Here is a 52,830-nt window from a genome sequence, read left to right on the forward strand (position 1 = left end):
ACCCTGCAGTTGTATTCGCATTACAGGTTGTCTTTTCCTAACCAATTTACTCGTGGTTTTCTTGTAAGTGGAAATTATATTATTAAAATATTGAACAATAACCAAGAAGTGGTTTTTTCAAGAAAATTTATTCTATATGAAGATATTGTTTCTGTTCCAACACAAGTAAAAAACCCTAGAGATGTAAAATTTATTACTCAAAAACATAATTTGGAATTTACCATCAGACCCAACAATCTTTTACTTCAAGACCCGGTCAAAAACATAAAAGTTTTATTATTACAAAACGGTATTTTTAATACTGCTATTACAAATGTAAAACCCATGTTTACTTTGGGAACAGATTTAATATATCGCTATGATAAAGAAACCCAATTTTGGGCCGGAAATGAATTTTTAGCATTTGACAACAAAGACATCAGGGTTGCATTAAATGGCGTTAGACGCATTGAGTCTCAGGGAGGAATTTACAATACATATTTATACACTAACCCAGCCAGAGGAAATGTTCCCTACACTTTTTTTCCGGATGTTAATGGGATATTTTTGCCGAGAAATATAAACGCTTCAACCAACGATGCTGTTGAAGCAGATTACAGTTGGGTGTTTTTTAGTTTGAGTGCTCCTGCTTATTTTGGAAAAAAAGATATATACGTAACAGGAATGTTTAACAATTATGCTTTAATTCCGGAGTTTAAATTGGATTACAATAAAGACAACGGACTTTATGAAAAAGCATTAATTTTAAAACAAGGATTTACCAATTACCAATATACATTAGCTGACACAAACGGAAAAGTAGATTTTGAAAATGCATTAGACGGCAATTTTTTTCAAACCGAAAACAACTATGATGTTTTGGTGTATTACAGAGCAAACAATGATCGATATGACAGAATTATAGGCCGCGGAAATGCAAGTTCCATCAATATTATTAAGTAATATTTTTCATGGCAACAAAAAAAAGAAAAGATTATCGGGGAACCAAATGCTTAAATTGCAACCACCCACTTGATTCTAGTGATCGATTTTGTTCTAATTGTGGTCAAAAAAACACGACTAAACGACTTACAATTAAAAATTTTATAGAAGAATTTCTATCTAATTTTTATGCTTATGATTCCAAAATAAAAAGAACCGTTGTCTCTCTTTTTACCAAACCGGGAAAAGCAGCTTTAGATTTTATAAATGGAAAAAGGCTATTTTATGCCAATCCTTTTCGATTTTACTTGAGTGTATCTTTACTCTATTTTATTTTTTCCGGATTTTTAGACAAATATAATATTGGTTACAATCATCCATTAGAAACAGCTTCCTACGCAAACGAGCCCAGTCCAAATAAAATAAGAAATCAATTGAGAAAAGATTTTATCGCAATTGATTCAACCAATACAGATTTTAATCAGCTTGATTCAATAGTTCAAAATCAACAAAAAGATAATAAAACAGACACACTGCCCAAAGTGTTTAAAAAAGAAAGCGAACTTGAAAAATCAAATTTTGTAATAAAATCATATAAAAAGTGGCAAACATTTTTAGATTATTATGGCGAAACAAAAAGCACAAACATTGATTCTTGTCTTACTGTTCTAGAATATAAAAATACAGGCTGGAACAGGTACATTTTCAAAAAAAGCATAGACAGCCACATGTTGGATTTCAATGACAAAAAAAGTAAAAAGGCATTTTTTGATTACGTTATGGCTAAGATTCCTTTTTTACTTTTTATCTCACTTCCATTTATAACCATTGTATTTTCCATAATATACTTCAGAATGCATTTAAACTATGCCGAACACTTAGTGTTTGTTTTTAATTTTATGTCGTTCTTCTTTATCTTAGTCTTCATTGATGAATTATTAAATATTTTCGTGCCATTTGATTTATCCACACTCTATGGTCTTGGTATTCCTTTTTATTTTTACAAAGCATTAAGAAATTTTTATCAACAAAGTAGATTGATTACAATTATAAAATTTGTAATTTTGAACTTTATGTTGAGTATAACTGCTTTATTAGTAGCAGTTTTTATGTTTGTAATTGTATTTTTAATGTATTAATTATGGTTTCGCAAATAACCAGAGGTATAAAAATTTCAGTCGCTACTAGTTTTGAAGGCACTTACTTCAAAAACTACAAGCTTCATTTTGCCTTCAGCTACCATATTACCATAGAAAACCACAGCAAAGATTCAGTACAATTGTTGTCCCGTTACTGGGAAATTTTTGATTCTTTGAACGACAAAGAAGTTGTTAGTGGTGAAGGTGTAATTGGCAAGAAACCAGTATTGAAGCCTGGCGAATCTCATGTTTACAGCTCCGGTTGTTTATTGGCTTCACCTCTTGGTTCTATGAAAGGCTTTTTTACCATGATTAATTTTACTTCAACTCGAAAATTTAGAGTAATAGTTCCAACCTTCAGATTGAACGCCCCTTTTGCGTTGAACTAATTATCATTTTCTTATTTTAAATCAAAGTAATGTATCGAAATTTTAATTTTTCGTACATTTGCACACATTTTATTTCCTAATTCTAAAAACACAACACTATGCTTAAAGGATTTTTTCATGTGCCAAAAGCGGTTAATGAGCCTGTAAAATTATATGCTCCTAACAGTCCTGAAAAAGAAGCTGTTTTAGCAGCATACAAACAACTATGGAATTCCAAAATTGACGTTCCGTTATATATAGGTAAAGAAGAAATTCGCACCGGAAACACCAAAAATATGAGTGCCCCACATGATCACCAACATATTGTAGGAACCTATCATTTAGCCGAAAAAAGTCATGTTGATAAAGCTATAGCAAATGCTCTTGAATCAAGAACAGCTTGGGCCGCCATGCCATGGGAACAACGTGCTGCTATTTTCTTGAAAGCTGCAGAATTAATTGCCGGTCCGTATCGTGCAAAAATTAATGCTGCCACCATGATAGCTCAATCTAAAACAATTCATCAAGCGGAAATTGATGCTTCTTGTGAATTGATTGACTTTTTGCGTTACAATGTGGAATTCATGACACAAATTTATAACGACCAACCCACATCAGATTCATCCGTTTGGAACCGAGTGGAATACAGACCATTGGAAGGTTTTGTTTATGCAATCACACCTTTTAATTTTACAGCAATTGCTGCAAATCTTCCTGCCAGTGCAGCTATGATGGGTAACGTTGTGATTTGGAAACCAAGCGATAGTCAAGTGTTTTCTGCAAAAATAATTATTGATGTATTCAAAGAAGCCGGAGTTCCTGATGGGGTAATCAATGTAGTATTTGGTGATCCTGTGATGATTTCAGACACTATTTTTGATCATCCTGATTTTGCCGGAATTCATTATACGGGTTCTACTTTTGTGTTTAAAGAAATCTGGAAAAAAATTGGAACAAACATTCACAAATACAAAACGTATCCAAGAATTGTTGGAGAAACCGGCGGAAAAGATTTTATCATTGCCCATCCAAGTGCGAATGTAAAACAAGTAGCTGCAAACTCAATTAGAGGTGCTTTTGAATTTCAAGGTCAAAAATGTTCAGCCGCTTCAAGAGCGTACTATCCAAAAAGCTTGTGGCCGGCAATAAAAGAAGAAATGGCTAAAGAAATGGCAACCATCAAAATGGGTTCACCTGAAGATTTTTCTAATTTCTTTACTGCGGTAATTCATGAAGGTTCCTTTGATAAATTGGCAAAATATATTGATCAGGCTAAAAAAGATAGTGATGCCGAAATTTTATTTGGCGGAAACTATGATAAATCAAAAGGCTATTTTGTTGAACCAACAGTAATTTTGACTACCAATCCAAAATATGCAACAATGGAAACCGAATTATTTGGTCCGGTTTTAACCGTTTATATTTATGAAGATGCCAACTGGAAAGAAACATTACAATTGATTGATCAAACTTCAGAATACGCCTTAACAGGAGCTGTTTTCAGTCAAGATCGTTATGCAATTGCAGAAGCAACACATGCTCTAGAAAATTGTGCGGGTAATTTCTACATCAACGACAAACCAACCGGAGCAGTTGTAGGAATGCAACCTTTTGGAGGAGCAAGAGCTTCCGGAACGAATGACAAAGCAGGTTCTGCTCAAAATTTGTTGCGATGGGTTTCTCCTAGAACAATCAAAGAAACTTTTGTAACAGCAGAAAATTATAGGTATCCATTTTTAGGATAATCTAATTTTTATACAAATCAAGAGTCCCGACAAAAATCGGGACTTTTTTATACTTTAAATTTCAATGGCAAATGAACTACTTTCTTTGTCTCAAAAAATTCCTCTGAAAAATAATTTGACAAATTATATTCTGTTGCGTTCGGAAAATTTTTTAATTCTTCGGTTAAATCGCCTCCTTTTAAATATAAAATACCGTTTTTGAGTTCATGATTTTGTTGTTTTTTGATTTTGTCTTTTATCCATGAAACAAAATCAGGCATATTGGTTACGGCTCGACTTATGATAAAATCAAATTCTCCTTTTGCATTTTCAGCACGTAATTGTTCGGCTTTTACATTCTTTAATTCTAAAGCAGCAGCTACTTCGTTAACCACTTTTATTTTTTTGGCAATCACATCAATCAAATAAAATCGAGTTTCAGGAAACAGAATCGCTAACGGAATTCCGGGAAAGCCTCCACCGGTTCCAACATCTAAAACCGTTGATTTTGGTTGAAATCCCATTACTTTAGCAATCCCTAATGAATGTAAAACATGTTTGACATACAATTCATCAATGTCTTTTCTAGAAATAACATTGATTTTTGCGTTCCAATCGTGGTACAATTCACTCAGTTTTTCGAATTGATTTACTTGATTTTCAGATAGATTAGGAAAATACTTAAGAATTTCTTCCATATTGTGTCATTTTTAACAAAAGTAAACAATTTGATGTTGAAATTTTATTGTTTGTTCATCGTTATCATTTATATTAATACTTACCTTTGGGAAAAATTATAAAATACATGAATACCACAATACCGACTTTTTCAAAACAAGATAATTTAAAATTTTTTAGAACGCTTAACTCTCGGGTTAACAATTACTTCAAAGAAAATAACATTCAAAAAACAGGAAACTGGAAACTTCACTTAAAAACTATTGTGATGTTCTCTATTTTTTTAACTCCCTATTTTTTCCTTTTAGCAATGGATATGCCGTTTTGGACCTATCTTTTACTTAATGTAGTTATTGGTATTGGAATGGCTGGTGTTGGAATGAACGTAATGCATGATGGTAATCACGGTTCTTATTCAAACAAACCATGGTTAAACAAAATCATGGGTGGAAGCATTTATATTCTAGCCGGAAATGTATATAACTGGCAGGTACAGCACAATGTTTTACACCATACATACACTAACATTGCGGGTCATGATGAAGATTTAGATGCAGGACGAGTAATTCGTTTTACGAAACAAGCTGAATGGAGATATTTTCACAAATTCCAACATTATTATTCTGTATTTTTATATGGTTTGCTAACTTTTAATTGGGCAATTACAACTGATTTCAAACAAATGAGAGCGTATTTGAAACGCAAATTATCTTATGGTGAACCAAAAAGTCCTAAAATTTTATGGACAACATTAATTATTACTAAGGTTATTTATTTCTCTATTTGGTTAGTATTACCAATGGTAATGGGAATCACTTGGTGGAAAGTAATTCTAGGTTTTGCCGTAATGCACTATACTGCTGGATTAATTCTAAGTATTGTTTTCCAATTAGCACACGTTGTAGAAGAAACAACAAATCCTGTTCCTGATGAAAATGGCGAAATTGAAAACACTTGGGCCATTCACCAACTTTTCACAACTGCCAATTTTGCACCTAAAAACTGGATTGTAAATTGGTACACTGGTGGTTTAAATCATCAAATTGAACACCATATTTTTCCAAACATCAGTCACATCCATTATGGAAAAATTGCTGATATTGTAAGAGAAACAGCAAAAGAGTGCAATCTTCCTTATCATGAATTCAAAACCATGCGAAGTGCCGTTATTGCTCACTTCAAACATCTGAAAGAGTTGGGTCAAGAACCTCAAATGGCATAAGTAGATTACTTTTTAAAATTTAAACACACAAAACACAACTATAATGAATTCGTTATCGGATAGAATTAACAATTTATCTACCTCTCAAACTTTAGCCATGGCAGCATTGGCTAGAGAATTAAAAGCACAAGGAAAAGATATCATCAGTTTAAGTTTAGGCGAACCTGATTTTAACACGCCCGACTTTATTAAAGAAGCGGCAAAAAAAGCAATCGACGAAAATTACAGCACTTACTCTCCGGTTGATGGTTATGCCGAATTAAAAGAAGCCATCTGTCGAAAATTCAAAAGAGATAACAATTTAGACTATAAACCGGCAAACATTGTTGTTTCAACCGGTGCAAAGCAATCACTTTACAACATTGCTCAAGTGATGTTAAACGAAGGTGATGAAGTTATTTTACCCGCTCCATATTGGGTAAGCTACTTCGAAATCATCAAAATGTCAGGTGGCGTTCCTATTGAAGTTCCAACCTCTGTTGAAAGCGATTTTAAAATCACCGCCGAACAATTAGAGAAAGCAATTACACCAAAAACCAAAATGATTTGGTACAGCTCACCGTGCAACCCAAGCGGATCTGTTTACAGTCGTGAAGAGTTTACCGCTATTGCCAAAGTATTGGAAAATTATCCAAACATTTATGTCGTGGCTGATGAAATCTACGAACACATCAATTTTTCAGGAACTTTTTGCAGCATTGCTTCCGTTCCGGGAATGTTTGAAAGAACCATTACAGTAAATGGAGTTGCAAAAGCCTTCGCAATGACAGGTTGGAGAATTGGTTATATTGGAGCACCGGAATTTATTGCGAAAGCGTGTACAAAAATGCAAGGCCAAGTGACTTCAGGAGCCAATTCTATTGCTCAACGAGCTACGATTGCCGCTGTAGATGCCGACCCAAAAGTATTGAATTATATGGTGGAAGCTTTCCATAAAAGAAGAGATTTAGTCGTTGGTTTAATCAAAGAAATTCCGGGACTAAAAATCAACGTTCCTGAAGGGGCTTTTTATGTATTTCCTGATGTATCATCATTCTTTGGAAAGACATTACGAGGAACCTTAATTAAAGACGCAACCGATTTTTCGATGTATTTGTTAGCCGAAGCCAACGTAGCAACCGTAACCGGAGATGCGTTTGGAAACCCTAATTGTATTCGATTTTCTTATGCAACAAGCGAGGAACAACTCATAGAAGCTTTAAGAAGAATCAAAGAAGTTTTAGCTTAAAACATATACCGCCTCAAGGAAACTTGGGGCTTTTTTATTTATAATTCACATTAAAAATGTCAAAAATCCTCCTACTAGGTTCCGGAGAACTCGGAAAAGAATTTGTCATCGCCGCACAACGAATTGGCCAAACCATCATTGCGGTTGATAGTTATGAAAATGCTCCCGCTATGCAAGTGGCTCACGGTTTTGAAATCATCAATATGTTAGACGGTGCCGAACTCGACCGAATTGTCGCCAAACACCAACCTGATTTTATCGTTCCTGAAATTGAAGCCATTAGAACCGAACGTTTTTATAACTACGAAAAACAAGGCATAACCGTCGTTCCATCCGCAAAAGCGGCAAATTTCACTATGAACCGAAAAGCCATTCGTGATTTGGCAGCAAAAGAATTAGGATTACGAACAGCAAATTATCGATACGCAACTTCTTCAGATGAATTGCAAAAAGCAGTTTCAGAAGTTGGAATTCCATGTGTCGTAAAACCTTTAATGAGTTCCTCCGGAAAAGGACAATCAACTATCAAATCAACCGAAGACATTGCCAAAGCTTGGAATTATGCTGTGGAAGGTTCTCGTGGTGATGTGGTTGAAGTAATTGTGGAAGCATTTGTCAATTTTAATTCCGAAATCACGTTATTAACCGTGACTCAAAACAATAATTTACCTACTTTATTTTGTGCTCCAATTGGTCACCGACAAGAACGTGGCGATTATCAAGAAAGTTGGCAACCGGCAAAAGTTTCTGAAAAAGACATTTTGGAAGCTCAAGACATGGCAAGAAAAGTGACCAAAGCCTTAGGTGGAGCCGGATTATTTGGCGTGGAATTTTTCTTGACTGATGAAGGCGTTTATTTCTCCGAACTATCACCCAGACCACACGATACCGGAATGGTTACCTTAGCCGGAACGCAAAATTTTAATGAGTTTGAATTACATTTACGAGCAATTTTGAGTTTATCAATTGCCGAAATTACCTTAGAAAAAGCCGGTGCGAGTGCCGTTATTTTAGCTTCTGAAAATTCAAGCAATCCAACTTATTCAGGTATTGAGCAAATTGCTGCTTTACCAAAAACTGACTTCAGAATTTTTGGCAAACCTACTTCAAGACCGTATCGCAGAATGGGTGTTGCTTTGGTAAGTGACACATTAGAAACTCCGATGGAAGAAATTATAGAAAAGGCAAAAGCTGCGGCTAAATTAGTAAAAGTAAATGCTTAATGGCTTTAATTTTAGACAACATATCAAAAATTGTATCACTTTCTGAAGAGGAAAAAAAATTGTTTTTGTCTAAAACTGAAACGCAACATTACAAAGCAAAAACCATTTTGCACAATGCCGGAGAAATTTGCAAGGAATCTTATTTTGTAAATTCGGGATTACTGAGGAGTTTCAACATTAATGATAATATTGTGGAACATGTGCTACATTTTGCCTGCGAAGGTTGGTGGATTGGTGACATGTACAGCTTACTTTCTCAAAAGCCTGGCAATTTGTTCATAGAAGTTTTAGAAGATTCAGAAGTGGTTGTGTTATCAAAAGAAAATCAAGAACAATTGTATTTTGACATTCCGAAGTTGGAACGCTTCTTTAGAATTTTAACCGAAAATTCATTGGTTGCTCATCAAGAGCGGTTGATGGATAATTTAAGTTTATCTGCAGAAGATCGTTTTGATAAATTTTGCAAACGATATCCAACACTCATACAACGGGTTCCTCAAAAGCAAATTGCATCTTATATTGGTGTGACCCCTGAGTTTTTTAGCAAAATGAAAAGTCGGATATTGAGGAAGTAGTTGTCTGTTCTCTGACAACCGACAATGGATAACAGACAACATTTCTTAACCTACATTAAGTGTCTAACCTCAAAATGTGTAGTAAATTTGCACTATAAATAACATCAAATCTTATTCGTTATGAAAAACACAATTTTACACAAAGCCAATGAAAGAGGTCATGCTGATCACGGATGGTTGAATGCATATCACAGTTTTAGTTTTGCTAATTGGTACAATCCTGATAAAGTTCAATTTGGCGTTTTGAGAGTTTTGAATGATGATACCGTTGCCGCCGGAATGGGATTTGGAATGCATCCGCACGATAATATGGAAATTATAACCATTCCATTGGAAGGTGATTTGGCTCACAAAGATAGTATGGGAAACGCCGAAACCATCAAATTTGGTGATGTTCAAGTGATGAGTGCCGGAACCGGAATTCGTCACAGTGAGTTTAATCCGAATGCTGACAAGCGAACAAAATTGTTACAAATTTGGTTGTTTCCAAACAAAAGAAATGTAGAACCTCGTTACCAACAAATCACACTAGATGTGAATGACAGACACAATAAATTACAACAAATTTTATCTCCAAATCCGGATGATGAAGGTGTTTGGATTCACCAAGATGCTTGGTTTCATTTGGGCAAATTTGAAAAAGGGTTAACTGAAAATTACACTATTAAAAGAGAAGGAAATGGTGTTTATGCATTTGTTATTTCTGGAAGCGTAACAATTAATGGTCAAGCTTTAGATACCCGTGATGCATTGGGAATTTGGGATACTGAAAAATTAGAAATTGCGGCTACATCAGATGCTGAAGTTTTACTTATGGATATTCCTATGGAATAATAAAAGTCTGAAATAATTTTAGTAACTTAGACCTGATAAGAACATCCTTATCAGGTTTATTTTAAATTTAATAGTATGTCAGAAGAAATAAAACTAAACATAAGCGATAAAAACGGCTTCTTTTTTGTAGAAGTTGCCGGTAAATCAGAAGCTAAAATGACTTTTGTTTTTGCCGGTGAAGATAAAATTATCATTGATCACACGGAAGTGAATCCCGGTAATAACGGCAAAGGTTTTGGGAAAAAAATGGTGACCCAAGCGGTTGTCATGGCTCGAGAAAGGAACTTAAAAATCATTCCATTGTGCCCTTTTGCTAAAAGTGTTTTTGATAAAACCCCTGAGCTTAGAGATGTATTGTAAACCATAAATTAAAAAAATATGGAACCAAATAACGAAAAGAAAGAATATACAAACGGCGAAATAACAGTGGTTTGGGAAGCAGGAAAATGTATTCATTCCGGAAATTGCGTTCGAAATAATCCTGATGTTTTTCAACCAAAAGAAAAACCTTGGATTAAAATCGACGGATCCACTTCCGAAAAAATCATGGATACAGTTAACAAATGTCCGTCAGGTGCTTTAACATTTTACAGAAATAAATAGTATTTTTGCTTAGGTCTAATTAAACTTTTAAACTTTAAAGTAAAAATAATGAAAGCATACGTATTTCCTGGACAAGGAGCTCAATTCACAGGAATGGGCAAAGAATTATATGAAACTTCTTCAATTGCAAAAGAACTATTCGAAAAAGCCAATCAAATATTGGGTTTCCGCATTACTGACATCATGTTTGAAGGAACTGCTGATGAATTAAAAGAAACAAAGGTGACACAACCGGCCGTTTTTTTACATTCTGTAATTTTGGCCAAAACCTTAACCGATTTTAAACCGGATATGGTAGCCGGACATTCTTTAGGTGAATTTTCCGCCTTAGTTGCCAATGGAGCGTTATCTTTTGAAGATGGCTTGAAACTAGTTTCTCAACGAGCTTTAGCCATGCAAAAAGCCTGTGAAATCAAACCTTCAACAATGGCTGCTGTTTTAGGTTTAGATGACAGAATTGTAGAAGAAGTTTGCGAAGCTATTGATGGTGTTGTTGTTGCGGCAAATTATAATTGCCCTGGACAATTGGTTATTTCAGGTGAATTTTCTGCAGTAGAAAAAGCGTGTGAAGCCATGAAAGCTGCCGGAGCAAAAAGAGCATTGTTGCTTCCCGTTGGAGGAGCATTCCACTCTCCAATGATGGAGCCGGCAAGAGAAGAACTAGCTGCTGCAATTGAAGCAACCACTTTTTCAAAACCTATTTGTCCCGTATATCAAAACGTTACAGCAAGTGCGATTTCAGATGCAGAAGAAATTAAAAAGAATTTAATCATTCAATTAACTGCTCCGGTAAAATGGACACAATCTGTTCAACAAATGATTGCTGATGGTGCTTCAAGTTTTACAGAAGTGGGGCCCGGTAAAGTTTTGGTTGGATTAGTGAATAAAATTAACAAAGAAGTGGAAACTATTTCGGCTTAATCTGAAAGTTTATAAAATCTAAATCCTCATAATTTTCAATCATGAGGATTTTTTTTATTTCAACCATTTTGCATCTTCGCAATGATTATTTAAAATCCCTGTAATCAGAATTTTATTGGCACTTGATTCAAAAAAAACAAACCTAGTAGTTCTTGAATTTGCTTTGTAAAAAATATATTTTTCGCCTAAATGAACCAACTCTGAGGGTGTAATTTTATTCGGAAAAGTTTCAATACTGTTAATTGTGAAATAAACAATTTTATCCACATAGTTTTTTGCATTTTCGGGATAACTGAAATAATCTTCTTTAAAAAGAGTAAAAATCAAATCATCCAGCTGATTAACCACATCAAACCTAAAAACTATTTCTTCCAAGGGTAAGCATTTATTCTTTTGTGTATTTCAGCTTTAAATTCTTCAACAGACAATCCCTTTTTGAATTCTTCGTCAAAATTAAAATCCGCACCAATCCCTTGTTGCTTTTTTACTTCGTAAGCAGAAGTTGGCTCTTGAACTTTGTTCTTTTTAGGATTCTTATCAGACATTTTAAATGATTTATAAAAACAAATTTAAAAAATAAATCCTAAACAATCTTCTTGTTTAGGATTTTATAAATGTAAATCTCAATTTTCTAACTTCTAATTTTTTGCTCCCATTTCCAAGCACTTTCCAAAGCTTGCTCCAAAGAGAGTTCAGTTTTCCATCCTAAAATTTTATTTGCTTTTTCGGTATCCGCATATGCTTCAATCACATCACCTTCTCTTCTGTCAACAATTTTATATGGTAATTTCTTTCGACTTACTTTTTCAAAAGCATGAATAACTTCTAAAACTGAAGAACCTTTTCCGGTTCCTAAATTAAACACTTCAACATTTTCTAGATTCTTTTTATCAATCAATCGTTGCAACGCAATAACGTGAGCTTTTGCTAAATCTACCACATGAATGTAATCCCGAATACAAGTTCCGTCAGGAGTTGGATAATCATTGCCAAAAACCGACAGTTCTTTTCGCAATCCCATAGCAGTTTGAGTTATGAAAGGCACTAAGTTTTGAGGAACTCCTAAAGGTAATTCGCCAATAGCTGCACTTTCATGAGCTCCAATCGGATTAAAATATCGCAATAAAACGGCTTTAATATTAGAAACTTTGGCTACATCTAAAATGATTTCTTCCCCAATTTGCTTGGTGTTTCCATACGGAGACATTGCGGGTTGAATGGGTGCATCTTCAGTAATAGGCATATTTTTGGCTTGACCATAAACCGTACACGAAGAACTGAAAATAAAATGAGCTTCAGGTTTTTGTTGTAACTCCTGTAGAATATAAACTAAAGAATTGATGTTGTTTTCATAATACAACAAAGGATTTTCTACACTTTCACCAACCGCTTTTGAAGCCGCAAAATGTATAATTCCGGTTACATCGGAATGTTTTTTAAAAAATGATTGCACAGCAGCCTTGTCTCTCACATCCATTTTTTCAAATTCAGGTTTCTTTCCTGTTATTGAAAAAATGCCATCTAAAACAGCTAAAGACGCATTCGATAAATTATCAATGATTACAACCTCAAATCCTTGGTTTTGTAATTCAACTACGGTATGCGACCCAATAAATCCTAAACCTCCTGTGACAACTATTTTCATGTATTTTATTGAATAAAACTTGAATGATTAACTAAAGTATTCTAAAACTGAATTGGTTATGAATTTGATTTGTTCGTCATCAAGTTCGGTATGCATTGGCAATGAAATTACTTCTTGAACTAATTGATTGGTCACCGGAAAATCTTCTTCTTTATAACGAGTATCAGCATATGCTTTTTGTGAATGCAACGGAATCGGGTAATAAATCGCACATGGAATTCCTTTACTAACCAAATGATCTAGCAACGCATTTCTATCAGCATCTATAATTCGCAACGTATATTGGTGAAAAACGTGACAATCACAACTGTCACAAATCATTGGTGCAATAATGTTTTTATGCCCTTCAAACGCTTTTGAATACTTTCTTGCAGCATCTTGACGAGCCGCATTATATTCATCTAATAAGGGTAGTTTTGCATTTAAAACCGCTGCTTGAATACTATCTAAACGAGAATTTACCCCTACCACATCATGATGATAACGCACATACATACCGTGGTTTACAACTCCACGAATCGTATGAGCCAAAGCATCATCATTGGTAAAAATAGCTCCACCATCACCATAACATCCTAGATTTTTTGAAGGGAAAAACGAAGTAGCTCCTACATGACCAATCGTTCCCACTTTCCTTTTTACACCATCTCTTGAAGTAAAATTGGCACCAATAGCTTGAGCATTATCTTCAATTACATATAAATTATGTTCTTTAGCAATTTCCATAATCGCATCCATGTTGGCAGCTCTTCCAAACAAATGCACCGGAACAATCGCTTTTGTCTTTGGTGTAATCGCTTTTCTGATTCCGTCAAGCGAAATATTCATATTTACCATGTCCACATCCACCAAAACCGGTGTCAGTTGCAACAACGCAATTACTTCAACCGTTGCGGCAAAAGTAAAATCAGCAGTAATCACTTCATCACCCGGTTGCAATCCCAATCCCATCATGGCAATTTGAAGAGCATCTGTTCCATTGGCACAAGGAATTACGTGTTTTACGCCTAAATAATCTTCTAAACTCTTTTGAAATTCATGAACTTTTGGTCCATTGATATAAGTATTTGTATCTAAAACTTCTTGAATAGAAGTATCAACAGTTTGTTTTATTTTTTCATATTGACTTTTTAAGTCAACCATTTGAAGTTTTCTCATGCTTATTGATTTAATTTTTTAAAAACGTCTTAAAATTCGTTTCAACTAACAAAAGTAATTATTTGCGAGGTGATAACAATGAAAATTGTTTAAAGTAATGTATTTTAGCATCACAATTTTTTTTACATGTTAACCTTATATTCATTCCTAGTTTCAATAGCCGGATTTTTTCTGAAAATTGTCGCATTATTTAATCCAAAAATGAAACTTTTTGTTGACGGTCGAAAATCAGTTTTTGAAACTTTATCAAAAAACATTTCTAATTCAGATAAAACCATTTGGTTTCACGCCGCTTCATTGGGCGAATTTGAACAAGGATTACCGGTGATGGAAAAAATTAAAGTTCATTTTCCGAATCATAAACTTGTAGTCACATTTTTTTCGCCTTCTGGTTATGAAGTTCGAAAAAATAATACAATTGCAGATGTTACTGTTTACTTACCACTTGATACAAAACAAAATGCGAAACACTTTTTAGATAGTGTTCATCCCGAATTGGTATTTTTTATCAAATATGAGTTTTGGCCCAATTATTTGAATGAACTAAAAAATAGAAAAATTAGCACCTATTTAATTTCAGGTATTTTCAGAGAAAATCAAGCATTTTTTAAATGGTATGGTGGTTTTTACAGAAAAGCTCTAAATTCATTTGATTACTTTTTTGTGCAAAATGAATCTTCCAAAAAATTAGTACAACAATTAGGTTTTCAAAATGTAAGCGTTTCAGGAGATACCCGATTTGACCGGGTGGTTTCCATTTTAGAACGCGAGAATCACTTGGATTTTATTGAAAAATTCAAAAACAATACGTTGACAATTGTTATCGGAAGTTCTTGGCCAAAAGACGAAGAATTGTTGGTAAATTTTATCAATCAATCTTCTGAAAACATAAAATTCATTATCGCTCCACATAATATCAAATCGGAACAAATTCAGGGTTTACAAAAATCGTTGTCAAAAAAATGCATTTTATTTTCTGATATAGCTTCAGGTCGTCACCTTTCTATTAATGAACATGATGTTTTCATCATTGACACCATTGGTGTTTTAACCAAAATTTACAGCTATGCTGATATTGCTTATGTTGGTGGTGGTTTTGGAAATCCGGGTGTTCACAACCTATTAGAACCTGCAACTTTTGGCGTCCCAATTGTAATTGGCCCTAATTATTCGCATTTTGCTGAAGCAACTGCACTTGTAAATATAGAAGGCTGCATTTCTGTCTCCAACCAAAACGAATTGAATGATGCCTTTTTAAATTTGATTTCAAATGACGATATTCGCCATGAAAAAGGTCACATTAGCAGCACATTTGTGCAAATGAACAAAGGAGCAACGGATAAGATTGTTTCCCATATTCTTAATGAAAACTTAAAATAAAAAACCAAATTATCTAAAAATTGTATCTTTCCAAACTAAATTAAACACCATGAAATTTTTACGTTTATTATTACTTTTCGTTTGTTTTTCTGCCTTTTCTCAACAAGGCGGCATGTGGATTCCTTCGTTACTAGAAGGAATGAATGAAAAAGAGATGAAATCATTGGGCATGAAAATGACAGCCAAAGATATTTATGATGTCAACAATTCAAGCATGAAGGATGCCGTTCCTCATTTTAACAACGGTTGCACTTCAGAAGTCATTTCTCCTAAAGGATTAATTTTAACAAATCACCATTGTGGTTATGGCCAAATTCAATCGCATTCAACCGTTGAAAACGATTATTTAGAAAAAGGATTTTGGGCAATGAATTTATCCGAAGAATTAGCAAATCCGGGAATGGTGGTCACATTTATTGTAAAAATAGAGGATGTTACCGGCAAAGTGTTGGAAAACACACAAGCCATTTCGAACGAAGCTGACAAACAAAAGAAAATTCAAGAAAATATTTCCGCTTTAACCAATTCACTTCCAAAAGAAAGTTGGCAAGAAAATAGAATCAGAACTTTTTATGACGGCAATCAATACATTTGGTTCGTAGTTGAAACATTTAAAGACATTCGTTTAGTTGGAGCACCACCATCATCAATTGGGAAGTTTGGTTCTGATACTGACAATTGGGTTTGGCCACGTCATACCGGAGATTTTGCTCTATTCAGAATTTATGCAGACAAGAACAATCGTCCGGCAGCTTATTCTGCCGAGAATGTGCCTTACACGCCAAAACATTATTTTCCGGTATCAACAAGTGGTGTTCAAGAAGATGACTTTACCATGGTTTTTGGTTATCCGGGAAGAACACAAGAATATTTACCGGCAGTTGCAGTAGAACAAATTGTAAATGATTTGAACCCTGCCAAGATTGAAGTTCGCGATGTCGCCCTAAAAATTCAAGATGGATTTATGCGAAAAGACAAAGCCATAAAAATTCAATATGCCGCCAAATTTGCTTCTGTTGCCAATTATTGGAAAAAATGGATTGGCGAAAATAAAGGTTTAATAAAATCGAATGCTGTTCAAATAAAAAAAGATTTTGAAAAAGACTTTATGAATAAAGTTGCCAAAGCAGGAAAACAATCTGAATACGGAAACTTACTTTCAGAATTTGAAACTAACTACACAGCCATCGCTCCATATGCTTTAAGTCGTGATTATTTTATGGAAGTGGTCATGCGTAATACCGAATTATTGAGTTTCGGATACCGCCTCTATCAATTAGAACAGCTTTATAATGCAAGAGGCGAACAAGCTTTTAACGATAGAAAAGCAAACCTCATCTCTGGATTTGAAGATTTATATAAAGACTTCAACCCAACTGTTGACGAAAAAGTGATGGAACAACTTATTGAAATATACGCCACAAAATCGCCTAAAGAATTGTTGCCACAAGAACTATTGAATCAAGATTTAAAAGCCAAAACTGCTGAAATTTTCAAAACCTCAAAATTAACAAGCTACAATGGTTTGAAGGAAATGTTAAGTGGCGATGCAAAAACTGCCGTTGCAACCATGAATCAAGATATTGGCTATCTTTTTGTGAAAATGCTTGCTGAAGCTTACAACAAAAATGTTGCCCCAAAATTTGATGAAATCAATTTGAAAAACACGGCCTTGCAACGCACTTACATGAAAGGTATTTTAGAATTGAGTCCAAAAGAAGCTCGAATTTTTCCGGATGCCAATTCAACGTTGCGTGTAACCTACGGAAAAGTGAAAGGTTATGCACCCGCTGACGCTGTTTACTACAGCCCTGTGACTTATTTAGACGGTGTAATGGAAAAATACATTCCGGGTGATTATGAATTTGATGTGTCGCCAAAATTAATTGAACTTTATAACGCTAAAGATTACGGCCCTTATGGTGAAAACGGAAAAATGCCGGTAAACTTTATCGGAACCAACCACACCACAGGTGGCAATTCAGGAAGCCCTGCAATTGATGCTCACGGAAATTTAATCGGATTAAACTTTGACCGTGTTTGGGAAGGGACCATGAGTGATATCTATTATGATCCTGAAATTTGTAGAAATATAATGGTAGATGTACGCTATATTTTATTTGTTATTGATAAATATGCCAATGCTAAGCATTTAATTGATGAAATGACATTAGTTACACCAAAAAATAATAAGAAGAAATCTAAAAAATGATGACAATTTGTATTGGTTGTCATTTCACAAATAATTGCCCTTTTTTTGATTCAGAATTATCTTAATTTTCAACACTCAAACGTTTGAAAAACAATAGTTTTATTTTTTAAAAAAAAAATTAACTAAAATATTTTGTTGAACCAAAAAATTTATATCTTTGCGTCGAATTAATAATTAACCTTTTATAATTTAGTAAGATGAAAAAAGTAATTTTAAGCTTAGTATTAGTAGCTGCAATGTCAGTTTCTTTCGTATCATGTAAAGAAAAAGAAAATGAAGTAGTAGAAGAAGAAGTAACAGAAGAAGTAGCTCCAGAAGTTATCGAAGAGGCTTTACCTGTTGTAGATTCTTTGGAAGTTGAAGCTCCAACTGCTGAGTAATTAGCAAAAAGCTAACAAAAAAAATTAATCCCGACTTGTTCGGGATTTTTTTTTGGATGTAAGTCAAAAAAAAATGTTTTTAAAACAAAAAAACTCTATCTGCAGAAGCAAATAGAGTTTTTGTACTCAAGGCGGGACTTGAACCCGCACGGGCATTACTGCCCACTGGATTTTAAGTCCAGCGTGTCTACCAATTCCACCACTCGAGCATTATTAAGGTAGATGAGCGAAAAACGGGATTCGAACCCGCGACCCCCACCTTGGCAAGGTGGTGCTCTACCAGCTGAGCTATTTTCGCATTACGGTTTTTATAAGAACAGCACCACTTCTTTAGCAATGCGGATGCAAATGTACTATATTTATTTACTTTTACAAGTGTTTTTTTGAAAAAAATTGCCTGAAAAAACTAACTTTTTGAATGTTAATTCAATAGCAATTACTTTTTAAGCAACATTCGCTTAATTTCAATAAAAAAATTAGTATATACTAAACTCTTGTTTTTTGAATTCACAAAAAATAAATAGAAAAAAATTAGGAATATTCCTTTTTTTTTTTTTTGTTTAGCTCTCATAATCTTAAAAACATATAAATTATGAAAAAACTTTTTTTTAGTCTAACGGCTATAGTAATGTTTAGTGCAACTAGTTTTGCAAAAACAATTGAAATTGAACCTATAGAAAAAACAATTGAAAACATTAGTTTTTCTGAAGAATTTTCGAATTTAAATTCTGAGGAAATAACAATTTGTTATGAAGTAGGTAGAACGGTAACTGAACCAGTACCTGGAATTCAATTGATAACAGTTACTTACAGATGTAGAGAATTTCCTGATTCAGGATTGGGTGATGGTACTGTATATATTAATGCTCAATAAATAAAAGTATTCCACCCCTTACGGGGTGGCTTTTTAATAATTATAAAAATGAAAAAATTATTTATATTTTTTATAGCCTTTTCCCACATTGTAGTATCGCAAACTATTACTGGAAACTACGTTGTGCAAAAAATTGGTGGAATAGGAGGAGATAGAAAGTTAACCGAAAAATCAAAAAAAGTTGATATTTATAAGTATACTTTCTATGACAATAAATCGAAAATAGAGTTAATTAATCCTACTGGTACTCAAATTGATACTATTATAAAATATAACTCGCAATATGACTTTAATTATGAAACTGTTGAAACAGTGATTGCACCTTCAAAGTCAATATATAGTAAAGATTTGCTTAATAATTCATATGAAAGATTTTGGATTATAAACGACAAAGAAAATTATATAATAGAAAAATTACCTGTCATGAATTGGACAATATCTAATGAAACTAAAATATTAGAAGGTATATTATGTAAAAAAGCTACTACGACATTAACAAATTATGGTTACACCATAAAATATACGGCATGGTATAGTGAAAAAGTTCCCGTAAATGATGGCCCTTTCGATTATGGCGGACTGCCTGGATTAATCTTTGAAATTAGTGCTGAAAATTTATTTGTCTGTAATTTAATAAATTTTAAATATGATGAAAAATTAAAAACTATTATCGAACCTATTCGGGTTAGCAAAAAAGATTAAATAATGCTATGTTGAAATATTTTTTCCTTTTTTTAATAATTTTTAAGCAATCATTTTCTCAAAGCACAATAACTGGAACAATTATAGATGAGAACAATATTGGGATTGAAGGAGTAAATGTTGTTCTTAAAGAAATAAATAATGAATCTGTAATTAATTATACTACTAGCCAGATTAACGGACTGTTTAAAATTACAAACAAGTCCAAATCCAAAAAAATATTAATTTCGCTAAGTGCTTTAGGTTATGAAAGTTTTAGCCAAGAGATTGAAATTACAAATAATGAAATAGATATTGGGGTATTTACAATAAAATCAAATCCATTTGAGCTCAAAGAAGTTATTTTAGAATCGCAACGAAATGCAATAATAACAAAAGGTGATACTACAATATATAATGTAAATCGTTTTTTGAATGGAACTGAAGATAGTCTTAAAGATTTGCTTGAGAATATTCCAGGAATTAGAATTTCTTCAAAAGGTCGTATTGAAGTAAATGGCAAAGAAATTACTGAACTTTTAATTGATGGTGATAACCTATACAAAAATCAACATAAACTAGCTACAGATAATTTACCGTCAAACATAGTAAAATCAATAGAGTTTTATAATAATCATGTGCCATTCGATAAAATAAAAAAGGACTCCTTAACGGGTGATACGGCTTTAAATATTATTATAAAAGAAGAATACAAAAAAAAGATAAAAGGGAACTTACAAAGCAACTATAATTTTATAAATCGTTATAACTTACATAGTAGTCTTTATAATTTTAATTCAAAAAATAAGTTTTCTTTGATTACAAACTCCAACAATTTAGGTAATGCCCCGATGGGCATAGAGGATTATTATCAATTAATCGACAACAATAACATAAGCAAAAGTGATGAAAGTACAGTTATTTTTTCTACAATAAATGAAATTCCTAAATTCTTAACTTCTGGTGAAAATGTTGCTAGCAAAAAAAACACATTTTTAAATATTTCAAATATTTCCAACATTTCCAAAAAAACAAAAGTTCATTTTTATACCATTTTGAATCGCTCTTCTCAAAAAGAGATTTACTTCAACAACCAAAGATTTATTGACACTAACATTGACTTTTATGAAAACTCTGATATTAATGAAAATAGTTTTTTTGCAAATTTAAATTTAAGTTCTACACATAAATTCAATTCAAATACATTATTTAAAATGACAAATAATGTATTGATAGATAACCTAAATAAAGAAGATAATCTTATAAATGACTTTGTACAGGAAGAATCTGTAATAAACCAAAGCAATGACAGTAAGATTTTAAAAATTCAAAATAGAATAGAGTTTTCTAAAAAAATAAAGAAATCATATTTTTCAACAAAGGTTTCTCATAATATTGATAAAACATCAAACCAAAATAATATCAATGGAAATTTTGACTTGTTTGACTTTGACTTAATGAATTCTTTCGCACAACGTTTCAGTAAAAACAATAGTGAGTTTCATCTATTATCTGAATATTCAATACAATTAAATAAATTTAATCCTGCTTTTAAATTATTCTATGAGAATTCAAATTTTGAATTTAAAAATTGGAATGATGTTGAGCAAAACTATCAAAATTTTTTCAGCATAATAAAAAATGTAGTAGTCCCTGAAATAAATTTAACCTATTTATTTTCTAATAAGCTAAGCACTACTTTCACCGGAAAGTACAACATCACTAATCAAAATTATAATTCAAACACTGAAAACGCTAATTATTTTGGTTACATGGCTAATTTGAAATATAAATTTAATTCAAATTCAATTTTACAATTGAACAATTCCATTTCAAATAATCTCGCCAATAGAGAAAACCTTTTTAATAATGAATTTGTAAAAGACTATCGGACTGTATTTAGAAATTCGGATTTAAAATCAAATACACTATTTCCTTTAAAAAAAATTGGAGTTAGTTATTTAAAAACAAATCCAATTACAAATACTTTTTTAATTATAAACCTCAATCACTCTTGGACTAATAAAGCCGAAAACATTAATTTTATAAACGGTAATAACTTTAACATCTATGAAAGCAGGATTTCTCCTAAACAAGAAATGTCTAATTTTGTTCTATTCTACCAAAAAAATTTCAATAAAATACCTTTTTCTTCCTCATTAAACTTTGATGTCAATTATATAAGTAGAGACTTTTACATAAATAATAATCTTGCCAATTTCAAATCCATATATACCTCATACTATGTGCAACTAAAATCAAAATTTAAAAAAGCACCTGTTCACTTTGAAGTTGGTTTTAAATATAGTCAAACAAATTTCGACAATAATGACAATTTAAGTTCAAATGTAATTTCAAAAGTTCATGTAAACATCAATGGTTTGGCAATAAAAAATTTATACTGGAGAATTAACTCTTCTCACAATAATTTTAAAACAGACCTAAACAAAAGTGTCATAAAAATTCTTTCACCTTCTCTAAGATATTCGGAGAAAGATTCTAAATGGGAATTTGTAATAACTGGTCATAATATTTTAAACTTTAATAGCACGTTATTTGTTTCTAACCAAAGTGACATCGGTTATGAATCAATTACTTCAAACAATATTCTTCCGGGTTATTTAAATTTTGGTTTAAAATATAAATTCTAACTATTTCTTCGTTAACATTCTTTTAATCTCATTTAATTTCATCAACGCTTCCACCGGAGTTAGTGTATTGATGTCAATATTCAATATTTCTTCTTTGATTTCTTCCAATAAAGGATCATCCAAATTGAAAAAACTTAATTGCAATTCTTCTTTTGAAGATTTAATTCCTGACAATTCTTCGCTTGAATGATTTTTTTCAAGCTTCTTTAAAATCTTATGAGCTTTTTGAATGACCGTTTGAGGCATTCCGGCCATCTTTGCCACATGAATACCAAAACTGTGAGCCGTTCCTCCTTTTACCAATTTTCGTATAAACAAAACCGTGTCTTTTAGCTCTTTTACGGAAACATTATAATTGTGAATACGATTAAAAGTAACTTCCATTTCGTTTAATTCATGATAATGTGTGGCAAACAATGTTTTAGGCTGATTGGGATGTTCGTGCAAATATTCTGCAATAGCCCATGCAATCGAAATTCCGTCATAAGTGCTGGTTCCTCTTCCAATTTCATCTAATAAAACCAAACTCCTTTCGGATATATTATTCAAAATAGAAGCCGTTTCATTCATTTCTACCATGAAGGTAGATTCACCCATAGAAATATTATCGCTTGCTCCTACTCTGGTGAAAATTTTATCCACAACACCCATTCGAACAGCTTCTGCAGGAACAAAACTCCCCATTTGGGCCAATAAAACAATCAATGCAGTTTGTCGTAAAATAGCTGATTTACCCGACATATTCGGTCCGGTAATCATTATAATTTGCTGGGAATTCCGATCTAAAAACACATCATTGGCAATGTAAGGAACGCCAATGGGCAATTGTTTTTCAATCACCGGATGACGTCCATTAATTATTTCCAATTCAAACGTGTCATCCAAAACCGGACGCACATAATTATTATCAATGGCTAATTGTGTAAACGAATTCAAACAATCCAATTGTGCTACCAAACTGGCGTTCAATTGAACCGGTTTTATATAAGTGCCGATCCAAATGACCAATTGCTCAAACAATTGAGTTTCCAATTGATGAATTTTATCTTCAGCTCCTAGAATTTTGGACTCGTATTCTTTTAACTCTTCTGTGATATAACGTTCAGCATTTACAAGGGTTTGCTTTCGAATCCATTCTTGCGGCACTTTATCTTTGTGTGTATTTCTAACTTCAATATAATAACCAAAAACGTTATTGAACGAAATTTTCAATGATGAAATCCCGGTTCGTTCTGATTCTCTTTGTTCAATGCCTTCTAAATATTCTTTACCTGAATTGGAAATTGCCCTTAATTCATCTAAATCCTGATGAATCCCTTTTGCAATGGCATTTCCTTTATTGATAGAAACCGGAGCTTCCGGATTTAAAGTGGTTTTTATCTTTTCTCGCAACAAATCGCAACTGTGCAAACTGTCACCAATGGCTTTCAAAGATTCATTACTGCTTTCTAAAGCCAGGGTTTTAATTGGAAGAATTGCATCCAAAGATTGACACAAGTAAATCACTTCTCGCGGTGAAATTTTTCCGGTAGCCACTTTTGAAATCAATCGTTCCAAATCAGAAATCTGTTTGATTTGGTATTGAATTTTTTGAAGCACCTCCGGATTTTCTTTCAGAAAAGAAACTACTTCATGTCTTGAATTGATTTTAGTTGCATCTTTCAGAGGTAATGCCAACCAACGCTTGAACAAACGACCTCCCATTGGCGAAAGTGTTTTATCTATAACATCCAAGAGCGTTACCGCATTTTGATTGGTACTGTGATACAATTCCAAATTTCGAATGGTAAAGCGATCCATCCAAACATAAGCATCTTCAGCAATTCGTTGAATGGAGGTGATGTGTTGAATTTTGTTGTGTTGTGTTTCTGATAGATAATACAAAACCGCTCCGGAAGCGACAATTCCTTCCTGCAATTCTTCAATGCCAAATCCTTTTAATGAATTGGTTTGAAAATGTTTGGTCAAGACCTCAACCCCATAATCTTCATTATACACCCAATCTTCGAGAAAAAAGGTGTGATAATCTTCTCCAAAAATTTCTCTAAACTGGTTTTTATTTTGTTTCGGAATTAAAATCTCACTCGGATTAAAATTCTGCAATAATTTATCAATATATTCTTCATTGCCTTGTGCGGTTAAAAACTCGCCGGTTGACACATCTAAAAAAGCAATACCCAGTTGTTTCCTGCCAAAATGAATTGCTGCTAAAAAGTTGTTGGTTTTTGAATGCAATACTTCATCATTCATGGAAACTCCGGGAGTTACTAACTCTGTAACACCTCTTTTTACAATGGTTTTAGTCATTTTTGGATCTTCCAACTGATCACAAATGGCCACACGAAGTCCGGCTTTTACTAGTTTTGGTAAATAGGTGTTTAAAGAATGATGTGGAAATCCGGCCAAAGCAGTCTCGGTTTCAGAGCCGGCTCCTCGTTTGGTCAAAACAATGCCTAAAATTTGTGAAGCACGAACGGCATCTTCACCAAAAGTTTCATAGAAATCACCCACACGAAACAACAAACACGCATCTGGATATTTTGCCTTGATTTGATTGTATTGCTTCATTAAAGGAGTCTCTTTGGGCTCTTTTACAACGTTGGCTTTGGCTGACAATGGATTTTATTTTTAATTAGGATTCCAAAAATACGAAATTGAATTTTCAAAATACAACTTCCAAATTCTAAAATTTTGAGATTCTTCAATTTTCAGATTGTCAAATTCATTTCCTATTTTTGCCGTATGAGAAAATTAGCCAATTCTGAACTGGAACGAAAAAACATTGACGAATTTAAACAAGCTGAAAAAACGCCAATTATCATCATTCTGGATGACATTAGAAGTTTACACAACATTGGTTCTGTTTTTAGAACTGCCGATGCTTTTTTGATTGAAAAAATCTATTTGTGCGGCATTACTGCAACTCCTCCCAACAAAGAAATTCACAAAACCGCTTTAGGTGCAACCGATACTGTTTCTTGGGAATATTCAAAAAACGTTTTGGAAGTAATTGAAAAATTGAAAAGTGAAGCCATCTCTATTTGGGCTGTAGAGCAAGTGGAACATTCTAAAATGTTGAATGCTTTTCAAATTGAAAAAAATAAAAAATATGCTTTGATTTTTGGGAATGAGGTTAAGGGTGTTTCGCAAGAAGCCATTCAAAAATGTGAAGGAGTGATTGAAATTCCGCAATTGGGAACCAAACATTCCTTAAACATTTCAGTTAGTGCAGGGATTGTGGTTTGGGATTTGTTTCAAAAAATGACGTTTGAAAAAACTACTTAATTTTTTTACCTATTTCTTCCAAAATAAAAAGATAATCTTCCTGATTTTCTACAAAATCTTTGTCAGAAACATCAATAATTAGAATATTTAAATCGGTTTGGGTTTTAATATAATCCAAATAACCCCGATTTATTTTATCCAAATAATCGGCAGGAATTTGTTGCTCATAACTTCTTCCTCTGTGTTTTATATTGGCCAATAATTGCTCTGTATTTTGATACAAATAGACATACAAATCAGGTTTGGGCATTTCTTTATGAATGATATCAAACATGGTTTTGTACAAGCGATATTCATCATCGGTTAAAGTTACTTTGGCAAAAATCAAGGATTTAAAAATATGATAATCGGCAACAATAAAATCTTTAAACAAATCAAATTGAGCTAAATCATCAGACAATTGCTGATATCTGTCTGCTAAAAAAGACATTTCCAACGGAAAAGCATAACGACTTTGATCTTCATAAAATTTTGGTAAAAACGGATTGTCTGCAAAACGTTCCAAAACCATTTTTGCATTGAAATCTTCTGAAATTTTCGAAGCCAAAGTTGTTTTCCCTGCTCCAATATTACCTTCAATAGCGATGTAATTGAGTTTTTGTAAATCTAAATCAGCAATTGGTGTTTTTAATTCTTTTACAAATTTACATTTGCTTTTATCTTCAGCCAAAAGCACCAGCTCCGGTAAAAATTTTTGCAAAATAGGATGCCTCCAATCTAAGTTTAAATCTCGCATGGGAATCAGAACAAACAATCGATTGTGCATGTGTGGATGAGGAATTTTCAAACTTTCAGTTTTAACAATCTGATCGTCAAAAGCAATAACATCAATATCAATTATTCTTTTTTGATAACCTTCTTCCTCACTTCTAACTCTTCCTATTTCAGTTTCAATTTGTAAAGCCAAAGAGAGAATTTTTTCAGCAGATTTTGAGGTATGAATCACCAAAGCACAATTATAAAATGGCAAACTATCAAAACCCCAAGGTGGTGTTTCATATAAACCGGAAACTTTAATAACCGTTCCCACTTTTTTGTGAAGCAAAGCAATGGCAGTTTCAATAAACAATTGCCTATCTCCTAAGTTACTTCCTAACGACAAAACTACCTGATGTTGCTTTTCCATAAGTTTGACAAAATAACTAAAACTATTTCAGATAAGAAGTATCTTTGCAAATCAGAAATAAAAAAAATTAAAAATTGTAGTTTTGTAACTTTAAATCAATTACAGCTACTAATTCAATAAAATAAAAAATAGTATGAAATTTTTAGGAAATATTATTGCTACAGTCATAGGGATATTTGTTTTTATGATGCTGGTTTTCTTTGGGATTCTATTTCTAGGTGCCATTTTTGGCGGTGGCGATTCAGACATTGTCAAAGTAGAAAAAAACTCGGTGATTGAACTGAATTTAGAAGACATCTATCTTGACTACAAAGGAAAATATTCGGATCCGTTGGTGACTTTTCTATCAAAGAATACAGAAGTTGGATTTTCCGATGTTATCAATGCCATTGAACATGCAAAAAATGATGATAAGATTAAAGGAATTTCGATTTTGAACAACTTTTCATCGTTGGGTCTTGCTCAGTCAAAATCACTACGTGAAAAATTGATTGATTTTAAAAAATCAGGAAAGTTTGTAGTGGCTTATTCCAACTATTTAACCCAACGTGATTATTATTTGAACTCTGTTGCAGACACGATTTATTTAAATCCGGTTGGAGAAATGGAATTCAAAGGTTTGTCTTCTGAAATTTTATTTTTTAAAGATTTGCAAGAAAAATCAGGTGTGAAAATGGAGGTTATTCGTCATGGAAAATACAAAAGTGCGGTGGAACCTTTTTTAGAAAATGAAATTAGTGCAGAAAACAGAGAGCAAATGACTTCGTTGTTGAATTCTGTATGGACTACTATGGTAGAGGATATTTCAAAAAGCAGAAAAATCAGCGTTGATAGTTTGAACAGTATTGCAACTAATTTATCAGCAAGAACACCGGAAATGGCATTATCTTCAAAATTAATTGATAAAATTGGTTATGAAGACGAATACCACGATGGGATTCGAACAGCTCTAAAAGTTGATTTTGATGAAGATTATAAAACCATCGAAATTGCAGATTATGCTCAAAACTTTCTAACTAAACCATCAAAAATAAGCACTAAAGATAAAATTGCAATCATTTATGCTCAAGGCGAAATTATGGGTGGTGATGGTGATGTTACTATCATTGGTGAAGGTGCCATGAGAAAAGCATTAATTGAAGCCAGAAAAGATAAAAATGTAAAAGCTATTGTACTTCGCGTGGATAGTCCTGGTGGAAGTGCATTAACTTCCGAATTGATTTGGAGAGAAATTGAAATTGCCAAAAAATCAAAACCTGTAGTAGTTTCAATGGGTAATGTAGCAGCATCAGGAGGTTATTACATCGCTTGTAATGCCGATAAAATTATAGCAGAACCCACAACAATTACGGGCTCTATTGGGGTTTTTGGAGCAATTCCGAACATGACGGAACTTTCTAAAAAGATTGGAATAAACACCAGCATCATTAAAACACATGATAATGCAGGAGAGTATAGTGTGTTCAAGCCATTAGATCCCACATTAAGAGCTACAATCACAGAGAGCATAGAAAACATTTATACCACATTTGTAACGCGTGTTGCAGTGGGTAGAAAAATGACATTTGCTCAAGTGGATGAAATTGCTCAAGGAAGAGTTTGGACCGGAACAGAAGCATTAGAACTTGGTTTAGTAGATCAATTGGGCGGATTGGATACGGCTTTAGCAGAAGCAGCAAAATTGGCTAAAATCAAAAAATATAAAATTCTTAATCTACCTGAATTTGATAAAAACTTCATGGATTTTCTAAATGATTCCAATTCATTGCCTTTTGCAAAATCAAAAGAAGCCTATATTCGTGAAGAAATTGGCATTGAAGCATATCAAACCTTACAACAAATTAAAAAAATGAGCCAGCAAAAAGGCGTTCAAGCCTTGATGCCTTATGAAATAAGGATTAAATAATTTTGTATAAAATTAACCAAACCTCTTACAACAAAAATTGTCAAGAGGTTTTTTTAAAAAAAATAAACCATATTTTAATTTTTCATTAACTACAGAAACAACGCATTTTATTAAATTTGTTAAAAAAACTTGGAAACAAAAGACCGATTGCTTGCTTTCAAAATTTATCTGATTCTTGGAGCTTTGTTTATTGCTTCACTGGTAGTATCAAATTTAATTTTTCAGAAATTTTTTTATTGGGATTTTTTTGGATGGTATCGATTTGAAATTTCGGTAGGGATTTTAACCTACCCCATCACCTTTTTAATAACTGATATTATCTCTGAGATTTACGGGAAGAAAAAAGCCAATCAAGTAGTAACGATGGGTATTTTTGCCTCAGTTTTTTCTTTAGGAATTATTTATGTTGCCAATGCTGTTCCGGCCATTGAAAATTCGCCGGTTTCAGATGTGCTTTTTTCAAAAGTATTTGGTCAAACTGCTTTGGCCGTTTTGGCATCAATGATTGCTTATTTGGCGGCACAATATATTGATATTTATATTTTTCATTTTTGGAAGCGAATTACAAATGGTAAGATGTTATGGTTAAGAAATAACTTTTCCACGTTTACATCACAATTTGTAGATACATTTACGGTATTATTTTTGCTATGTAACTTCAAGATTCTTCCGTGGGAAATGTTCAACGGATTACTAATGAGTGGTTTTCTCTTTAAAGTAATTATTGCAGCATTAGACACACCCATTTTGTATGCAGCAGTTTATGTGTTTCAAAAACGTTTTAATTTAAAAAGAGGCGAAGAATTAGTTTTAGATTAATAAAATTAATTAATTACAAGTACCCCAATAAAAAATTGAACTTATGTTAAAAAAAGTTTTAAAAGGTTTCGGAATTTTTTTAGTAGTAGCTATAATTGCATTGGTTGCCACTCCTTTTTTGTTTAAAAACAAAATCAAAGAATTGGTTTTAAAATCAATCAATGAAAAAGTAGATGCAACTGTCGCGTTTAATGATGTTAGTATTAGTTTGTTTAAAAGTTTTCCAAAAGCAAATGTTACCATCGACCAATTGAGTTTAATAAACAAAGCTCCTTTTGCGGGAGACACCTTGTTCTATTCCGGTGAAATAAATTTAAGAATGTCAGTAAAAGAGCTATTTAAATCGGATGGAGAAGCAATGGAAATTGAATCTTTTTCGAGCAAAAACGGATTGGTGAACATTCTGTTTAACAAAGACGGAATTGGAAATTTTGACATTGCAATTAAAGATGAAAAAGAAAGTAAACCCAACGAGAGTAAACCTTTTGCTTTAAACATTCAGAACTATACAATCGAAAATTTGAAATTTGTTTATTTTGACGAAAGTTCAAAAATAAAAATGGTTGTTGATAAAATTGAACATACAGGAAAGGGTAATTTTGCTGAATCCAAGTTAGATTTAATCACTCTTACCAAAGCCAATTTGTCTCTTGATATGGACAAAACCAATTACATGAACAATGTGGCTTTACATCTTGATGCTATTTTAGGAATTGATTTGGAAAATAGCAACTATGAATTTAAAGACAACAAAGCTTTAATTAACCAATTACCACTTGAATTTAAAGGTTATATCCAATTAGTTGAAGCCGGACAAAATTATGATTTGACTTTTTTCACACCCACCTCATCCTTTAAAAACTTCTTGGGATTAATTCCGTCGGCTTACAAAGGTGACTTGGATAAAATCAAAACATCAGGTGATTTTGAAATAAAAGGATTTGCAAAAGGACTTTATTCCGAAACTACAATTCCAACTTTTGAATTGTTAATTGCCTCTAATAATGCTTCTTTTAAATATCCTGATTTGCCAAAAACAGTTGAAAACATTATTATTGACACAAAAATAAAAAACGAAACAGGCGTTTTAAACGACACTTATGTCAACATCAATAATTTATCTTTTAAAATTGATCAAGATGTATTCGCCACAAAAGCTACCATTAAAAACATAACAGAAAATGCGTTAGTAAATGCTGATTTAAAAGGAACTATTAATTTATCAAATTTATCAAAAGCATATCCAATTAAATTAGACAAACCACTAACAGGAATTTTAAAGGCTGATGTTACCACTAAATTTGATATGCAATCGGTTGAAAAAGAAAATTACCAAAACATTCAAAGTGCCGGTTTGGTTAGTGTAACAGGATTTAAATATACTGATGATGCCGGAAAAGGAATGGACATCAATGAAGCAATTGTTCAATTTAACCCAAGCACCTTAAACTTACAGAAGTTTGATGCAAAAACCGGCAAAAGTGATTTAAAAATTACCGGTATTATTGAAAATTTTTATGGGTATTTGTTTAATGATAAAAACTTAAAAGGAAACTTCAATTTGGTTTCAAATCAAATTGCAGTAGCAGATTTTATGACGGCATCAGAACCTACAAAAGAAGGAGAAAAACCTAATGAAGCTATGAAAATACCGGCTTTTTTAGATTGTAGTTTAACAGCTACTGCCGGAACTGTTTTATATGACAACTTAACATTAAAAGACGTTTCCGGAAAATTAATTATCAAAGATGAAAAAGTAACTTTAGAAAATCTAAAAACTTCAATTTTTGGTGGTCAAATTGGATTAAATGGTACTGTTTCAACCAAAACAAAAGTACCAACTTTCACCATGGGTTTAGATATGAAACAAGTAAACATATCTGAAACTTTCACCATGCTAGACATGATGAAAAACATTGCCCCTATTGCAAATATCGTTAGCGGAAAATTAAATTCAACGATTAATTTATCAGGGAATCTAGACGCAGTAGAAATGACTCCCGATTTAAAATCAATTTCCGGAGATTTAATTAGTCAATTAGTTTCAACAACTATAAATCCTTCAAATTCAACATTGTTGAGCAGTTTAGATAGCCATATAAATTTCATTGATTTGAATAAAATCAATTTAAACGATTTGAAAACCAATTTAACCTTTAAAGATGGAAAAGTAAATGTGAGCCCATTTAACATCAAATATCAAGACATTACAATTAATGTTGGTGGTTCTCATGGATTTGACCAAACAATGAATTATAATGTAAAATTTGATGTCCCAACAAAATATTTAGGGAGTGAAGTAAACAGTTTGATTGCTAAACTTTCACCTGCTGATGCCGCTAAAATTGAAAACATTCCAATCACAGCTTTACTAGGTGGTAATTTTTCAAATCCGAAAATTTCAACGGATATGAAACAAGCAACAACCAAGTTAGCCAATCAATTGGTAGATCATCAAAAACAAAAACTAATTAATCAAGGCACATCTGCTTTAGGGAATTTAATCAATCAAAACACGAAGCCAGGTGATACTACCAAAGCTGCTACTCCTGCAACAAACGAAGAAGTAAAAGCAAAAGCAGAAGAAGCAGTAAAAGACAAAGTAAAGGACGGACTCAATAGTTTATTCAATAAAAAGAAAAAAGACAATTAAAAAGCAAAAAACCCAAACGTTTCTTTTTCGTTTGGGTTTTTTTATGAAACTAACTAACACTATTGGGTATATAAATTTATAAATAGTTCTATTTCTTCTCCAACTTTAATGGCTCCACCCATTTTTTTTGGTGGTGTTAATTCAAAATCACTAAAGTTTAAAGTGATAGTACCATGCAATCTGTTTTGATTGATTTTTAGAGGAAGGTTTTTGTAAACTCTCTGTTTACCAACCAATTTTAAAATAAGATCACAACTGTATTGATTATTTTTATTTTTAAAGTTTGATAATTCAATTTCTATTTGTGGAAACTCTTTTTCTTTAAGTGTTTTTCTAAAATCATGGTTTAAGATAAAGTTTCCGCAACCAAACTTTTTTACAGGAATTGAATGTGAAATTACATTCGACTTTTGTGTTCCATTAAAATACAGCGTGTCTTTAGTGTTCATATCATAATTACATTCAAAACCTCCAATTGAAGTAGTACCTCTAACAATAAACTGTTTTGTACTGACCAACAGAAAATCTTTAGGTGTTGAAAACAGTGTTACTGTTATCATTAATATGAGACTAAAAACACGCATCTTTTTTGTAATTTGTTAGAAAGATATTACAGCTTCTGCAACAAATCCATGAAATTTACCTTCATTAAAAATACTGGTTTTTGCATAACCATCATACTTTTGATTCACATATTCTAATTTCATTAAAATATTTTTTGTCATAAACCAACCGGCACCAAGATTAAATCGAGTTACATCAATATCATCATTGGTTACTGTTTCTCCTGAAACGTTATTATATCTACCTGCAACGTATAGGTTCTCATTGTTGCCAAAGCGATAGATTAATTCTGCTCCAATTTGTTGAAAGTTTCTTTCGTCAGTTTCTGCTTTATTTTTACCATTTACAGTTTCATACATTCCAAAGAATTCTAAACCTTTATATTTCAAGAATGGATTAAACATAATAGCAGTCAATTCATTATTAAAACCAGGGGCTACTAATCCTGAAGAAAAGTTGCCTGCTGAAGTAGCTAATGTATTTTCCATTACAAAATAATATCTTGAACCTGCACGGTCACCACCATATAGATACGTTCTTTGAGATTGTGCTGTGTTATATAACGAACCTGTTAAACGGAATCTTAAATCATCATTAATTTGTTTGTCATAACCAAATTTTGCCATTACAGAAGGACTTGTTACACCCGGAGCATTTGCCGTTTGGTTTAACTTACCGTTTGTAGCACCAAGCATACCGATCCATCCATTTCTTCTATAATATACTTCTGCACCAACTTCTGTTGTAAAAGCATCCATGATATAATTTCCAACAAATGGATTGTATAAAGCTTGAGCATTATCAGAACGTCTGAAATGAGCATCACCATAATTGTTTTCCATATGTCCTATTTTGATAGTTATATATTTCATAGCATCTTCCATAAAACCGGGACGAATAAATTCTAATTTATCAAATTGAATGTAACCTCCTTTTACATAAGGTTCCGGATGGTGACGAGAAGAAAGATACGTGCGTAAGTGTAAATTTACACCATCATAAAGTGCCACATCAATATCAAAATTTGCGGTAGCTAAGTTGAAGTTGTTCCCTAATGCTACCAATTGGTTTGTGTTAACATTGTTCACATTCAAAACCGGATCAGCATTATTTTCATGGTCTAATGCTTGATATTGAAGAGCAAATGCTCCACCTATTCTAACTTTTACTTGATCAAAAGTTGTAGCTGTGTCTTTTGGGGCTTCAAACATGGAAAGTCCTGTTTTATCATAAGGACGCCAATTGTCCAATTGATATTGTTGTTTTTGTGCTATTGCCAAAGTACTAAACAATACTAAGGCAGTTGTGATTAAATTTTTCATTTTTAAATTAATTTAAGAGGTTGTTTTGAGAATTATTTGAATTTTACTATAAAACTTATTTTTACATCATTGCCTGTTTTTACGGTTCCCATTAAAGCAGTTGGTGGTGTAATATCGTAATCGGTCAATTTAAAGGCATAAGTCCCTTCAAAAACGGATTGTCCTGATACAGCTGTTTCTTTAATTTTTAAGGTTACTGATTTTGAGACTCCGGCTATGTTGAATGTTCCGTTAAAATTCCAAGTACCATCTGCATTCTTGGAGGCTGATTTTAAATCGAACTTAACGGTTTTAAATTGATTGGTTTTTAACGCTTTATATGCATTTTTATCCATTCCACCTTTACCGCTTTTAATACTTTCTGCCGGCATTTCAACCACTAATGAATTTATGGTTGTAATTTTATTGCCTTCAAAAGTCGCATCAAGTTTTCCTGTTGCTGTTTCTGACACCATATCCCAGTCATGTAAACTGGAAGTTCCGGATATTTTTAACTGTGGTTTTGCATCAAGTTGAAAAGTTTTCTGTGCAAAACTTAAGGAAGTTGTTACTAAAAATAGTAATAACATAAATCCTTTTACTGAGTTGAATAATTGTAACATAATATCGAGGTTTTGAATTATGGTACAAATTTCCGTCTGTTAAGGGAGAAAAAACATGACGAATATCAGTCTTTTAAAAGAATTTTATATTTTAATTCATGTAAAACGTTTCGAAAACGATATAGTTAAAAATTATAATTGAAATTTTACAACATAGCCTTCAAAGGTTCTAATATTAAAAACAGTTCCATCTTGAAACAATAAATACTGTCCTTTGATTCCTGATAGTCTTCCTTGAAAGTTTGGTGATTTATCCAAATTTAAACTAGTCACTTTTTTTGGATATTCTAAAACCGGATAATGAAGTTCATACAATTTTGAATTGTTTTCAGAAAAATATTCTTGTACTTCGTCCGGTAAATACTGTTTTGTTTTTAACCGTTGTTGAACTAAATCCAACTGAGTCACTTCATTTTTAAGCATTTTTTGCCAGTTGGTTTTATCAGCATATTGATTTTTTAAAGCAACTTCAGTAATTCCGGCCAAATAACGATTAGGAACTTCAACAATTGGGATGGCTTGTATGGCTCCTTGATCAATCCATCGTGTTGGCACTTGTGTGCCACGAGTAACACCAACTTTTATTTCACTTGATAAGGCTAAATATACAATATGGGGTTGCAATTGTACTCTTTTTTCATACGTCAAATCACGATCTTCAATGTCTAAATGTGCTGTGCTTAATTCGGGTTTCATAATCCAATCCCCAACTGCCGCACTCGACATAAAGCAATCATAACAAAATCCTTGACGGAAAATTTTCTTTTTCTTATTACAATTCAAGCATTGATATCCTTGAAACGAAATTTCAATTTCTTTGTCAAGCAATTGATTAACATTTAAAAAACTATTTTCAAACACCAAATAATATTGAATTGGATTTGCAAATTCAGTTTGCATTTTGGTAAGAACACCTTCGTATGTCATTGCTTGTAAAGTTTTAAAATTTAGCATCAACGTTTAACAAAATTTGTTATTTTTGATGAAGTCGTAAAGTTAGGTTTTGTGTTTTCAATATTCAAATCAAACGATGACAATTTAAATATCGAAATTAATGCCACTACCAATAATAAATTCTATAGCTACTTGGATTTTAAAAAAACGATTCCATCAAATTGAATTGTTTATTAAATATCCTAATGAGGTACAAGAAGAATTGTTATTCAACTTATTAAAAACGGCAGAAAATACCGTTTTAGGCAGACAGTATGATTTTAATTCCATAAAAACGTATGAAGCTTTTTCAGAACGTGTTCCCGTTTCAAGTTATGAAGAATTAGAATCCATGATTGAACAAACCCGCTGTGGTATGCAAAATATTTTCTGGCCAAGTCAAATAAAATGGTTTGCAAAATCGAGCGGAACGACTAATGCAAAAAGTAAATTTATTCCGGTTAGCAGTGAAGCTCTGGAAAATTGTCACTATAAAGCAAGTAAAGATTTGTTGAGTTTGTATTTAAACAACAACGAAGATTCTAAATTATTTGTTGGAAAAAGTCTGCGTTTAGGAGGAAGTAAAGAATTGTATCAGGATAATAATACTTTCTTTGGCGATTTATCTGCCATTTTAATTGATAACATGCCTATTTGGGCAGAATTCAGCTCCACACCAAGCAATCGGGTTTCTTTAATGGGTAATTGGGAAGTAAAACTACAAGCTATTATTGAAGAAACCATTCAGGAAGATGTTACCAGTTTAGCAGGTGTTCCGTCATGGATGTTGGTTTTATTAAACAAAGCATTAGAAGTTACTGAAAAAAATACAATTCATGAAATATGGCCAAACGCAGAAGTATATTTTCACGGTGGTGTAAGTTTTGACCCGTATCGCGATCAATACAAAAAATTATTCCCGAAAAAAGATTTCAATTATTATGAAATTTACAACGCCTCAGAAGGTTTTTTTGCCATTCAAGACCAAAATAACAGCAATGAACTTTTGTTGATGCTGGATTATGGAATTTTCTATGAGTTTATTCCATTGGACACCTATGGAAAACCAAATCAAAAAATCATTAGACTAGCAGAGGTTGAGTTAGACAAAAACTACGCCTTAGTCATTACAACTAATTCCGGTTTGTGGCGTTATTCAATTGGAGATACGGTTAGGTTTACTTCCTTGAATCCGTATCGAATTCGAGTTACGGGAAGAACCAAACATCATATTAATGTATTTGGTGAAGAATTAATGGTAGAAAACACAGATCAAGCCATTGCAAGAGCTTGCGAACTCACACAAAATGAAGTGGTGGATTACACGGTTGCTCCAATTTTCATGAAGGACAAAGAAAAAGGAGCACACGAATGGATGATTGAATTTAAATATCCACCAAAAGATTTAGCCCTTTTCAGTAGTTTGTTGGACCAATGCATTCAGGATGTGAATTCGGATTATGAAGCCAAACGATACAACAACATGACGCTAAATCAACTTAAAGTAAATGTGGCCAGACAAGGTTTGTTTTATGATTGGTTAAAAGAAAATGACAAGTTAGGCGGGCAACATAAAATTCCGAGGTTATCCAACGAAAGAACCTATTTGGAACAATTGAAAAGTATGCAAATTATTTCGATATGAAAAAAGTACATTTTTATTTTTTAGGTATTCTATTTTTAATTTCGCTTTCAAGTTGCGGACCAAAACGATTAGGGTGTGGCCCCGGTAGATGTCACATAGAGAACCCAACAATAGAAAAACAAAAAAATCCTGAAACGATAATTTCAGGATTTTTGTGCAACTATACTGTTTTAGTTTAAGAAACTGCTTTCAGCCTTTTCAACAAGTTCTTGTCTAGCGAATGCTCTGCATAATTTTTATCAATATGCAATTTCTTCTCATCACTACTTGGCAATTCAAACATCGCATCATTTAGAATGGCTTCACAAAGCGAACGAAGTCCTCTTGCTCCTAATTTATATTCTAAAGCTTTTTCTACAATAAAATTGAGTGCTTCCTCATCAATGGTAAATGTAACACCATCCATCAAAAACAGCTTTTGATACTGTTTGATTAAAGCATTTTTTGGTTCGGTTAAAATAGCTCGTAAAGCATCTCTATCCAAAGGATCCATATACGTTAGAACCGGTAATCTACCAATAATCTCAGGAATCAAACCAAAATCTTTTACGTCTTTTGGTATGATATACTGCAATAAATTATCCTTATCAATTTTATCTAAATTAGCCGAAGCACTATATCCTACCGCTTGTCTGTTCAATCGTTTTGATATCACTTTATCAATTCCGTCAAAAGCACCACCGGCTATGAATAGAATATTTTGTGTATTGACTTCAATAAATTTTTGATCCGGATGTTTTCTGCCTCCTTTTGGCGGCACATTTACCACTGTTCCTTCTAATAATTTAAGTAAGGCTTGTTGCACTCCTTCACCCGAAACATCCCGAGTAATGGATGGATTATCGCTTTTTCTGGCAATTTTATCAATTTCATCAATAAATACAATACCGCGTTCCGCTTTTGCTACATCATAATCGGCAACTTGAAGCAATCGGGTCAGTATACTTTCCACATCTTCACCAACATAACCTGCTTCTGTTAAAACGGTAGCATCAACTATAGTCAACGGAACATTCAACATCTTTGCAATAGTTTTAGCTACCAATGTTTTTCCGGTTCCGGTTTCTCCAACCATCAGAATGTTGCTTTTTTCAATTTCAACCTCTTCATCGTTTTGCTTTTGCATCAATCTTTTGTAGTGATTGTAAACTGCAACTGCCAAAACTTTTTTTGTTTGTTCTTGTCCAATTACATATTGATCAAGAAATGTTCTGATTTCAAGTGGTTTTTTCAACACCAAATCACCCAAATTCCCCTGTGTTTTGGAAGTTTTCAATTCTTCCATAACAATCCCATGTGCTTGTTCAATGCAACGATCACAAATATGTGCATCAATTCCTGCAATCAACAGACTGGTCTCGGGTTTTTTTCTTCCGCAGAAGGAACATTCTAAAATTTCTTTTGCCATTTCTACTAGTTAGAAGATGGAAGATGGAAGATGGAAGATGGAAAAAAACTTCCAACTTCTAACTTCCGGCTTCCAACTTTATTTTCTTCTTAATACTTCATCAATCATTCCATATTCTTTTGCTTCATCAGCAATCATCCAATAATCACGTTCTGAATCTTGGTATACTTTTTCAATACTTTGTCCGGAATGGTTTGCGATAATTTCATACAATTCATTTTTCAACTTCAACATCTCTTTTAAGTTGATTTCCATATCGGTTGCAACACCTTGTGCTCCTCCGGATGGTTGATGAATCATTACTCTTGAATGTGGTAATGCAGAACGTTTCCCTGCAGCTCCGGCACACAAAAGAACAGCTCCCATGGATGCTGCCATTCCTGTACAAATCGTAGCTACATCAGGCTTAACATATTGCATGGTATCATAAATCCCTAATCCGGCATAAACACTTCCACCGGGAGAATTGATATAAATTTGAATATCTTTTGATGCATCAACACTTTCTAAAAACAACAATTGAGCTTGGATAATGTTTGCAATATGATCATCAACACCTGTGCCCAAAAAGATAATTCTGTCCATCATTAACCTTGAAAAAACATCTAACTGAGAAACGTTCAACTGGCGTTCCTCAATAATATAAGGTGTCATGCTTCCTACAATTTTATCATAATACATGCTATTCACACCGTGGTGTTTGGTAGCAAATTTTTTAAATTCTTTTCCGAAGTTCATATAGTATATACTTAAGGTTTTTACTGATTTAAAAACAAATTCTGAGTCAAGTTCAGAATAAAAAAGCGTCAAACCTAAATTTGACGCTCAAAGATACTGTTTTTTTTCAAAAATTTATTCGCCGTACATTTCTTTAACGAACTGTTCGTAAGAAACTTCTTTTGATTTAGTTTTTACTTTTTCTTTGAAAAGTTGCAACATTTTTTCACTCATCACTTGTTCTGACAAACGACGGGCTTCATCTTGATTTGACAATACTCTAGCCACAATTCCATCAATATCTTCCTGAGTTGGATTCATTTGACCAAACTGAGCCATTTGTTTTTTAATTAATTCAGAAGTGAAAGCTTTTAAATCTTCAAAAGTGATTTGCAATTGATTTTCGGTCATAATCTTTCCTTCAATCAACTGATAACGCAATCCTTTTTCTGATTTAGCAAACTCTTCTCTGGCTTGTTCTTCTGATAAGGGATTTTCGCCTGAATTTTGTAACCATTTAATCAAAAACTCTGATGGCAAATCAAATTTTGTGCTTTCTAGTAAAAACTCGGTAACATCATTCAAAAATTTCTGATCTGCTTGTTGTACAAATTGCTTTTCGGCATCTTCTTTAATTTTTGCTTTTACTTCTTCAACAGAAGTTACAACACCTTCGCCAAATAATTTATCAAACAATTCTTGATTCAATTCTGCTTTTTCACTGGTTGTGATGCCTTCAATTTTTACATCAATAGCAACATCTAATCCGTGTACCAAATCATGGTCAACTTTCATATAATCCATGAGTTTGTGATCATCATCAAACAAACCTTTGGTTCCGATTGAAACTACATCACCCACTTTTTTACCAATAAATTTCTTTGCCGCTTTTTTGTCTTTAAAAACATCCAATGAAATGGATGTAGTATTGTTAATTCCATTCGCTTCATTGATGAATGTCACATTCAAATCGTCACCTTCTTCAACTGTTTCTTTAGAAATTAATTTTCCGTATTGTTTTTGAATACGTTCAATTTGATCGTTCAACATTTTATCATCAGCTATGATGGTATAGCTTGTGATTGCGTTCTTTGCTGCAAGATCAACTGTAAATTGAGGTGCAAGTCCCAATTCAAAATCAAAATTGTAATTTTCAGTTTCCCAATCAAAATCTTGAGTCACTTTTGGAAGTGGATTTCCTAAAATATCCAATTTTTCTTCAACCAAATACGAATTTAATTTCTCTTGTAAAATTTTGTTTACTTCTTCTAATAATACTGCTTTACCGTATTGTTTTTGAATCAAACTCATTGGCACAGTTCCTTTTCTAAATCCGGGAATAGCGGCATTTTTGCGATAATCAGTCAAAACTTTTTGTACTTTATCTGCATAATCGGCTTTGGTAACCGGAACGGTTAACACAGCATTTAGGGCATCAACATTGGTTCTTGTAATATTCATTGCTTCTATTATTATATACTAAAATTGGGTTGCAAAAGTATAACTTTTTTGCAACCCAACCAAGTATAATGAATTGAATTTTAGGACTTCAGAAATAAGACAAATCTACCCCTTTTCTCCTCCGGTAAGATTATAAACAATTGACTGTGCAATAGATAAAACAATACTGAAAAGCATGGCATACCAAAAAGATGACACACTGAATCCTCCAACAATATAACCTGAAAATTGTATGATTAACGCATTAATTACCAAAAGGAAAAGTCCTAAAGTAAGAATGGTTATCGGTAATGTCAAAATCACTAAAATGGGTTTTATAAAAATATTTAATAACCCCAAAACAATAGCCACTAAAACCGCCGACATAAAATTTGCAACCGCAACTCCCGGTAAAATATGAGCCAAAAGTAAAACCAATGCAGCTGTTACGATAATTCTAATTATTAAATTCATACGGTATGTTTTTTAATATAAAAGTAAGAAAAAAATTGAATTAACGAATAAATTCACTGACAATTTCAAAAAATGCTTTTGGGTTTTCTGCATGAAGCCAATGTCCAACGTTTGGAATAGTTTGAAATATTGCCATCGGGAAATGATTTCTGATGGACTCAAAATCTTCTTCCAAAATATACCTCGAAAGACCTCCTTTTATAAATAAAGTGGGCTTATCAAATTTTTGATGTGCTTCAAGAGCTTTGCCAATTTCTTCAACTTTAGCCGTAAAAACTTTCAAATTAAATCGGAATGCCAATTGACCCGGGGTTTCCCAATACAAACTCTTCATTAAAAACTGACGCGTTCCAAAATCAGGAATATAATTTTTAAGAATGTCTTCCACTTCATTTCTACTGGGTTGTTGCGAAAAATCAACAGCATTTAAACCTTCCAAAATTTCTTGATGATGGGGTTTATAATATCGTGTGCCAATATCGGCAACAATTAATTTTTCAACCAATTCCGGATGAGTTGTTGCCAAATTCATCACCACCTTTCCACCCATAGAATGTCCTAAAAAAACAGCACTACTAATGTTCTTGTCTTTACAATAATCCAAAACATCATTTGCCATGACTTCATAATTGAAATCCTCTGAATGAAAACTTCTGCCGTGATTTCTCAAATCCAGCATATGTGTTTCAAAACCAAGTTCGGCAAATTGAGTGCCCAATGTTTTCCAATTATCAGACATGCCTAAAAAACCATGAAGTATGACCAACGGCTTACCTTCGCCTTCAATTTTTGAATACAACATAAAATTGTTATTTATTTTAATTTATGCAAATACATATTCACCACATTTTCAATCCCTAAATAAAGGGACTCACAAATTAAAGCATGTCCGATTGAAACCTCCAATAAATTCGGAATATGCTCTTTAAAAAACTTGATGTTTTCCAAACTCAAATCATGACCCGCATTAATTCCTAAACCCAATTGATTGGATAAATTTGCCGCTTCAACATAAGGTTGAATTCCGTTTGTATTTCCCAAACCATACTGATGTGCAAAACTTTCCGTATACAACTCAATTCGGTCAGTTCCTGTAGCTTTTGCCCCTTCAATCATGGCTAAAACCGGATCAACAAAAATGGAGGTTCGAATCGAATTTCGTTTAAATTCGGCAATAACTTCGGTTAAAAAGGATTGATTTTTTATCGTATCCCATCCCGCATTAGATGTTAATGCATCATCAGCATCAGGAACCAATGTTACTTGTGTTGGCTTGGTTTCTAAAACTAAATCAATAAATTTTTGAACCGGATTACCTTCAATATTAAATTCGGTATAAACCAAAGATTTCAAATCTCTGGCATCCTGATAACGAATATGTCTTTCGTCGGGTCGCGGATGAATAGTCACACCATGAGCTCCAAATTTTTGCACATCAATAGCCACTTGTGTCACACTGGGAACATTTCCACCACGAGAATTTCGTAAGGTTGCAATTTTATTAATATTTACACTTAACTTTGTCATTATATTTATTTTAAACCATTTCTTTAGTAACTGATTGCAAAAATACAAACTAAAACAAGCCCAGATATGCTATTTTTTGATTATTTTGCAACGAAAATTTACAAGTAAATGCTAGACATCACCAATTATATTATTAACGACTTCAAACCTTTCGAAGGAAATGAAACCATTGATTCGGTTCAGAATTTTTTTTCAGACATGACCTATTCGCATTTTCCGGTTGTTTCCGAAGGCATTTATATTGGATGTGTTGCAGCTGACGATGTGGTTACTTTTGACAACAACAAAACCATATTGGATTATCGCTACACTTTAGAAGGTTTTTTTGCAAGAACCCAAATGATATGGTTGGATGTTTTGGAAGTATTTGCTCAAAATCACGCTAATATTGTTCCGGTTTTGGATGAATCAAATGCATACATCGGTTATTATGAATTAAATGACATCATCCAATTTTTTCATGAAACCCCATTCATGAATGAACAAGGCGGAATCATAATTGTTAGAAAGCCAACAAAAGATTTTTCAATGAGTCAAGTGGCTCAAATTGTGGAAACTAATAACGGTAAAATTTTAGGTATGTTTTTATCGGAAGCAACCCAAGATAGTGTCCAAATTACAATAAAAACTACTCTGGGAAGTTTAAATGAAATCATCCAAACTTTCAGACGCTATGCTTATGAAATAGTTTCAGATCACCAAGAAGATTTTTACATTCAAAACTTAAAAGATCGTTCCGATTATCTTGACAAATATCTAAACATCTAACTTATGAAATTTGCCATTTACGGTCAGTATTACCAAAATGACACACGTCCGATTATTCGTGATATTTTTGTTTTTTTAAATAAAAACGAGGTGGAATTGGTTATAGAAACGGAGTTTTTAAAGATTTTACACCAAGAAGGAATTTTAAAAAAGGAATACAAAACATTTTCTACTCCGGCTGATTTGGATTCTAGTTTTGACATGTTGTTGAGCATTGGTGGAGACGGTTCCATTTTAAGAGCCATTACTTTTGTTAGACAAACAGGGATTCCAATTTTAGGAGTAAATGCCGGAAGATTAGGGTTTTTGGCTAAAGTTCAAAAAGAAAATATTGAAGATTTTATGCAACTTGTTTTGGATAAAAACTACACACTTTCAAGAAGAACGTTGGTTAGTTTAGAAACCAATCCAAAAAATAACAGCATCAAGGAAATTAATTTTGCATTGAATGAAATTTCAATTAGCAGAAAAGACACCACGTCAATGATTACGCTTGAAACCTACTTAAATGGTGAATTTCTTACTTCCTATTGGGCTGACGGTTTGATAATTTCAACTCCAACCGGTTCAACAGGTTATTCTTTGAGTTGCGGTGGCCCTGTTCTAACCCCTGATGTTAAAAGTTTGGTGATTACTCCAATTGCTCCTCACAACTTAAATGCAAGGCCATTGGTTATTCCTGACAAAACGGAAATTAAGATAAAAGTTTCGGGTAGAGAAGCAAATTATTTAGTTTCTCTTGACAGTAGAATCGCAACGTTATCCAACAATACCATTTTAACCATAAAAAAAACACCTTTCAAAATAAACATGGTTGAAATTGAAAATGAAACGTTTCTTAAAACGCTTAGAAACAAACTTCTTTGGGGTGAAGACAAGCGAAATTAAACCTCAATTTCAGCTTCTTTTACAAACTGATATACTACTATCCTATATATTTCGTTTTTTTTGAATATAAATATGTGATTTATACCAATTATTTAGCTGTTAACTTCTCATAATTGTTATATTTGCACGCTATTTCAAAAGCAATGAATAGAGTACTGATTTTGATTATCTTTTTGGCATTTGGGCTTTCATCTAAAGCTCAAATTAATGAAGTCGGCATTTTTGCAGGCGGTTCAAACTATATCGGTGATATAGGAAAAACCAACTTTGTTAATCCAAATCAAGTGGCGTTAGGTTTAATCTATAAATGGAACCGAAGTACCAGGCATTCCTATAGATTTAGCTTTACTCACGCTAAAATAGCAGCAGACGATGCGGATTCTAAGGCTTCGGGCAGAAATGAAAGAGGTTATTCGTTTAAAAATACAATTAATGAGATATCTGCCGGATTTGAATTTAATTTTTTTGATTTTGATTTGCATCATTTCAAACCGCAAACAACGCCCTATGTTGCTACCGGAATAAACTATTACAGTTATAATGAATTGTATTTTTTTGATGGCATTGTTAGAGAAGACGAAAAAGAAAGAGGCTTTTCAATTCCTATTATCTTAGGAATTAAAAGTAGAATAAATAATGATTTTGTAATTGGCATAGAAGCAGGGGTTCGTTACACATTTACAGATAACTTAGACGGCAGCAATCCGCAAAATAAGAACTATACCAATTTAAAATTTGGAAATTTAAATAGTAATGACTGGTATGTCTTTTCAGGCATAACACTAACTTATACTTTTGGTGAAAACCCATGTTTTTGCCCTAATTAATAAATGAGCTTAGAAAATTCTATAGTAAAAGACAAACTGCCAAAACACGTAGCCATAATTATGGATGGCAACGGACGTTGGGCTAAACAAAAAGGGATGCTTCGCGTTTTTGGTCATGAAAACGGAACTAAAGCCGTTAGACAAGTGGTTGAGGCTGCCGCTAAACTAGGAATTGAAAACCTAACGCTCTATGCTTTTTCTACAGAAAATTGGAACAGACCAAAAGTAGAAGTCGATACTTTAATGAATTTATTGATTAATTCATTAAAAAAAGAACTTCCAACTTTAGTAAAAAACAATATAAAATTAAATTCCATTGGAAAAATCAACTTACTTCCAACCGGTGCTCAAAGAGAACTTTTAGAAGTAATTAACAAAACTAAAGAAAATACAGCAATGACCTTAACCTTAGCATTGAGCTATGGCTCAAGAGAAGAGTTGGTATCAACAGTTAAAGACATTGCTCTTAAAGTTAAAAATAATATAATTTCTTTAGAAAGTATTGACGAATCAATTATAAATCAACATCTTTACACGCACAATTTACCTGATGTAGATTTGCTTATCAGAACCAGTGGCGAACACAGAATAAGCAATTTTTTATTATGGCAAATTGCCTACGCGGAACTCTATTTTGTTGAAGTATTATGGCCTGATTTTTTAGAAGAAGATTTTTATAAAGCCATTTTAAGTTATCAGAATAGAGAAAGAAGATTTGGAAAAACAAGTGAACAAATTAAACAATAAATTAGTGATTTTAGATAAATTTAATACATCCCTACTCCTACTACTGTTTAGTAGTATTTTTTTGGGAACTTTACAAGCACAAAACGATTATGAAAGAGGCTCACAATACGTTTTGGGAGACATTGAAGTAACCGGAAACTTAAGCTTCAACAAACAAACTATTATCACTTTTGCCGGGCTTGAAAAAGGACAACGCATTGTTGTTCCTGGAGAAGAACTAAGTAACGCCATAAAAAAATTGGGTAAATTGGGTCTTTTTGGGGATATCGATTTATACATGACAGAAGTTAGAGGAGATACTATTTTCATGGAACTTGAAATCAATGAACTTCCAAAATTGAGTGAAGTTAAAGTTCAAGGACTTAAGAAGTCAAAAACAGAAACCATAATTAAAGAAACCAAACTTACAAAAGGAGCTGTTGTCAATGAAAACTTCATTACAAACACAAGAAACTTTATAGAAAATAAGTACAAAAAAGACGGGTTTTACAATACCAAAGTTGCCATTAACACCATTCCTGACACAACAAGTGGCAATCAGGTAAAAATGGTTGTTAATGTAGACAAAGGCAAAAAAATAAAAGTCAAACAAATTTTAGTTGACGGCAATTCTAAACTTTCAGATGGAAAAATTAGAAAAGCAATGAAGAACACTAAGGTTCAATTTCCTGGAAGATTTTGGAAGGGTTCAAAATTCATAAAAGACAAATACAAAGAAGACTTAGTTAGCATCGTTTCTAAATACAAAGAAAAAGGATATCGTGATGCACGAGTAGTTTCTGATAGTGTTTCTTTTGATTCTAAAAACAATACAGTTACCATCAATTTAAAAGTGGAAGAAGGAAATCAATATTATTTTGGAAATATTAAATTTTTAGGAAATACTATTTATTCTGACGAAAACCTTGCTCGGTTAGTAGGTATCCAAAAAGGCGACATCTATAATGGTGTTCTTTTGGAAAAAAGAATTGCAGACAAAACAAGACCTGACGCATACGACATCACCAACCTTTATCAAAACAACGGCTATCTATTCTCAACTATCAACACGGTTGAAGTTAGCACTAAAAATGATACCATTGATTTTGAAATAAGAATCATGGAAGGGCCTTTGGCTTATTTCAACAAAATTACAGTGGTTGGAAACGACAAAACCAATGATAAAGTAATTTATAGAGAACTTAGAACCAAACCGGGTCAAAAATACAGTAAAGACGATTTAGTAAGAACAATTCGTGAGATTGGCCAATTAGGTTTTTTTGACCCTGAATCAATCGAACCAAAATTCAAAAATGTTGATGCAGCAGCAGGTACAGTTGATATTGAATACAACTTGGTTGAAAAAGGAGCCAGTCAAATAGAACTACAAGGTGGTTATGGTGCAGGAGGATTCATTGGAACGTTAGGATTATCTTTTAACAACTTCTCTCTCGGAAATATTTTTAATAAAAAAGCATACAAACCACTACCAATGGGTGATGGTCAAAAAATGGCACTTCGCCTCCAAGCAAGTAACTTTTTTCAAATTTATAGTTTGACTTTTACTGAGCCTTGGTTTGGCAACAAAAGACCTATTCAGTTAAGCACTTCTATCTCTCATAGTAAACAATTTTTAAACAATTTTGCAACTCGTAACGTAGATAGATCAAGAAGTTTTGACATCACTTCTTTAAGTTTTGGTATTGCTAAAAAACTTTCTGTTCCAGATGATTATTTTATTTTGTCTCAATCCTTGAGTTTTCAATATTATGATTTGAACAATTACAATACAGGATTGTTTACATTCGGAAATGGTTCATCTAGAAACCTTGCATACACTGTCGGATTAAGCAGAATTAGCAAAGGTGTTAATCCTATTTTTCCAATTTATGGATCTGAATTTAGCATTAGCGGTAAATTTACACCTCCTTATTCTCTATTGAATGGAGTTGACTATGCAGACTTACCTAATCAAGAAGCATATAAATACAAACATTCCGGAAGTTCTTATTTTGATAGTAATGGAAATTTTGTTCAAGCTGGTGATTATGTAGATGCATTACCTACACAAACTTCTATTGGAAATCGTGTAGAAAATTATCAAGATGCCGCTGCTGATCCAGGTAAAGTAGACCAAGAAAAATTCAATTGGTTAGAATTTTATAAAATTAAATTTAAAGCAGATTGGTATACACGATTAGCAGGAACACCACAAAAAGCACTAGTACTTCGTTCCAATACTGAATTTGGTTTCTTAGGAGCTTATAACAATGATAGAGGCTTAGTGCCGTTTGAACGCTTCTTCTTAGGCGGTGATGGCTTAGCCAACTTTGCTTTAGACGGAAGAGAAATTATTCAATTAAGAGGTTATCCAAATCAATCATTATCAAATATTGATGGCGGAACCATTTATAATAAATTTTCATTGGAATTAAGGTACCCAATCACACTTAAATCGGCTGCATCAATCTATGTATTGTCATTTTTGGAAGCCGGTGCCTCTTATACCGATTTTAAAAACTACAACCCATTCATATTAAATCGTTCTGCAGGTTTTGGTTTAAGAGTTTTCATGCCTGCCTTTGGTTTATTAGGAATTGACTTTGGTCATGGATTTGATGCCCTACCGGGTCAAACACAAAAAAATGGATGGGAAACACATTTTATTATCGGACAACAATTTTAATTATTATTTTAAGTTATATTTGACATGTAATTTAAAGAATATGAAAAACTTACTTTTAATAGTTTTATTTTTAAATGTAAACGCTTTTGTTTACGGACAAACACGTGGTGTTAAGATTGGATATATTGATATGGAATATATTCTTCAAAATGTACCTGACTACACCGAAGCCAAAAATCAATTAGAATTGAAAGCCCAAAAGTGGAAACAAGAAATTGATGTTAAAAAAAATGAAATTAACGCATTAAAAGAATCATTAAAAAATGAAAAAGTTCTTTTAACTAAAGAATTAATTGAAGAAAGAGAAGAAGAAATTACTTTCCTTGAAAACGAATTAATCGAATTTCAACAAAAACGCTTTGGACCACTGGGTGATTTAGTTACTCAAAAAGCAGTTTTAGTTAAACCGGTTCAAGATCAAGTTTTTTCTGCTATTCAAGATATTGCTGAAGCCCAAAAATATGATTTTATTTTAGACAAATCATCTGATTTGACATTGCTTTTTGCAGCAAAAAGACATGACTTAAGTGACCGAGTAATTAGAACGCTTACAAGAGCTTCTAAAAGAGAACAACTTTCTAACAAACAGTTAAAAGAGCTAGAAGAAAAAGAACGTAAAGAAGATTTCGTAGATGACAATCCGGCTTTAGCAGAACGTAAAAAAATATTGGAAGAACGAAAATCTGCCAGAGACAGCATTGCAGAACTTAGAAAAGCAGCAGCAGATCTAAAGCGTAAGGAATTTGAAGATAAAAGACAAAAACTTTTAGAGGAACGCGAGGCTAAAAAAACTGGCACGGTTTCTGAGAAGTCTTCAAACAAGGAAGATGATGATGCAAAAAAAGAAGATGGAAAAACAGCCGATAAGAATCCTGATAAAGATGCGGTAAAAACAAAACCAGAGGAGGATAAAATAAAAGCACAAGAAGCCCGTCAGAAATTAATTGATGACAGAAAGAAAGAAATTGAAGACCGAAAGAAAAAAATACTAGAAGACCGGGAAGCGGCAAAAAAAGCACGAGAAGAAAAAGCAAAAGAGAATAACGAAAATAAAGATTAAAAATTAAATAAATAATTAAACCTAGAAATGATGAAACAATTGAAAACTTTACTAATTGCTGCCACTTTATTATTTAGCACAAGTCAAGTTATTGCACAGGCAAAAATCGCTCACGTAGATACAAATGAAATTATGTCTAAAATGCCTGCGATGATGGAAGCTCAAAAACAACTTGACAACCTTCAGAAAACATATGACAAAGAATTTAAAACGATGGTGGATGAATACCAATCTAAATTAGAAAAATACAACCGTGAAGCGGAAACTGTAACTGAACAAGTAAACATTGACAGAGCTAAAGAAGTTCAAGATATGGAAAAAAGAATTCAAGATTATAGACAAACAGCTCAAAAAGAATTAAATCAAAAAGAAGAAGACTTAATGAAACCTCTAATGGATCGTGCCAAAACTGCTATAGAAAAAGTAGGAAAAGCAAAAGGATACCAATATGTAATCAATTCTTCTGGACTATTATTAGCTGATGGCCCTGATTTAACATCTGATGTAAAGAAAGAATTAGGCTTCTAAAAAAAAATAAATTATCATTCAAAACTGCTCAATCACATGAGCAGTTTTTTTTTACATTTGTTTTATGATAAATAACGCACCCATAGGTCTTTTTGATTCCGGAATCGGCGGCACTTCTATTTGGAAAGAAATTCATCAATTGCTTCCGAACGAAGATACTATTTATCTTGCTGATAGTAAGAATGCTCCCTATGGTATAAAAAGCAAAAAAGAAATCCAAAAGCTTAGCTTTAAGAACACTGAGTTGCTTTTGGAAATGGGTTGCAAACTTATTGTAGTAGCTTGTAATACTGCTACAACAAATGCGATCAAGGAACTTAGAGCAAAATTTGATGTGCCATTTATTGGCATTGAACCTGCCATAAAACCGGCAGCAAACAAGTCTAAAACAAATTGTATTGGTATATTAGCAACCAAAGGAACATTAAACAGCACCTTGTTTCATAAAGCTGTTTTGAATTATCCCAATACAAAAATTATTGAACAAATAGGTTTTGGTTTAGTACAATTAATTGAAAATGGCAAAATTGAATCCAAAGAAACCAACGAACTTTTAATAGAATACCTCCACCCTATGATTGAGGCGAATATAGACTATCTGGTGCTCGGATGTAGTCATTACCCATACCTTATTTCTCAAATAAAAAAAATACTCCCAAAAGGCATTAAAATTATTGACTCCGGCGAAGCGGTGGCTAGACAAACGGAAAAAATACTCCAAGGAAAAATTGGATTTAATTCGAATCTAAAAAGCAATCAAGTTTTTTTTACAAACGGAAACCCTGAAGTTTTGAAATCCATCTTAAAAAACAAATATAACGTAATCTATAAAGAATTTTAAGTAGTTATTCTTTGAACCAACCGGAATACATCACATAATTAGTTGCTATCCTCTCTATCTCTCCTTTAAATGCAGATTGGTCAATTTCTTTTACTTTTTTAGCAGGAACACCGGCATAAATAGACCCTGACTCCACAACTGTATTTTGAGTAACTACAGCTCCTGCGGCAATAATGGAATTACTTTCAACAACACAGTTATCCATTACAATAGCACCCATGCCTATCAAAACATTGTCGTGAATAGTACACCCATGAACAATAGCATTGTGGCCTATGGAAACGTTATTTCCGATAATGGTGGGATGCTTGTGATAGGTACAATGAATAATGGCACCATCTTGAATGTTTACTTTATTCCCTATTTTAATGAAATGAACATCGCCTCTAATCACAGCATTAAACCAAACACTGCAGGATGCTCCAAAAGTTACGTCACCAACAATCGTTGCATTTTCTGCAACAAAACAATCTACTGGCAGCTGTGGCGACTTTCCGTTTACCGATTTAATAACCATATTTTATACTATAAAAAATCCCGAATGAATCGGGATTTAAAATTGTTAATTAATTGCCGGACAATTACACTCAAATTTATCTCGTTTACAGAACAAATTAATACCTAGCGTAATTTGGTGAAAACCTGCGTTATCAAAACGCACATTACCAGCTAAATAAGAATAAGTATAAGCAAACATGAATTGATTATAATTTACGCCCACTATTGGAGTGATATATTGTAATTTTTGGTCAGATACTGAATTACCGTCAACATACTGTGCCCCATCAAAACTTCTTCTATAGGATAGTCCTCCCCAAATCTTACCAAAGTCTACGTCTTTATAAGCCTTTAAGTTAATATCGATTGATTTTTCTTTCGTTTGTTCAACCATCTGAAATAAGATAGATGGTTCCCATTGAATTCTGTCACTGTCGCCAAAAACATAACCGGCACTAAACAGATACTTCCTTAAATTGTCAGATTCAAATTCGGTATAAATTTCTCTTCTAACATTGGCTATAGCATTTTTAACAGTGAAGTGTGTATAAAAATCCAAGTAATAATACGAAGCTCCAATATCAACATTAAAATAAGAATCTTTTTGATAAATACCTCCAATGATAGGATCAAAAGGTTGCCCGTTTATAAAAGACGTTTCATCCAATTGACTTTGAACCAATGCTCCACTCATACCAAACGAAAGTTGATTCAAATCAATTTCATTTCTCGAAAACATGATATGGTGAGCATATGTTAACTTTGCTCCTCTTTGAGAATGATACCCGTTTTTATCACTGAATAAAATAACCCCCAAACCGGATTGTTCACCCACTCTCCCATTAAAACTTACAGTATTTAATTGGGGGGCGTTATCCTGATCAAACCATTGTCTTCTTCCTGTCATTCTCACCTTAGCACAATTTGCAGCTCCAGCCATTGACGGATGAATTAGGTACAAGTTATCTGTTAAATAATCTGAATATACTGCTATCCCTTCCTGAGAATATGAAAATTGTGTAAAAACTAATAATAAAAGTAAATAACCGCTTTTAAGATTCATGTGCTATCGTTTTAATGAGAAATGTGCTTTAAATTCTTTTGTTTGATTGTTTTCTTCAAAGGTTACTGTAAACCAGTAATCTGTTGATGGCATCGGTTGTCCGTTGA

General features: G+C 32.9%; 52 protein-coding genes and 2 tRNA genes (1 of these 54 cut by a window edge). 32 read left to right on the forward strand and 22 right to left on the reverse strand.

The window, feature by feature from the left end; translation table 11 throughout:
- The 4 genes from B3L86_RS12085 to pruA form a co-directional block, all read left to right on the forward strand.
- Nucleotides 1–942, forward strand: the 3' portion of a protein-coding gene (locus B3L86_RS12085; RefSeq protein WP_291119495.1) for a DUF5103 domain-containing protein. It extends 315 nt beyond the left edge of the window; the window shows 942 of its 1,257 coding nt (coding positions 316–1,257); its start codon lies beyond the left edge, outside the window; the stop codon is at nucleotides 940–942.
- Nucleotides 943–950: 8 nt separating this feature from the next.
- Nucleotides 951–2,060, forward strand: coding sequence for a DUF3667 domain-containing protein (locus B3L86_RS12090; RefSeq protein WP_291119497.1), 1,110 nt, complete (start codon nucleotides 951–953; stop codon nucleotides 2,058–2,060).
- Between the two features lie 2 nt (nucleotides 2,061–2,062).
- Nucleotides 2,063–2,449 (forward strand): Co2+/Mg2+ efflux protein ApaG, encoded by a 387-nt coding sequence (gene apaG, locus B3L86_RS12095; protein ID WP_291119499.1) that lies wholly within the window; start codon nucleotides 2,063–2,065, stop codon nucleotides 2,447–2,449.
- Nucleotides 2,450–2,547: 98 nt separating this feature from the next.
- Nucleotides 2,548–4,173, forward strand: a complete 1,626-nt coding sequence (gene pruA, locus B3L86_RS12100) for an L-glutamate gamma-semialdehyde dehydrogenase (RefSeq protein ID WP_291119501.1) — start codon at nucleotides 2,548–2,550, stop codon at nucleotides 4,171–4,173.
- A 47-nt stretch (nucleotides 4,174–4,220) separates the two neighbouring features.
- Here pruA and rsmG read toward each other — a convergent pair whose 3' ends face one another.
- Nucleotides 4,221–4,850, reverse strand: coding sequence for a 16S rRNA (guanine(527)-N(7))-methyltransferase RsmG (gene rsmG / locus B3L86_RS12105; protein ID WP_291119503.1), 630 nt, complete (start codon nucleotides 4,848–4,850; stop codon nucleotides 4,221–4,223).
- A 107-nt stretch (nucleotides 4,851–4,957) separates the two neighbouring features.
- Between rsmG and B3L86_RS12110 the strand changes: the two genes are divergently transcribed.
- From B3L86_RS12110 to fabD, 8 genes are all read left to right on the forward strand, one after another.
- On the forward strand, nucleotides 4,958–6,052 hold the full coding sequence (locus B3L86_RS12110; RefSeq protein WP_291119506.1) for a fatty acid desaturase family protein: 1,095 nt from the start codon (nucleotides 4,958–4,960) through the stop codon (nucleotides 6,050–6,052).
- Nucleotides 6,053–6,095: 43 nt separating this feature from the next.
- On the forward strand, nucleotides 6,096–7,280 hold the full coding sequence (locus B3L86_RS12115) for a pyridoxal phosphate-dependent aminotransferase (RefSeq protein ID WP_291119509.1): 1,185 nt from the start codon (nucleotides 6,096–6,098) through the stop codon (nucleotides 7,278–7,280).
- 56 nt (nucleotides 7,281–7,336) lie between these two features.
- Nucleotides 7,337–8,503 (forward strand): formate-dependent phosphoribosylglycinamide formyltransferase, encoded by a 1,167-nt coding sequence (purT, locus tag B3L86_RS12120; protein WP_291119512.1) that lies wholly within the window; start codon nucleotides 7,337–7,339, stop codon nucleotides 8,501–8,503.
- Complete coding sequence (locus tag B3L86_RS12125; RefSeq protein WP_291119515.1) at nucleotides 8,503–9,078, forward strand: Crp/Fnr family transcriptional regulator; 576 nt, start codon at nucleotides 8,503–8,505, stop codon at nucleotides 9,076–9,078. The genes purT and B3L86_RS12125 overlap by 1 nt, the downstream gene beginning before the upstream one ends.
- 120 nt (nucleotides 9,079–9,198) lie before the next feature.
- Nucleotides 9,199–9,912 (forward strand): pirin family protein, encoded by a 714-nt coding sequence (locus B3L86_RS12130; RefSeq protein ID WP_291119518.1) that lies wholly within the window; start codon nucleotides 9,199–9,201, stop codon nucleotides 9,910–9,912.
- A gap of 75 nt (nucleotides 9,913–9,987) precedes the next feature.
- Nucleotides 9,988–10,272: a GNAT family N-acetyltransferase gene (locus B3L86_RS12135; RefSeq protein ID WP_291119521.1), complete on the forward strand. Its 285-nt coding sequence runs from the start codon at nucleotides 9,988–9,990 to the stop codon at nucleotides 10,270–10,272.
- Nucleotides 10,273–10,290: 18 nt separating this feature from the next.
- Nucleotides 10,291–10,515 carry a (4Fe-4S)-binding protein gene (locus B3L86_RS12140; protein WP_291119524.1) on the forward strand — a complete coding sequence of 75 codons (225 nt, stop codon included), beginning with the start codon at nucleotides 10,291–10,293 and terminating at the stop codon, nucleotides 10,513–10,515.
- Between the two features lie 48 nt (nucleotides 10,516–10,563).
- The gene (fabD, locus tag B3L86_RS12145; protein ID WP_291119527.1) at nucleotides 10,564–11,436 is read left to right on the forward strand and encodes an ACP S-malonyltransferase; all 873 of its coding nucleotides are present in this window, start codon (nucleotides 10,564–10,566) and stop codon (nucleotides 11,434–11,436) included.
- A 54-nt stretch (nucleotides 11,437–11,490) separates the two neighbouring features.
- Here fabD and B3L86_RS12150 read toward each other — a convergent pair whose 3' ends face one another.
- The 4 genes from B3L86_RS12150 to B3L86_RS12165 form a co-directional block, all read right to left on the reverse strand.
- Entirely contained in the window at nucleotides 11,491–11,811 is a 321-nt protein-coding gene (locus tag B3L86_RS12150; RefSeq protein WP_291119530.1) for a hypothetical protein, read from the reverse strand.
- A complete protein-coding gene (locus tag B3L86_RS12155; RefSeq protein ID WP_291119533.1) occupies nucleotides 11,799–11,981 on the reverse strand; it encodes a hypothetical protein in 183 nt (60 codons plus the stop codon). The genes B3L86_RS12150 and B3L86_RS12155 overlap by 13 nt, the downstream gene beginning before the upstream one ends.
- Nucleotides 11,982–12,067: 86 nt before the next feature.
- Entirely contained in the window at nucleotides 12,068–13,081 is a 1,014-nt protein-coding gene (gene galE / locus B3L86_RS12160) for a UDP-glucose 4-epimerase GalE (protein ID WP_291119536.1), read from the reverse strand.
- Between the two features lie 27 nt (nucleotides 13,082–13,108).
- A complete protein-coding gene (locus B3L86_RS12165; protein ID WP_291119539.1) occupies nucleotides 13,109–14,239 on the reverse strand; it encodes a DegT/DnrJ/EryC1/StrS family aminotransferase in 1,131 nt (376 codons plus the stop codon).
- Between the two features lie 126 nt (nucleotides 14,240–14,365).
- On the opposite strand from B3L86_RS12165, the gene B3L86_RS12170 reads away from it, so the two are divergent.
- The 3 genes from B3L86_RS12170 (at nucleotide 14,366) to B3L86_RS12180 (ending at nucleotide 18,211) form a co-directional block, all read left to right on the forward strand.
- Nucleotides 14,366–15,619, forward strand: coding sequence for a 3-deoxy-D-manno-octulosonic acid transferase (locus tag B3L86_RS12170; RefSeq protein WP_291119541.1), 1,254 nt, complete (start codon nucleotides 14,366–14,368; stop codon nucleotides 15,617–15,619).
- A 49-nt stretch (nucleotides 15,620–15,668) separates the two neighbouring features.
- Complete coding sequence (locus B3L86_RS12175; RefSeq protein ID WP_291119543.1) at nucleotides 15,669–17,831, forward strand: S46 family peptidase; 2,163 nt, start codon at nucleotides 15,669–15,671, stop codon at nucleotides 17,829–17,831.
- 197 nt (nucleotides 17,832–18,028) lie between these two features.
- Nucleotides 18,029–18,211: a hypothetical protein gene (locus B3L86_RS12180; RefSeq protein ID WP_291119545.1), complete on the forward strand. Its 183-nt coding sequence runs from the start codon at nucleotides 18,029–18,031 to the stop codon at nucleotides 18,209–18,211.
- 123 nt (nucleotides 18,212–18,334) lie between these two features.
- Here B3L86_RS12180 and B3L86_RS12185 read toward each other — a convergent pair.
- Together B3L86_RS12185 and B3L86_RS12190 are read right to left on the reverse strand one after the other, a co-directional pair.
- Nucleotides 18,335–18,420: transfer RNA gene (locus tag B3L86_RS12185), tRNA-Leu, on the reverse strand.
- Between the two features lie 16 nt (nucleotides 18,421–18,436).
- A tRNA-Gly gene (locus B3L86_RS12190) sits at nucleotides 18,437–18,509 on the reverse strand.
- A gap of 294 nt (nucleotides 18,510–18,803) precedes the next feature.
- Here B3L86_RS12190 and B3L86_RS12195 point away from each other — a divergent pair.
- From B3L86_RS12195 to B3L86_RS12205, 3 genes are read left to right on the forward strand one after another with little or no spacing between them, the layout of a single operon-like run.
- Nucleotides 18,804–19,085, forward strand: a complete 282-nt coding sequence (locus B3L86_RS12195; RefSeq protein ID WP_291119547.1) for a hypothetical protein — start codon at nucleotides 18,804–18,806, stop codon at nucleotides 19,083–19,085.
- 48 nt (nucleotides 19,086–19,133) lie between these two features.
- Complete coding sequence (locus tag B3L86_RS12200; protein ID WP_291119548.1) at nucleotides 19,134–19,787, forward strand: GLPGLI family protein; 654 nt, start codon at nucleotides 19,134–19,136, stop codon at nucleotides 19,785–19,787.
- An 8-nt stretch (nucleotides 19,788–19,795) separates the two neighbouring features.
- Nucleotides 19,796–22,417, forward strand: coding sequence for a carboxypeptidase-like regulatory domain-containing protein (locus B3L86_RS12205; RefSeq protein ID WP_291119551.1), 2,622 nt, complete (start codon nucleotides 19,796–19,798; stop codon nucleotides 22,415–22,417).
- On the opposite strand, the gene mutS is transcribed toward B3L86_RS12205, so the two are convergent.
- Nucleotides 22,418–24,985: a DNA mismatch repair protein MutS gene (gene mutS, locus B3L86_RS12210; RefSeq protein ID WP_291119636.1), complete on the reverse strand. Its 2,568-nt coding sequence runs from the start codon at nucleotides 24,983–24,985 to the stop codon at nucleotides 22,418–22,420.
- A 174-nt stretch (nucleotides 24,986–25,159) separates the two neighbouring features.
- Between mutS and B3L86_RS12215 the strand changes: the two genes are divergently transcribed.
- Complete coding sequence (locus B3L86_RS12215) at nucleotides 25,160–25,702, forward strand: RNA methyltransferase (protein WP_291119554.1); 543 nt, start codon at nucleotides 25,160–25,162, stop codon at nucleotides 25,700–25,702.
- On the opposite strand, the gene folK is transcribed toward B3L86_RS12215, so the two are convergent.
- Nucleotides 25,695–26,828 carry a 2-amino-4-hydroxy-6-hydroxymethyldihydropteridine diphosphokinase gene (gene folK, locus B3L86_RS12220; protein ID WP_291119557.1) on the reverse strand — a complete coding sequence of 378 codons (1,134 nt, stop codon included), beginning with the start codon at nucleotides 26,826–26,828 and terminating at the stop codon, nucleotides 25,695–25,697. The genes B3L86_RS12215 and folK overlap by 8 nt on opposite strands.
- 133 nt (nucleotides 26,829–26,961) lie before the next feature.
- Between folK and sppA the strand changes: the two genes are divergently transcribed.
- From sppA to B3L86_RS12235, 3 genes are all read left to right on the forward strand, one after another.
- A complete protein-coding gene (sppA, locus tag B3L86_RS12225; protein WP_291119560.1) occupies nucleotides 26,962–28,734 on the forward strand; it encodes a signal peptide peptidase SppA in 1,773 nt (590 codons plus the stop codon).
- Nucleotides 28,735–28,863: 129 nt separating this feature from the next.
- A complete protein-coding gene (locus B3L86_RS12230) occupies nucleotides 28,864–29,553 on the forward strand; it encodes a queuosine precursor transporter (protein WP_291119562.1) in 690 nt (229 codons plus the stop codon).
- Nucleotides 29,554–29,596: 43 nt separating this feature from the next.
- Entirely contained in the window at nucleotides 29,597–32,206 is a 2,610-nt protein-coding gene (locus B3L86_RS12235; RefSeq protein WP_291119564.1) for an AsmA-like C-terminal region-containing protein, read from the forward strand.
- A 59-nt stretch (nucleotides 32,207–32,265) separates the two neighbouring features.
- Here B3L86_RS12235 and B3L86_RS12240 read toward each other — a convergent pair whose 3' ends face one another.
- From B3L86_RS12240 to B3L86_RS12255, 4 genes are all read right to left on the reverse strand, one after another.
- Nucleotides 32,266–32,766 carry a YceI family protein gene (locus B3L86_RS12240; protein WP_291119567.1) on the reverse strand — a complete coding sequence of 167 codons (501 nt, stop codon included), beginning with the start codon at nucleotides 32,764–32,766 and terminating at the stop codon, nucleotides 32,266–32,268.
- Between the two features lie 39 nt (nucleotides 32,767–32,805).
- On the reverse strand, nucleotides 32,806–34,092 hold the full coding sequence (locus B3L86_RS12245) for a hypothetical protein (RefSeq protein WP_291119570.1): 1,287 nt from the start codon (nucleotides 34,090–34,092) through the stop codon (nucleotides 32,806–32,808).
- A 32-nt stretch (nucleotides 34,093–34,124) separates the two neighbouring features.
- Nucleotides 34,125–34,694 (reverse strand): YceI family protein, encoded by a 570-nt coding sequence (locus tag B3L86_RS12250; RefSeq protein ID WP_291119573.1) that lies wholly within the window; start codon nucleotides 34,692–34,694, stop codon nucleotides 34,125–34,127.
- Nucleotides 34,695–34,826: 132 nt separating this feature from the next.
- Nucleotides 34,827–35,621, reverse strand: a complete 795-nt coding sequence (locus B3L86_RS12255) for a DUF2797 domain-containing protein (protein WP_291119639.1) — start codon at nucleotides 35,619–35,621, stop codon at nucleotides 34,827–34,829.
- 127 nt (nucleotides 35,622–35,748) lie between these two features.
- On the opposite strand from B3L86_RS12255, the gene B3L86_RS12260 reads away from it, so the two are divergent.
- Together B3L86_RS12260 and B3L86_RS12265 are read left to right on the forward strand one after the other, a co-directional pair.
- Nucleotides 35,749–37,272: a GH3 auxin-responsive promoter family protein gene (locus B3L86_RS12260; protein WP_291119576.1), complete on the forward strand. Its 1,524-nt coding sequence runs from the start codon at nucleotides 35,749–35,751 to the stop codon at nucleotides 37,270–37,272.
- Nucleotides 37,269–37,451, forward strand: coding sequence for a hypothetical protein (locus B3L86_RS12265; RefSeq protein WP_291119579.1), 183 nt, complete (start codon nucleotides 37,269–37,271; stop codon nucleotides 37,449–37,451). The genes B3L86_RS12260 and B3L86_RS12265 overlap by 4 nt, the downstream gene beginning before the upstream one ends.
- Here the strand turns inward: B3L86_RS12265 and clpX are convergent.
- From clpX to B3L86_RS12295, 6 genes are all read right to left on the reverse strand, one after another.
- Entirely contained in the window at nucleotides 37,448–38,680 is a 1,233-nt protein-coding gene (gene clpX, locus B3L86_RS12270) for an ATP-dependent Clp protease ATP-binding subunit ClpX (protein ID WP_291119582.1), read from the reverse strand. The two genes, B3L86_RS12265 and clpX, sit on opposite strands and share 4 nt — an antisense overlap.
- A 78-nt stretch (nucleotides 38,681–38,758) precedes the next feature.
- Nucleotides 38,759–39,418 (reverse strand): ATP-dependent Clp endopeptidase proteolytic subunit ClpP, encoded by a 660-nt coding sequence (clpP, locus tag B3L86_RS12275; protein ID WP_291119584.1) that lies wholly within the window; start codon nucleotides 39,416–39,418, stop codon nucleotides 38,759–38,761.
- A 114-nt stretch (nucleotides 39,419–39,532) separates the two neighbouring features.
- Nucleotides 39,533–40,858 carry a trigger factor gene (tig, locus tag B3L86_RS12280; RefSeq protein WP_291119586.1) on the reverse strand — a complete coding sequence of 442 codons (1,326 nt, stop codon included), beginning with the start codon at nucleotides 40,856–40,858 and terminating at the stop codon, nucleotides 39,533–39,535.
- Between the two features lie 105 nt (nucleotides 40,859–40,963).
- On the reverse strand, nucleotides 40,964–41,311 hold the full coding sequence (locus B3L86_RS12285; protein WP_291119588.1) for a phage holin family protein: 348 nt from the start codon (nucleotides 41,309–41,311) through the stop codon (nucleotides 40,964–40,966).
- 40 nt (nucleotides 41,312–41,351) lie between these two features.
- The gene (locus B3L86_RS12290; RefSeq protein ID WP_291119590.1) at nucleotides 41,352–42,113 is read right to left on the reverse strand and encodes an alpha/beta fold hydrolase; all 762 of its coding nucleotides are present in this window, start codon (nucleotides 42,111–42,113) and stop codon (nucleotides 41,352–41,354) included.
- Nucleotides 42,114–42,124: 11 nt separating this feature from the next.
- On the reverse strand, nucleotides 42,125–42,838 hold the full coding sequence (locus tag B3L86_RS12295; protein WP_291119592.1) for a pyridoxine 5'-phosphate synthase: 714 nt from the start codon (nucleotides 42,836–42,838) through the stop codon (nucleotides 42,125–42,127).
- Between the two features lie 108 nt (nucleotides 42,839–42,946).
- Between B3L86_RS12295 and B3L86_RS12300 the strand changes: the two genes are divergently transcribed.
- The 8 genes from B3L86_RS12300 to murI all read left to right on the forward strand — a co-directional run bounded on the left by B3L86_RS12300 (nucleotide 42,947) and on the right by murI (nucleotide 51,162).
- Nucleotides 42,947–43,606: an acetoin utilization protein acuB gene (locus B3L86_RS12300; protein WP_291119593.1), complete on the forward strand. Its 660-nt coding sequence runs from the start codon at nucleotides 42,947–42,949 to the stop codon at nucleotides 43,604–43,606.
- Between the two features lie 3 nt (nucleotides 43,607–43,609).
- Nucleotides 43,610–44,494 carry an NAD kinase gene (locus B3L86_RS12305; protein ID WP_291119595.1) on the forward strand — a complete coding sequence of 295 codons (885 nt, stop codon included), beginning with the start codon at nucleotides 43,610–43,612 and terminating at the stop codon, nucleotides 44,492–44,494.
- A gap of 143 nt (nucleotides 44,495–44,637) precedes the next feature.
- Complete coding sequence (locus B3L86_RS12310) at nucleotides 44,638–45,321, forward strand: DUF6089 family protein (RefSeq protein ID WP_291119598.1); 684 nt, start codon at nucleotides 44,638–44,640, stop codon at nucleotides 45,319–45,321.
- Between the two features lie 3 nt (nucleotides 45,322–45,324).
- Nucleotides 45,325–46,068: an isoprenyl transferase gene (locus tag B3L86_RS12315; RefSeq protein ID WP_291119601.1), complete on the forward strand. Its 744-nt coding sequence runs from the start codon at nucleotides 45,325–45,327 to the stop codon at nucleotides 46,066–46,068.
- Nucleotides 46,049–48,733, forward strand: coding sequence for an outer membrane protein assembly factor BamA (gene bamA, locus B3L86_RS12320; protein ID WP_291119604.1), 2,685 nt, complete (start codon nucleotides 46,049–46,051; stop codon nucleotides 48,731–48,733). Before B3L86_RS12315 ends, bamA begins: the two co-directional genes overlap by 20 nt.
- 40 nt (nucleotides 48,734–48,773) lie before the next feature.
- A complete protein-coding gene (locus tag B3L86_RS12325; RefSeq protein ID WP_291119607.1) occupies nucleotides 48,774–49,793 on the forward strand; it encodes an OmpH family outer membrane protein in 1,020 nt (339 codons plus the stop codon).
- Nucleotides 49,794–49,823: 30 nt separating this feature from the next.
- Nucleotides 49,824–50,321: an OmpH family outer membrane protein gene (locus B3L86_RS12330; RefSeq protein WP_291119610.1), complete on the forward strand. Its 498-nt coding sequence runs from the start codon at nucleotides 49,824–49,826 to the stop codon at nucleotides 50,319–50,321.
- Between the two features lie 64 nt (nucleotides 50,322–50,385).
- Nucleotides 50,386–51,162, forward strand: a complete 777-nt coding sequence (murI, locus tag B3L86_RS12335; RefSeq protein WP_291119612.1) for a glutamate racemase — start codon at nucleotides 50,386–50,388, stop codon at nucleotides 51,160–51,162.
- Between the two features lie 4 nt (nucleotides 51,163–51,166).
- Here murI and B3L86_RS12340 read toward each other — a convergent pair whose 3' ends face one another.
- From B3L86_RS12340 to B3L86_RS12350, 3 genes are read right to left on the reverse strand one after another with little or no spacing between them, the layout of a single operon-like run.
- The gene (locus B3L86_RS12340) at nucleotides 51,167–51,679 is read right to left on the reverse strand and encodes a gamma carbonic anhydrase family protein (protein ID WP_291119615.1); all 513 of its coding nucleotides are present in this window, start codon (nucleotides 51,677–51,679) and stop codon (nucleotides 51,167–51,169) included.
- Between the two features lie 45 nt (nucleotides 51,680–51,724).
- Nucleotides 51,725–52,723 carry a PorP/SprF family type IX secretion system membrane protein gene (locus B3L86_RS12345; RefSeq protein WP_291119618.1) on the reverse strand — a complete coding sequence of 333 codons (999 nt, stop codon included), beginning with the start codon at nucleotides 52,721–52,723 and terminating at the stop codon, nucleotides 51,725–51,727.
- A 3-nt stretch (nucleotides 52,724–52,726) separates the two neighbouring features.
- Entirely contained in the window at nucleotides 52,727–52,816 is a 90-nt protein-coding gene (locus B3L86_RS12350; RefSeq protein ID WP_291119642.1) for a hypothetical protein, read from the reverse strand.
- Between the last annotated feature and the right edge of the window lie 14 nt (nucleotides 52,817–52,830).

The sequence above is a fragment of the Flavobacterium sp. UBA6135 genome (assembly GCF_002428305.1).
GTDB lineage: Bacteria > Bacteroidota > Bacteroidia > Flavobacteriales > Flavobacteriaceae > Flavobacterium.

What these genes read in the sequence shown, in the direction of transcription:
- B3L86_RS12090 (WP_291119497.1), top strand. Translation starts at nt 951, where the DNA reads ATGGCAACAAAAAAAAGAAAAGATTATCGGGGAACCAAATGCTTAAAT.
- apaG (WP_291119499.1), top strand. Translation starts at nt 2,063, where the DNA reads ATGGTTTCGCAAATAACCAGAGGTATAAAAATTTCAGTCGCTACTAGT.
- pruA (WP_291119501.1), top strand. Translation starts at nt 2,548, where the DNA reads ATGCTTAAAGGATTTTTTCATGTGCCAAAAGCGGTTAATGAGCCTGTA.
- rsmG (WP_291119503.1), bottom strand. Translation starts at nt 4,850, where the DNA reads ATGGAAGAAATTCTTAAGTATTTTCCTAATCTATCTGAAAATCAAGTA.
- B3L86_RS12110 (WP_291119506.1), top strand. Translation starts at nt 4,958, where the DNA reads ATGAATACCACAATACCGACTTTTTCAAAACAAGATAATTTAAAATTT.
- B3L86_RS12115 (WP_291119509.1), top strand. Translation starts at nt 6,096, where the DNA reads ATGAATTCGTTATCGGATAGAATTAACAATTTATCTACCTCTCAAACT.
- purT (WP_291119512.1), top strand. Translation starts at nt 7,337, where the DNA reads ATGTCAAAAATCCTCCTACTAGGTTCCGGAGAACTCGGAAAAGAATTT.
- B3L86_RS12125 (WP_291119515.1), top strand. Translation starts at nt 8,503, where the DNA reads ATGGCTTTAATTTTAGACAACATATCAAAAATTGTATCACTTTCTGAA.
- B3L86_RS12130 (WP_291119518.1), top strand. Translation starts at nt 9,199, where the DNA reads ATGAAAAACACAATTTTACACAAAGCCAATGAAAGAGGTCATGCTGAT.
- B3L86_RS12135 (WP_291119521.1), top strand. Translation starts at nt 9,988, where the DNA reads ATGTCAGAAGAAATAAAACTAAACATAAGCGATAAAAACGGCTTCTTT.
- B3L86_RS12140 (WP_291119524.1), top strand. Translation starts at nt 10,291, where the DNA reads ATGGAACCAAATAACGAAAAGAAAGAATATACAAACGGCGAAATAACA.
- fabD (WP_291119527.1), top strand. Translation starts at nt 10,564, where the DNA reads ATGAAAGCATACGTATTTCCTGGACAAGGAGCTCAATTCACAGGAATG.
- B3L86_RS12155 (WP_291119533.1), bottom strand. Translation starts at nt 11,981, where the DNA reads ATGTCTGATAAGAATCCTAAAAAGAACAAAGTTCAAGAGCCAACTTCT.
- galE (WP_291119536.1), bottom strand. Translation starts at nt 13,081, where the DNA reads ATGAAAATAGTTGTCACAGGAGGTTTAGGATTTATTGGGTCGCATACC.
- B3L86_RS12165 (WP_291119539.1), bottom strand. Translation starts at nt 14,239, where the DNA reads ATGAGAAAACTTCAAATGGTTGACTTAAAAAGTCAATATGAAAAAATA.
- B3L86_RS12170 (WP_291119541.1), top strand. Translation starts at nt 14,366, where the DNA reads ATGTTAACCTTATATTCATTCCTAGTTTCAATAGCCGGATTTTTTCTG.
- B3L86_RS12175 (WP_291119543.1), top strand. Translation starts at nt 15,669, where the DNA reads ATGAAATTTTTACGTTTATTATTACTTTTCGTTTGTTTTTCTGCCTTT.
- B3L86_RS12180 (WP_291119545.1), top strand. Translation starts at nt 18,029, where the DNA reads ATGAAAAAAGTAATTTTAAGCTTAGTATTAGTAGCTGCAATGTCAGTT.
- B3L86_RS12195 (WP_291119547.1), top strand. Translation starts at nt 18,804, where the DNA reads ATGAAAAAACTTTTTTTTAGTCTAACGGCTATAGTAATGTTTAGTGCA.
- B3L86_RS12200 (WP_291119548.1), top strand. Translation starts at nt 19,134, where the DNA reads ATGAAAAAATTATTTATATTTTTTATAGCCTTTTCCCACATTGTAGTA.
- B3L86_RS12205 (WP_291119551.1), top strand. Translation starts at nt 19,796, where the DNA reads ATGTTGAAATATTTTTTCCTTTTTTTAATAATTTTTAAGCAATCATTT.
- mutS (WP_291119636.1), bottom strand. Translation starts at nt 24,985, where the DNA reads ATGAAGCAATACAATCAAATCAAGGCAAAATATCCAGATGCGTGTTTG.
- B3L86_RS12215 (WP_291119554.1), top strand. Translation starts at nt 25,160, where the DNA reads ATGAGAAAATTAGCCAATTCTGAACTGGAACGAAAAAACATTGACGAA.
- folK (WP_291119557.1), bottom strand. Translation starts at nt 26,828, where the DNA reads ATGGAAAAGCAACATCAGGTAGTTTTGTCGTTAGGAAGTAACTTAGGA.
- sppA (WP_291119560.1), top strand. Translation starts at nt 26,962, where the DNA reads ATGAAATTTTTAGGAAATATTATTGCTACAGTCATAGGGATATTTGTT.
- B3L86_RS12235 (WP_291119564.1), top strand. Translation starts at nt 29,597, where the DNA reads ATGTTAAAAAAAGTTTTAAAAGGTTTCGGAATTTTTTTAGTAGTAGCT.
- B3L86_RS12240 (WP_291119567.1), bottom strand. Translation starts at nt 32,766, where the DNA reads ATGATAACAGTAACACTGTTTTCAACACCTAAAGATTTTCTGTTGGTC.
- B3L86_RS12245 (WP_291119570.1), bottom strand. Translation starts at nt 34,092, where the DNA reads ATGAAAAATTTAATCACAACTGCCTTAGTATTGTTTAGTACTTTGGCA.
- B3L86_RS12250 (WP_291119573.1), bottom strand. Translation starts at nt 34,694, where the DNA reads ATGTTACAATTATTCAACTCAGTAAAAGGATTTATGTTATTACTATTT.
- B3L86_RS12255 (WP_291119639.1), bottom strand. Translation starts at nt 35,621, where the DNA reads ATGACATACGAAGGTGTTCTTACCAAAATGCAAACTGAATTTGCAAAT.
- B3L86_RS12260 (WP_291119576.1), top strand. Translation starts at nt 35,749, where the DNA reads ATGCCACTACCAATAATAAATTCTATAGCTACTTGGATTTTAAAAAAA.
- B3L86_RS12265 (WP_291119579.1), top strand. Translation starts at nt 37,269, where the DNA reads ATGAAAAAAGTACATTTTTATTTTTTAGGTATTCTATTTTTAATTTCG.
- clpX (WP_291119582.1), bottom strand. Translation starts at nt 38,680, where the DNA reads ATGGCAAAAGAAATTTTAGAATGTTCCTTCTGCGGAAGAAAAAAACCC.
- clpP (WP_291119584.1), bottom strand. Translation starts at nt 39,418, where the DNA reads ATGAACTTCGGAAAAGAATTTAAAAAATTTGCTACCAAACACCACGGT.
- tig (WP_291119586.1), bottom strand. Translation starts at nt 40,858, where the DNA reads ATGAATATTACAAGAACCAATGTTGATGCCCTAAATGCTGTGTTAACC.
- B3L86_RS12285 (WP_291119588.1), bottom strand. Translation starts at nt 41,311, where the DNA reads ATGAATTTAATAATTAGAATTATCGTAACAGCTGCATTGGTTTTACTT.
- B3L86_RS12290 (WP_291119590.1), bottom strand. Translation starts at nt 42,113, where the DNA reads ATGTTGTATTCAAAAATTGAAGGCGAAGGTAAGCCGTTGGTCATACTT.
- B3L86_RS12295 (WP_291119592.1), bottom strand. Translation starts at nt 42,838, where the DNA reads ATGACAAAGTTAAGTGTAAATATTAATAAAATTGCAACCTTACGAAAT.
- B3L86_RS12300 (WP_291119593.1), top strand. Translation starts at nt 42,947, where the DNA reads ATGCTAGACATCACCAATTATATTATTAACGACTTCAAACCTTTCGAA.
- B3L86_RS12305 (WP_291119595.1), top strand. Translation starts at nt 43,610, where the DNA reads ATGAAATTTGCCATTTACGGTCAGTATTACCAAAATGACACACGTCCG.
- B3L86_RS12310 (WP_291119598.1), top strand. Translation starts at nt 44,638, where the DNA reads ATGAATAGAGTACTGATTTTGATTATCTTTTTGGCATTTGGGCTTTCA.
- B3L86_RS12315 (WP_291119601.1), top strand. Translation starts at nt 45,325, where the DNA reads ATGAGCTTAGAAAATTCTATAGTAAAAGACAAACTGCCAAAACACGTA.
- B3L86_RS12325 (WP_291119607.1), top strand. Translation starts at nt 48,774, where the DNA reads ATGAAAAACTTACTTTTAATAGTTTTATTTTTAAATGTAAACGCTTTT.
- B3L86_RS12330 (WP_291119610.1), top strand. Translation starts at nt 49,824, where the DNA reads ATGAAACAATTGAAAACTTTACTAATTGCTGCCACTTTATTATTTAGC.
- murI (WP_291119612.1), top strand. Translation starts at nt 50,386, where the DNA reads ATGATAAATAACGCACCCATAGGTCTTTTTGATTCCGGAATCGGCGGC.
- B3L86_RS12340 (WP_291119615.1), bottom strand. Translation starts at nt 51,679, where the DNA reads ATGGTTATTAAATCGGTAAACGGAAAGTCGCCACAGCTGCCAGTAGAT.
- B3L86_RS12345 (WP_291119618.1), bottom strand. Translation starts at nt 52,723, where the DNA reads ATGAATCTTAAAAGCGGTTATTTACTTTTATTATTAGTTTTTACACAA.
- B3L86_RS12350 (WP_291119642.1), bottom strand. Translation starts at nt 52,816, where the DNA reads ATGCCATCAACAGATTACTGGTTTACAGTAACCTTTGAAGAAAACAAT.